The sequence below is a fragment of the Variovorax sp. WS11 genome (assembly GCF_010499245.1).
Classification (GTDB): domain Bacteria; phylum Pseudomonadota; class Gammaproteobacteria; order Burkholderiales; family Burkholderiaceae_C; genus Variovorax.
Genome location: NZ_JAAGOW010000001.1, coordinates 1,154,368 through 1,209,556, shown reverse-complemented (window position 1 = coordinate 1,209,556; position 55,189 = coordinate 1,154,368). Strand labels below are relative to the sequence as shown.

The 55,189-nt window shown below is 68.9% G+C and carries 51 protein-coding genes and 2 tRNA genes (2 of these 53 running past the window's edge); 30 read left to right on the top strand and 23 right to left on the bottom strand.

Features of this window, described 5'->3' with window-relative positions; all coding sequences use genetic code 11:
* The 6 genes from rimM to hisC all read left to right on the top strand — a co-directional run.
* On the top strand, positions 1-291 hold the 3' portion of the coding sequence (gene rimM, locus GXN78_RS06200) for a ribosome maturation factor RimM (RefSeq protein ID WP_106555184.1). 264 nt of this gene lie to the left of the window's left edge; the window shows 291 of its 555 coding nt (coding positions 265-555); its start codon lies beyond the left edge, outside the window; the stop codon is at positions 289-291.
* Positions 292-322: 31 nt separating this feature from the next.
* Positions 323-1,069, top strand: a complete 747-nt coding sequence (gene trmD, locus GXN78_RS06195; RefSeq protein WP_106555185.1) for a tRNA (guanosine(37)-N1)-methyltransferase TrmD — start codon at positions 323-325, stop codon at positions 1,067-1,069.
* Between the two features lie 99 nt (positions 1,070-1,168).
* Positions 1,169-1,549, top strand: a complete 381-nt coding sequence (rplS, locus tag GXN78_RS06190; protein WP_093106411.1) for a 50S ribosomal protein L19 — start codon at positions 1,169-1,171, stop codon at positions 1,547-1,549.
* Positions 1,550-1,716: 167 nt separating this feature from the next.
* The gene (locus GXN78_RS06185) at positions 1,717-2,436 is read left to right on the top strand and encodes a CoA pyrophosphatase (RefSeq protein ID WP_106555186.1); all 720 of its coding nucleotides are present in this window, start codon (positions 1,717-1,719) and stop codon (positions 2,434-2,436) included.
* A gap of 64 nt (positions 2,437-2,500) precedes the next feature.
* Positions 2,501-3,502 carry a CobD/CbiB family protein gene (locus GXN78_RS06180; RefSeq protein WP_106555187.1) on the top strand — a complete coding sequence of 334 codons (1,002 nt, stop codon included), beginning with the start codon at positions 2,501-2,503 and terminating at the stop codon, positions 3,500-3,502.
* 13 nt (positions 3,503-3,515) lie between these two features.
* Complete coding sequence (gene hisC / locus GXN78_RS06175; protein WP_106555188.1) at positions 3,516-4,595, top strand: histidinol-phosphate transaminase; 1,080 nt, start codon at positions 3,516-3,518, stop codon at positions 4,593-4,595.
* A gap of 24 nt (positions 4,596-4,619) precedes the next feature.
* Here the strand turns inward: hisC and GXN78_RS06170 are convergent, their stop codons facing one another.
* The 4 genes from GXN78_RS06170 to GXN78_RS06155 are packed head-to-tail and all read right to left on the bottom strand — an operon-like array spanning position 4,620 to position 8,342.
* Positions 4,620-5,741, bottom strand: coding sequence for a glycosyltransferase family 4 protein (locus GXN78_RS06170; protein ID WP_106555189.1), 1,122 nt, complete (start codon positions 5,739-5,741; stop codon positions 4,620-4,622).
* The gene (rsgA, locus tag GXN78_RS06165; protein ID WP_106555190.1) at positions 5,738-6,697 is read right to left on the bottom strand and encodes a ribosome small subunit-dependent GTPase A; all 960 of its coding nucleotides are present in this window, start codon (positions 6,695-6,697) and stop codon (positions 5,738-5,740) included. The genes GXN78_RS06170 and rsgA overlap by 4 nt, the downstream gene beginning before the upstream one ends.
* A 17-nt stretch (positions 6,698-6,714) precedes the next feature.
* Positions 6,715-7,053 carry a 4a-hydroxytetrahydrobiopterin dehydratase gene (locus GXN78_RS06160; protein ID WP_106555191.1) on the bottom strand — a complete coding sequence of 113 codons (339 nt, stop codon included), beginning with the start codon at positions 7,051-7,053 and terminating at the stop codon, positions 6,715-6,717.
* 17 nt (positions 7,054-7,070) lie between these two features.
* Positions 7,071-8,342: a M48 family metallopeptidase gene (locus tag GXN78_RS06155; RefSeq protein ID WP_239142621.1), complete on the bottom strand. Its 1,272-nt coding sequence runs from the start codon at positions 8,340-8,342 to the stop codon at positions 7,071-7,073.
* A gap of 65 nt (positions 8,343-8,407) precedes the next feature.
* Here GXN78_RS06155 and orn point away from each other — a divergent pair, with 65 nt between their 5' ends.
* From orn to GXN78_RS06140, 3 genes are all read left to right on the top strand, one after another.
* Complete coding sequence (gene orn / locus GXN78_RS06150; protein WP_106555192.1) at positions 8,408-9,004, top strand: oligoribonuclease; 597 nt, start codon at positions 8,408-8,410, stop codon at positions 9,002-9,004.
* A gap of 211 nt (positions 9,005-9,215) precedes the next feature.
* Positions 9,216-11,030 (top strand): DEAD/DEAH box helicase, encoded by a 1,815-nt coding sequence (locus GXN78_RS06145; protein WP_106555193.1) that lies wholly within the window; start codon positions 9,216-9,218, stop codon positions 11,028-11,030.
* Between the two features lie 216 nt (positions 11,031-11,246).
* Positions 11,247-12,692: an NAD-dependent succinate-semialdehyde dehydrogenase gene (locus GXN78_RS06140; protein WP_106555195.1), complete on the top strand. Its 1,446-nt coding sequence runs from the start codon at positions 11,247-11,249 to the stop codon at positions 12,690-12,692.
* 90 nt (positions 12,693-12,782) lie between these two features.
* On the opposite strand, the gene GXN78_RS06135 is transcribed toward GXN78_RS06140, so the two are convergent.
* The 8 genes from GXN78_RS06135 to GXN78_RS06100 form a co-directional block, all read right to left on the bottom strand.
* Positions 12,783-14,255, bottom strand: a complete 1,473-nt coding sequence (locus tag GXN78_RS06135) for an NAD-dependent succinate-semialdehyde dehydrogenase (protein WP_106555196.1) — start codon at positions 14,253-14,255, stop codon at positions 12,783-12,785.
* A 23-nt stretch (positions 14,256-14,278) separates the two neighbouring features.
* The gene (locus tag GXN78_RS06130; RefSeq protein WP_106555310.1) at positions 14,279-15,367 is read right to left on the bottom strand and encodes a tartrate dehydrogenase; all 1,089 of its coding nucleotides are present in this window, start codon (positions 15,365-15,367) and stop codon (positions 14,279-14,281) included.
* 11 nt (positions 15,368-15,378) lie between these two features.
* Complete coding sequence (locus tag GXN78_RS06125; RefSeq protein ID WP_106555197.1) at positions 15,379-17,004, bottom strand: ABC transporter ATP-binding protein; 1,626 nt, start codon at positions 17,002-17,004, stop codon at positions 15,379-15,381.
* Positions 17,004-17,912, bottom strand: a complete 909-nt coding sequence (locus tag GXN78_RS06120) for an ABC transporter permease (protein WP_106555198.1) — start codon at positions 17,910-17,912, stop codon at positions 17,004-17,006. The genes GXN78_RS06125 and GXN78_RS06120 overlap by 1 nt, the downstream gene beginning before the upstream one ends.
* Before the next feature lie 10 nt (positions 17,913-17,922).
* Positions 17,923-18,879, bottom strand: coding sequence for an ABC transporter permease (locus tag GXN78_RS06115; RefSeq protein ID WP_106555199.1), 957 nt, complete (start codon positions 18,877-18,879; stop codon positions 17,923-17,925).
* A gap of 22 nt (positions 18,880-18,901) precedes the next feature.
* The gene (locus GXN78_RS06110; protein ID WP_106555200.1) at positions 18,902-20,524 is read right to left on the bottom strand and encodes an ABC transporter substrate-binding protein; all 1,623 of its coding nucleotides are present in this window, start codon (positions 20,522-20,524) and stop codon (positions 18,902-18,904) included.
* A 72-nt stretch (positions 20,525-20,596) separates the two neighbouring features.
* Entirely contained in the window at positions 20,597-21,892 is a 1,296-nt protein-coding gene (locus GXN78_RS06105) for an FAD-binding oxidoreductase (protein ID WP_106555201.1), read from the bottom strand.
* Positions 21,893-21,917: 25 nt separating this feature from the next.
* On the bottom strand, positions 21,918-22,583 hold the full coding sequence (locus GXN78_RS06100) for a haloacid dehalogenase type II (RefSeq protein WP_106555202.1): 666 nt from the start codon (positions 22,581-22,583) through the stop codon (positions 21,918-21,920).
* Positions 22,584-22,785: 202 nt separating this feature from the next.
* Between GXN78_RS06100 and GXN78_RS06095 the strand changes: the two genes are divergently transcribed.
* From GXN78_RS06095 to GXN78_RS06060, 8 genes are all read left to right on the top strand, one after another.
* Positions 22,786-22,941, top strand: coding sequence for a hypothetical protein (locus GXN78_RS06095; RefSeq protein WP_164255377.1), 156 nt, complete (start codon positions 22,786-22,788; stop codon positions 22,939-22,941).
* A gap of 267 nt (positions 22,942-23,208) precedes the next feature.
* Positions 23,209-24,087, top strand: coding sequence for a GNAT family N-acetyltransferase (locus GXN78_RS06090; RefSeq protein ID WP_106555311.1), 879 nt, complete (start codon positions 23,209-23,211; stop codon positions 24,085-24,087).
* A gap of 5 nt (positions 24,088-24,092) precedes the next feature.
* Complete coding sequence (locus GXN78_RS06085) at positions 24,093-25,028, top strand: glyoxylate/hydroxypyruvate reductase A (protein ID WP_106555203.1); 936 nt, start codon at positions 24,093-24,095, stop codon at positions 25,026-25,028.
* A gap of 143 nt (positions 25,029-25,171) precedes the next feature.
* Positions 25,172-26,575, top strand: coding sequence for an aspartate aminotransferase family protein (locus tag GXN78_RS06080; protein ID WP_106555204.1), 1,404 nt, complete (start codon positions 25,172-25,174; stop codon positions 26,573-26,575).
* Between the two features lie 79 nt (positions 26,576-26,654).
* Complete coding sequence (locus GXN78_RS06075; protein ID WP_106555205.1) at positions 26,655-27,149, top strand: Lrp/AsnC family transcriptional regulator; 495 nt, start codon at positions 26,655-26,657, stop codon at positions 27,147-27,149.
* Positions 27,150-27,168: 19 nt separating this feature from the next.
* A complete protein-coding gene (locus tag GXN78_RS06070; RefSeq protein WP_106555206.1) occupies positions 27,169-27,552 on the top strand; it encodes a (2Fe-2S)-binding protein in 384 nt (127 codons plus the stop codon).
* On the top strand, positions 27,549-28,949 hold the full coding sequence (locus GXN78_RS06065) for an NAD(P)/FAD-dependent oxidoreductase (protein ID WP_106555207.1): 1,401 nt from the start codon (positions 27,549-27,551) through the stop codon (positions 28,947-28,949). Before GXN78_RS06070 ends, GXN78_RS06065 begins: the two co-directional genes overlap by 4 nt.
* Entirely contained in the window at positions 28,949-30,106 is a 1,158-nt protein-coding gene (locus GXN78_RS06060; protein WP_106555208.1) for an FAD-binding oxidoreductase, read from the top strand. Before GXN78_RS06065 ends, GXN78_RS06060 begins: the two co-directional genes overlap by 1 nt.
* Before the next feature lie 77 nt (positions 30,107-30,183).
* Here GXN78_RS06060 and GXN78_RS06055 read toward each other — a convergent pair whose 3' ends face one another.
* From GXN78_RS06055 to GXN78_RS06045, 3 genes are all read right to left on the bottom strand, one after another.
* On the bottom strand, positions 30,184-31,365 hold the full coding sequence (locus GXN78_RS06055) for an amidohydrolase (protein WP_106555209.1): 1,182 nt from the start codon (positions 31,363-31,365) through the stop codon (positions 30,184-30,186).
* Positions 31,362-32,060, bottom strand: a complete 699-nt coding sequence (locus GXN78_RS06050) for an HAD-IA family hydrolase (RefSeq protein ID WP_106555210.1) — start codon at positions 32,058-32,060, stop codon at positions 31,362-31,364. Before GXN78_RS06050 ends, GXN78_RS06055 begins: the two co-directional genes overlap by 4 nt.
* 157 nt (positions 32,061-32,217) lie before the next feature.
* Positions 32,218-32,907 carry a GntR family transcriptional regulator gene (locus GXN78_RS06045; protein WP_106555211.1) on the bottom strand — a complete coding sequence of 230 codons (690 nt, stop codon included), beginning with the start codon at positions 32,905-32,907 and terminating at the stop codon, positions 32,218-32,220.
* A gap of 127 nt (positions 32,908-33,034) precedes the next feature.
* On the opposite strand from GXN78_RS06045, the gene araD reads away from it, so the two are divergent.
* From araD to GXN78_RS06030, 3 genes are read left to right on the top strand one after another with little or no spacing between them, the layout of a single operon-like run.
* Complete coding sequence (gene araD / locus GXN78_RS06040) at positions 33,035-34,762, top strand: L-arabinonate dehydratase (RefSeq protein ID WP_106555212.1); 1,728 nt, start codon at positions 33,035-33,037, stop codon at positions 34,760-34,762.
* A 41-nt stretch (positions 34,763-34,803) separates the two neighbouring features.
* Entirely contained in the window at positions 34,804-35,514 is a 711-nt protein-coding gene (locus tag GXN78_RS06035; protein WP_106555213.1) for a ribonuclease activity regulator RraA, read from the top strand.
* A 35-nt stretch (positions 35,515-35,549) separates the two neighbouring features.
* Positions 35,550-36,530 carry a tripartite tricarboxylate transporter substrate binding protein gene (locus GXN78_RS06030; RefSeq protein ID WP_106555214.1) on the top strand — a complete coding sequence of 327 codons (981 nt, stop codon included), beginning with the start codon at positions 35,550-35,552 and terminating at the stop codon, positions 36,528-36,530.
* 82 nt (positions 36,531-36,612) lie between these two features.
* On the opposite strand, the gene GXN78_RS06025 is transcribed toward GXN78_RS06030, so the two are convergent.
* A tRNA-Lys gene (locus GXN78_RS06025) sits at positions 36,613-36,688 on the bottom strand.
* A 64-nt stretch (positions 36,689-36,752) separates the two neighbouring features.
* Entirely contained in the window at positions 36,753-37,934 is a 1,182-nt protein-coding gene (bktB, locus tag GXN78_RS06020; RefSeq protein ID WP_106555215.1) for a beta-ketothiolase BktB, read from the bottom strand.
* Between the two features lie 104 nt (positions 37,935-38,038).
* On the opposite strand from bktB, the gene GXN78_RS06015 reads away from it, so the two are divergent.
* The gene (locus tag GXN78_RS06015) at positions 38,039-38,746 is read left to right on the top strand and encodes an SDR family NAD(P)-dependent oxidoreductase (RefSeq protein WP_106555216.1); all 708 of its coding nucleotides are present in this window, start codon (positions 38,039-38,041) and stop codon (positions 38,744-38,746) included.
* Between the two features lie 55 nt (positions 38,747-38,801).
* Here GXN78_RS06015 and GXN78_RS06010 read toward each other — a convergent pair.
* Positions 38,802-38,877 (bottom strand) — tRNA-Ala (locus GXN78_RS06010).
* A gap of 52 nt (positions 38,878-38,929) precedes the next feature.
* The gene (locus GXN78_RS06005; protein ID WP_106555217.1) at positions 38,930-39,907 is read right to left on the bottom strand and encodes a GMP reductase; all 978 of its coding nucleotides are present in this window, start codon (positions 39,905-39,907) and stop codon (positions 38,930-38,932) included.
* 205 nt (positions 39,908-40,112) lie between these two features.
* Here GXN78_RS06005 and GXN78_RS06000 point away from each other — a divergent pair, with 205 nt between their 5' ends.
* Complete coding sequence (locus GXN78_RS06000; protein ID WP_106555218.1) at positions 40,113-42,482, top strand: UvrD-helicase domain-containing protein; 2,370 nt, start codon at positions 40,113-40,115, stop codon at positions 42,480-42,482.
* A gap of 22 nt (positions 42,483-42,504) precedes the next feature.
* Here the strand turns inward: GXN78_RS06000 and GXN78_RS05995 are convergent, their stop codons facing one another.
* From GXN78_RS05995 to GXN78_RS05985, 3 genes are read right to left on the bottom strand one after another with little or no spacing between them, the layout of a single operon-like run.
* A complete protein-coding gene (locus GXN78_RS05995; RefSeq protein ID WP_106555219.1) occupies positions 42,505-43,308 on the bottom strand; it encodes a BPSS1780 family membrane protein in 804 nt (267 codons plus the stop codon).
* A gap of 15 nt (positions 43,309-43,323) precedes the next feature.
* The gene (locus GXN78_RS05990; RefSeq protein ID WP_106555220.1) at positions 43,324-44,373 is read right to left on the bottom strand and encodes a homoserine kinase; all 1,050 of its coding nucleotides are present in this window, start codon (positions 44,371-44,373) and stop codon (positions 43,324-43,326) included.
* A 5-nt stretch (positions 44,374-44,378) separates the two neighbouring features.
* Complete coding sequence (locus tag GXN78_RS05985) at positions 44,379-44,732, bottom strand: hypothetical protein (RefSeq protein WP_106555221.1); 354 nt, start codon at positions 44,730-44,732, stop codon at positions 44,379-44,381.
* Between the two features lie 97 nt (positions 44,733-44,829).
* Here GXN78_RS05985 and polA point away from each other — a divergent pair, with 97 nt between their 5' ends.
* From polA to GXN78_RS05970, 3 genes are read left to right on the top strand one after another with little or no spacing between them, the layout of a single operon-like run.
* Positions 44,830-47,622: a DNA polymerase I gene (polA, locus tag GXN78_RS05980; protein ID WP_106555222.1), complete on the top strand. Its 2,793-nt coding sequence runs from the start codon at positions 44,830-44,832 to the stop codon at positions 47,620-47,622.
* A 37-nt stretch (positions 47,623-47,659) separates the two neighbouring features.
* A complete protein-coding gene (locus GXN78_RS05975) occupies positions 47,660-48,946 on the top strand; it encodes a M20/M25/M40 family metallo-hydrolase (RefSeq protein ID WP_106555223.1) in 1,287 nt (428 codons plus the stop codon).
* A gap of 13 nt (positions 48,947-48,959) precedes the next feature.
* Positions 48,960-49,862, top strand: coding sequence for a LysR family transcriptional regulator (locus GXN78_RS05970; RefSeq protein ID WP_106555224.1), 903 nt, complete (start codon positions 48,960-48,962; stop codon positions 49,860-49,862).
* Here the strand turns inward: GXN78_RS05970 and GXN78_RS05965 are convergent.
* Positions 49,859-51,070 (bottom strand): D-amino acid dehydrogenase, encoded by a 1,212-nt coding sequence (locus tag GXN78_RS05965; protein WP_106555225.1) that lies wholly within the window; start codon positions 51,068-51,070, stop codon positions 49,859-49,861. The two genes, GXN78_RS05970 and GXN78_RS05965, sit on opposite strands and share 4 nt — an antisense overlap.
* A 218-nt stretch (positions 51,071-51,288) precedes the next feature.
* Between GXN78_RS05965 and GXN78_RS05960 the strand changes: the two genes are divergently transcribed.
* The 5 genes from GXN78_RS05960 to GXN78_RS05940 form a co-directional block, all read left to right on the top strand.
* Entirely contained in the window at positions 51,289-52,170 is an 882-nt protein-coding gene (locus GXN78_RS05960; protein WP_106555226.1) for a transporter substrate-binding domain-containing protein, read from the top strand.
* Positions 52,171-52,200: 30 nt separating this feature from the next.
* On the top strand, positions 52,201-52,959 hold the full coding sequence (locus GXN78_RS05955; protein ID WP_106555227.1) for an amino acid racemase: 759 nt from the start codon (positions 52,201-52,203) through the stop codon (positions 52,957-52,959).
* A gap of 75 nt (positions 52,960-53,034) precedes the next feature.
* Positions 53,035-53,943 carry a dienelactone hydrolase family protein gene (locus GXN78_RS05950; protein ID WP_106555228.1) on the top strand — a complete coding sequence of 303 codons (909 nt, stop codon included), beginning with the start codon at positions 53,035-53,037 and terminating at the stop codon, positions 53,941-53,943.
* A gap of 68 nt (positions 53,944-54,011) precedes the next feature.
* Positions 54,012-54,893, top strand: coding sequence for a ZIP family metal transporter (locus GXN78_RS05945; protein ID WP_106555229.1), 882 nt, complete (start codon positions 54,012-54,014; stop codon positions 54,891-54,893).
* A 136-nt stretch (positions 54,894-55,029) separates the two neighbouring features.
* On the top strand, positions 55,030-55,189 hold the 5' portion of the coding sequence (locus GXN78_RS05940) for a hypothetical protein (RefSeq protein ID WP_239142620.1). The gene runs 71 nt beyond the window's last position; the window shows 160 of its 231 coding nt (coding positions 1-160); the start codon lies at positions 55,030-55,032; its stop codon lies off the right edge, out of view.

The window sequence follows — 55,189 nt, the reverse complement described above, 5'->3', positions numbered from 1 at the left end:
GAGGCTCTGCGCGGCGCGCGCGTGTTCGTGCCGCGCTCGAGCTTTCCCACCGCCGCGGACGACGAGTACTACTGGGTCGACCTGATCGGCCTTCCGGTCGTGAACCGGGAGGGCGTTGCACTCGGCGCGGTGCGCGAGCTGCTGGCCACCGGACCGCAGACCACGCTGGTGCTGGATGCGCTGGAGGCGGGCAAGCCGGTCGAGCGCATGATCCCCTTCGTCTCGGTCTTCGTGGACAAGGTGGACCTGCCGGGCCGGCTGATCACGGTCGACTGGCAGCCTGAATACTGACCCTGCCGAGCCGCACCGGCCCCGGCGTCCCATGCGCTTCGACGTCATCACCCTGTTCCCCGAGCTGTTCGCGCCCTTCCTCGCAAGCGGCGTGACGCGCCGCGCCTTCGAGACGCTGCAGGTCGAGGTCGTGCTGTGGAACCCGCGCGATTTCGCCGAGGGCAACTACCGGCGCGTCGACGACCGGCCCTTCGGCGGCGGGCCCGGAATGGTCATGATGGCCGAGCCGCTGTCGGCCTGTCTCGACGCGGCGCTGGCCGCGCGCGGGGCTGCGGCACCGGTGATTCTGTTCTCGCCGATCGGCGAAGCGCTGCGGCACGAAGCGGTCGAGCGCTGGGCCGCGGGCGAGGGTGCGGTTCTGGTGTGCGGCCGCTATGAGGGCATCGACCAGCGCTTCATCGACACCCGGGTCACGCATCAAGTGAGCCTGGGCGATTTCGTGCTCTCGGGCGGAGAGATTCCCGCCATGGCCCTGCTCGACGCGGTAGCCCGGCTGCAGCCCGGCGTGCTTGGCGACGAAGCCAGTCATATCCAGGACAGCTTCAACCCGGCGCTGGACGGCCTGCTCGACTGCCCCCACTACACCCGGCCCGAACAATGGAGAGGGCAGGGTGTCCCGCCGGTGCTGCTCTCAGGCCATCACGAGCAGATCGAGCGCTGGCGCCGTGACCGGCGGCTTGCCATCACCGGCCAGAAGCGACCCGAACTGGTCGAGGCGGCGCGCGCCGCCGGCCGGTTGAGCGCGGCGGATGAGAAAGCGCTCAAGAAAAAGCTATAATCCTCGGCTCCCCGATCCTCTGCCGGCCGCGTCGCCCCGATCTTCCAGGTTGCAAGACGCCCCTTGTGTAGCGCGTGCACGATCGAATCCAGGAAAGCCATGAACCTCATCCAGACCCTCGAGCAGGAAGAAATCGCCCGGCTCGGCAAGAAGATTCCCGATTTCATGCCCGGTGACACGGTCATCGTCAGCGTGAACGTCGTCGAAGGCAACCGCAAGCGCGTGCAGGCCTACGAAGGCGTGGTGATCGCCAAGCGCAACCGCGGCCTCAACAGCGGCTTCACGGTGCGCAAGATCTCCAGCGGCGAAGGCGTCGAACGTACCTTCCAGACCTACAGCCCGCTGATCGCCGGCATCGAAGTCAAGCGCCGCGGCGATGTGCGCCGCGCCAAGCTGTACTACCTGCGCGAGCGCAGCGGCCGTTCGGCACGTATCAAGGAAAAGCTGCCCGGCAAGTCCTCCGCAGCGGCTGCTCAGTAAACAGTGCCTCCCGCCGTGCAAAAAGCCGCCACTCCAGGCGGCTTTTTGCGTTGGTGCCCCGACGAATCGGGGCGATCGTGATTTTTATCGTGGCGTCGCCTGTCACAGGCCGCGCCGTTTTGCGTTTTACTCGGTAGATCCCTTACTTGACCGCTCCATCACCCGCCATGCGCGCCGTCCCCGCCGAAGAGACCGTCAATGCCGTCCTGCCGTCGGCGCTGCCCTCCTTCGACCCGCGCCAGGTGCCGGTGATCGCTGTCGACACCGCGCTCCCCGCCATTCCGACCGCTCATTTCGATGCAAGGGCCCTGCGCGCGCGCTTTGCGGCTCCCCCCGCCTGGACGCCCGAGTTGCGGCGCGAGCCGCAACTGACGAGCCGCGCGCCCGCGGAGGCTGCGGTGCTGGTGCCGATCGTGATGCGCGAGGAGCCCACCGTGCTCCTGACCGAGCGGACCGCCCACCTGTCCACGCATTCGGGCCAGGTGGCCTTCCCCGGCGGCCGGGTCGACCCCGAGGACGCCAACGTCTCGGCGGCGGCCTTGCGCGAAGCGTGGGAAGAGGTCGGCCTGTCGGCCGAGTACATCGAAGTGCTGGGGAAGCTGCCGACCTACACGACCGTCACCTCCTTCATCGTGACGCCGGTGGTCGGCCTGGTGCACCCGGACTTCGAGCTGACCCTCAATCCGTACGAAGTCGCCGATGCTTTCGAGGTGCCGCTGGCCTACCTGATGGATCCGGCCAACCACCGCCGCCACGCCCTGATCGACGACGAGCTCCAGTCGCGCGAGTGGTTCTCGATGCCTTACCAGGACGGCCCGCACGAGCGCTATGTCTGGGGCGCGACCGCCGGCATGCTGCGCAACCTCTACCGCTTTCTCGCCGCCTGATCCTGCCGGCGGCAGCGTACCGCGCCGTGGCAGGGCGCCGGAGGCCACTCGCTATCATCGAAGGATGAGCTTCTTCGCGATCCTGTGCGCCTTGCTGATCGAGCAGGTGCGGCCACTCGCCTACCACAACCCGGTGTACGGCGGCGTTCTGGCCTGGACGCGCTGGACCAGCCGCAACTTCGACGCCGGCAAGCCGCATCACGGCTGGGTGGCTTGGGCGCTGGCGGTGCTGGTGCCCACGGTGCTGGCGCTGGGCGTGCACTGGCTGCTCGTGCTCACGCTGGGTCTGCCCTTCGCCGTGCTGTGGAGCGTGGCGATCCTTTACGTCACGCTGGGCTTCAGGCAGTTCAGCCACCATTTCACCGGCATCCGCGATGCCCTGGACATCGGCGACGAGGCATTGGCCCGCTCGTTGCTCGCCCACTGGCAGCGCGTGGATGCGGCCGACTTGCCGCGCAGCGAGATCGTGCGCCACGTGATCGAGCACTCGGTGATCGCCGCGCACCGCCACGTGTTTGGCGTGCTGGCCTGGTTCTCGATCCTTGCGGCCTTCGGCCTGGGGCCGGCCGGCGCAGTGTTCTACCGCATGAGCGAATTCGTTTCGCGCTACTGGGCGCACAAGAACAACGCCTCGGTCCAACCCTCCAGCGTCTGGGTGCAGAAGGCGGCCGACCAGGCCTGGGCGGTGATCGACTGGGTGCCCGCCCGCATCACGGCGATCGGCTTTGCCGTGGTGGGCAGCTTCGAAGAGGCGATCGACTGCTGGCGCAACGACGCCCGGCGCTTCCCCAACGAGAACGACGGCGTGATCCTGGCCGCGACCTCTGGCGCGGTCAATGTGCGGCTCGGCGGCGGCACGTTGAGCCCGGTGCCGCTGACCGACCCCTTGTCGCGCGCCCAGGCCGGCGATCCGGTGGCCGGCGCGCGCGGTCCCGACAGCGGCAGCACCCCGGGGCGCGAGCCCGAGCCGGGGCATCTGCGCAGCGTGGTCGGCCTGGTCTGGCGCTCGGTCGTGATGTGGATGGTGCTGCTGGCGCTGCTCACGCTGGCGCGCCTGCTGGGCTGATCGGATCGTCCCCTTGAGCACCGTCCCCAGCTTCTGGAGCCCGCGCATCGCGGCGCTCGAACCCTATGTGCCGGGCGAGCAGCCGCGCATCGCGAAGCTGATCAAGCTCAACACCAACGAGAACCCCTTCGGGCCATCGCCGCAGGTGTTCGACGCCATCGAGTGGGCGGCCTCGGAGGGACTCGAGCGCTACCCCGACCCCGAATCGGTGGCGCTGCGCGAAGCGATCGCTGCGCGCCACGGATTGCACTGCTCGCAAGTGTTCGCGGGCAACGGCTCCGACGAAGTATTGGCCCACGCCTTCTTCGCCTTCTTCCAGCAGGCCGAGCCGCTGCTGATCCCGGACATCACCTACAGCTTCTACCGCGTCTATGCGCAGCTCTACGGCATTGCCTGCGAGCTGCTGCCGGTCGACGAGGGGCTGCGCATCGACATCCCCGCGATGGCGGCGCGCGCCGCCGCCGGCTGCGCGGGCGTCGTGATCGCGAACCCGAATGCGCCGACCGGCATCGGCCTGCCGCTGGACAGCATCGAGCGCCTGCTCGCGGCATGGCCGCGGCGCGTGGTGTTGGTGGATGAAGCCTATGTGGATTTCGGCGGCGAGAGCGCGCTGCCGCTCATCGATCGGCACCCTAACCTGCTGGTGGTGCAGACCCTGTCCAAGTCGCGCTCGCTCGCCGGTCTGCGCGTGGGCTTCGCCTGCGGGCAGGCGCATCTGATCGAGGCGCTGCAGCGGGTGAAGAACAGCTTCAACTCCTATCCGCTCGACCGCCTCGCCAGCGCCGGCGCCATCGCCGCGCTCGAGGACGAGGCCTGGTTCGCCCACACGCGGCATGAAGTCATGGACATCCGCGAGGGCCTGACGCTGCAGCTCGAGGACCTGGACTTCGAGGTGCTGCCCTCGCAGGCCAATTTCCTGTTCGTGCGTCACCCTGCGCATGACGCGGCGGCGCTCGCGGCCGCGCTGCGCGCGCGTGCGGTGCTGGTACGGCATTTCGACCGGCCGCGCATCGCGCAGTACCTGCGCATCAGCATCGGCACGCGCGATCAATGCAGCGCGCTGGTCGATGCGCTGGCGGACATCCTGGGCTGAAGCGCCGGACTTGTTCAAAGCCTCTCAGGCCCTGCGCGCGATCCCTTCGAGCATCTCGATGTACTGGGCGACGAAACGCCCGGGCATGAAGTTCCCGGCACGCTCGCGCGCCTTCGCCGCTTGCGCCGCGCGCAGGGCAGGATCGTCCAGCACGCGCTGCATCTGCGCGGCGAGCGCCTCGTCGTCACCGTTCGGAAAGGTCAGCCCCGCATCGCCCACGCATTCGGCCAGCCCACCCTGGGCCGACACGATCAGGCTCTTGCCGGCCGCCAGCAGCTCCACCGCGACGCCGCCCATGGGCTCGTACCACACCGAGGGGATCACGCCGATCAGGCCCTTCGAGACCCAGTCGACCAGGCCTTCGCCGGACTGGGCACCGACGAAGCGCACCGAGGGCGCGATGCCCAGCTCCGAGACCAGGTGCTCGATCTCGGGGCGGGCGCCGCCGTCGCCGATCAGCAGCAAGCGCGGCCGGCCCGGGTGGCGCTGGAGCAGCTTGGCGAAGGCGCGGATCAAGGTGTCGACGCCTTTTTCCTGCACCATCCGTCCCATGTAGAAGAACTCGTACTCGGCGCCTTCTCGATCGGCGGCACGGAAGCGCTCGATCGGGAAGGGGTTGTAGATCTGCACCTGCCGCGGCAGCGGTAGGGCCCGGTTCATCCACTCGGTAATGGCGACGTTGCGCGTCACGCCGAACCTGGCGACGCTGCGACGCAGCAGCAGCTTCAAGCCTTCCTTGACCCCGCTCGCGTAGCCGCTGCGGCGTGCATGAAAAAGAAAGGAAGCAAAAGGGGCGAGCGGCGCGGGCTTGCCGTCGACCCAGCCCGCGCCGTCGATGCAGCTGGCCTGGTAGCCCACATGCACCCAGACGAAGGGCTTGCGGTAGAGCAGCACCCAGGGCTGCAGCGCGAGGCTCGCGCCGTTGAATAGCACCACGTCGGCCCAGCGCAGCAGCTCGCGCACGCGCCGTCCCGCGGGCCGGCGGATCACCTCGAAAGGGAAGGCGTCGACCTCCGGGGTCGCCGTCTGCGTGACCACCTTGCAATCGACGCCGCGCGCCACGAAACCGTCGACCAGTGCGCGCGACACGGTCTCGACGCCGCCGACCGAGGGATGGAAGACATGGGAGTACAGCAGCACTTTCATCGGTGGCGGGGCTGGCTCAATTCGGCGAACAGCTCGCCATAGATGCGGTAGCGCGACGGGCTGATGGGCCCCGGATGGCCCGGCGAGGTCACCTGCGGGATCACGCCGCAGCCCGGCTCGTGCAGGTGCGTGCAGTTGTAGAACTTGCACTCGCCGGCATGCTCGGCGATGTCGGGCATCAGCTGCGCGAGCTGCATCGGCTCGATGTGGTTCAGCCCGAACTCCTGGAAGCCCGGCGAATCGATCAGGGCGGTGCTGCGTTCGTCGTCCACCCAGTACCAGGTGGTCGTGGTGGTGGTGTGCTTGCCCGAGTTCAACGCCTGTGAGATCTCGGCCGTGGTGGCGCGCGCAGCGGGCACCAACAGGTTGGTCAGCGTGCTCTTGCCCACGCCGGAAGGGCCGAGCACGAGGGTGGTCTTGCCGGCCAGCAGCTTCATCAGGGTGGCGCGATCGACCTCCGGCGAAGCCTTGAGCGACAGCGGCAGCACGCCATGGTGCATGCGGCGGTAGGGCGCGAGCCGCTCCCAGGCCCGCTCGAAGGGCGCCACCACGTCGCTCTTGTTGAGCGCGATGATGGGCGCGATGCGCTCGGCCGCGGCGGCGATCAGCGAACGCGCCAGCTGCGCCTCGGAAAACTCGGGCTCGGCCGCGATCAGGATCAGCACCTGGTCGAGGTTCGCCGCGAAGGACTTGGTGCGGATTTCGTCCTGCCGGTAGAACAGGTTCCTGCGCGTCTGCACTTCCTCGATGGTGCCCTCGTCCTCGCTGGCCTGCCAGCGCACGCGGTCGCCGACCACGGCTTGGCTCTTCTTGCCGCGTGGATGGCAGATGACGCGCTCGCCCTCGGACGTCTCGACCACGCAATGGCGGCCGTGGCTGGCGACGACGAGTCCGTCGCGCCGTGCCGTGTGCCCGTCGGCATCGCCGCGCGGCCGGGGGCGCGCGGGCTTAGCCAAGGGCGCGGTCCATCGGCTCAGGCGGCCAGCAGGGCATCCGCCTGCGCCGCGCAGTCGAAGTCGGTGGCCGAGAGGCCGCCCACGTCGTGCGTGTTGAAGCGCACCACGCAGCGGTTGTAGTGCACCGAGAGATCGGGATGGTGGTCCTGCTTGTGCGCGACCAGCGCCAGCGCATTCACGAAGGCGATGGTCTCGAAGTAGTTGGCGAAGCTGAAGGTCTTCTCGATCGCGACATCGGCGCCGTCGCCTGTGAGCTTCCAACCGTCGACGCGGGCCAGGTGGGACACGATCTCCGTCGCGCTCAGCGCGCGGCGCGTCTTCGTTTTCCAGTCGATGGGTTTCAGCATGCTGCTCATGATCGTCTTTCCAGAGGTCAGGCCGTCGCCATGCGCGCAAGGCGCTCGGAGGCGGGCGGGTGCGAGTAGTAGAACTTGACGAACACCGGGTCGGGCGTGAGCGTCGAGGCGTTGTCCTGGTAGAGCTTGAGCAACGCCCGCGACAGGTCGGCGCCATTGGTCTGGGCGACCGCGTAGGCGTCGGCCTCGAACTCGTGCCGGCGCGAGATCAGGGCCGGCAGCGGCGCCACGAAGAAGCCGAACACCGGCACCGCCAGCATGAACAGCAGGATTGCCAATGCATCGTTGGGCGCCGTCATGTTGGGCTGCACGCCCAGCCCGGCGTAGAACCAGGCGTGGCCGGACAGCCAGCCCAGCAGCGCGAAGCCGGCCAGGCTCAGCGCGAACATCGCGGCCATGCGCTTGAGCACATGCCGGTACTTGAAATGCCCGAGCTCGTGCGCCAGCACGGCCTCCACCTCGCCGGCGTTGAGCTGGCGCAGCAGCGTGTCGTAGAAGACCACGCGCTTGCTCGCGCCGAAACCGGTGAAGTAGGCGTTGGCATGCGCGCTGCGCGTGCTGCCGTCCATCACGAACAGGCCCTTGGCCGCGAAGCCGCAGCGTTTCATCAGCGCGGTGACGCGGGTCTTGAGCGTGGCGTCGTCCAGCGGCTGGAACTTGTTGAAGATCGGCGCGATGAAGGTCGGGTAGACCAGCATCAGCAGCAGGTTGAAGCCCATCCACGCGCCCCAGGCCCATAGCCACCACAGGCGGCCGGCCGCGCCCATGAGCCAGAGGATCAGCGCGGCGATCGGCAGGCCGATCGCCGCGCCCAGCAGCAGCGCCTTGACGCTGTCGGCCAGCCAGAGCCGCCAGGTCATCTTGTTGAATCCGAAGCGTTCCTCCAGCCGGAAGGTCTGCCACAGGGTGAAGGGCAGCTCGAGCAGCCCGCCGATCAGCGCGAAGGCCGCGAGCAGGGCGAGCTGCTGCCACATGCCGCCGCCAAGGGCGTCGAGCAGCAGCCTGTTGAGCAGATCCAGGCCGCCCAGCAGGGTCCAGCCCAGCAGCACCATCGCGCCCCAGACCATCTCGAGCAGGCCGAAGCGGGTCTTGGCGATCGTGTAGTCGGCCGCCTTCTGGTGGGCCGCGAGCGTGATGGCCTGCGCGAAGGCGGCGGGCACCGCGTCGCGGTGGCGCGCCACATGGCGGATCTGCCGCGTGGCCAGCCAGAACTTCACGATCAGGCCCGCGACCAGCGCGAGCGCGAAGGCGAAGGTGAGCAGCAGGGAGGCGGGCAGGGGAGAGGCCATGGCGCAGCGAGTTTAGCCCGCAGGCAGGCCCGCTCGGGCACAGGGTCATCGACGACAATCGGCCGATGCCCGATTCCATCGCCACGACCGCGGCCGCGACCGCCACCACCCTCAAGAAGAGCGACCAGAACCTCGTCTGGCTGGACTGTGAGATGAGCGGCCTCGACCCCGAGAAGGAGCGTCTGCTCGAGATCGCCGTGGTCGTGACCGGCCCCGAACTGACGCCGCGCATCGACGGCCCGGTCCTGGTGATCCACCAGAGCGACGAGATCCTCGACGGCATGGACTCCTGGAACAAGGGCACGCACGGCCGCAGCGGGCTGATCGACAAGGTCAAGGCCGCCACGCTGGACGAGGCCGCCGCCGAGCAGCAACTGCTCGAATTCATCTCGCGCTACATCCCGAAGAACGGCTCGCCGATGTGCGGCAACACGATCGGCCAGGACCGGCGCTTCCTGGTCAAGTTCATGCCCAAGCTGGAGGCGTACTTCCACTACCGCAACCTCGACGTCAGCACGCTCAAGGAGCTCGCCAAGCGCTGGAAGCCGGCCGCCTACAACGCCTTCAAGAAGCAGCAGGCCCACACTGCGCTGGCCGACGTGCACGAGTCGATCGAGGAGCTGGCGCACTACCGGGATACCTTCCTGCGCCTGCAGGATTAGGTAAAAACCCCGAAGCCGTGCAATAATCGTAGGCTTCGCTTTCGGGCATGAGTCCGAAGCGCTTCTTGCATCTCCCTATCTTGCACACCGCGCCCGCCTGAATGGGCCGCAGCCAAGGCGAAAGCCCAGGCTGAAATGTCGTTGGATGGTTGATGTTTTCGCCACCCGACGGGGTGCCGCTCACGGCGGCACCCGCACTTGGATTTTTTCGATGACCGACGCTTTTGAAGCGCAGGGCGAGTTCGTGCCTGCGCAATCCGATGACTTTGCTGCTGCTCGCGGCGAGTCGCCTTCCACCCCCCACACCGAGACTTTCGAGGTCTTCGAAGCACTCGACGCCGTCGAAGCCGTCGAAGCAACCGAGCCCAAGCAGCCCAATGGCTTCGTCCAAATGGGCCTGGCGAGCGAACTGATCGCTGCCGTCGAGGACCTCGGCTTCACCCAGCCCACCGCCGTGCAGGCGCAGGCCATCCCCCGCGCCATGGGCGCCGGCGGCGGCGCCGACGGTGCCGCCCGCTTCGTCGACCTGATGGTCTCCAGCCAGACCGGCAGCGGCAAGACCGCCGCTTTCCTGCTGCCCGTGCTGCACACCCTGCTGCAGCACCAGGCCGAAGCCGCGGCCGCCGCCAAGGCCGAGCACCAGCGCCAGGCCGCCGAAGCCGCTGCACGCGGCGAAACGCAGCCCAAGAAGAGCAAGCGCAAGGACCCGACCAACCCCCGCCACTTCAAGGCTGCAACCCCCGGCGCGCTGGTGCTGTGCCCCACGCGCGAGCTGGCCCAGCAGGTGGCACACGACGCCATCGACCTGGTCAAGCACTGCCGTGGCCTGCGCATCGCGAACGTGGTGGGTGGCATGCCCTACCAGCTGCAGATCGCCCGCCTGCAAAACGCCGACCTCGTGGTCGCCACGCCCGGCCGGCTGCTGGACCTGCAGCGCTCGATGCAGATCAAGCTCGACCAGGTCAAGTTCCTGGTGGTCGACGAGGCCGACCGCATGCTGGACCTCGGCTTCGCCGACGACCTGGCCGAGATCAACCAGCTCACCATCGAGCGCCAGCAGACCATGATGTTCAGCGCCACCTTCGCGCCGCGCATCCAGCAGCTGGCGCAGCGCGTGATGCGCGAGCCGCAGCGCGTGACCATCGACACCCCACAGGAGAAGCACGCCAACATCAAGCAGGTGCTGTTCTGGGCCGACAACGCCCAGCACAAGCGCAAACTGCTCGACCACTGGCTGCGTGACACCAGCATCAACCAGGCCATCGTCTTCTGCAGCACGCAGGTCGAATGCGACGGCCTCGCCGGCGACCTGCAGCAGGGCGGCTTCAGCGCCGTGGCGCTGCACGGCGCGCTGAGCCAGGGCCTGCGCAACCGCCGGCTGATGGCGCTGCGCCAGGGCCAGGTGCAGATCCTGGTGGCGACCGACGTGGCCGCGCGCGGCATCGACGTGCCGACCATTACCCACGTCTTCAACTTCGGCCTGCCGATGAAGGCCGAGGACTACACCCACCGCATCGGCCGCACCGGCCGCGCCGGGCGCGACGGCCTGGCCGTGACCTTCGCCGAGTTCCGCGACCGCCGCAAGATCTTCGACATCGAGGCCTACAGCCGCCAGCCCTTCTCGGCCGAGGTGATCCCCGGCCTGGAGCCGCAGCAGCGCTTCCCGCAGGGCCGTCCGCAGGGCGACTTCGGCGGCCGCGGCCGCGAGAACCGCGAAAACCATTCGCGCGACCGCAAGTTCGGCGGCCCGCGCGGCGGCTATTCCAATGCCAGCGGCTTCAACGACCGCGGCCCGGCGCGCGGCCACGCGCCTTCGCGCGGCTTCCAGGGCCAGGCCCCGGGCCAGGCGCAGGGCAGGGGCCGTGACGAGGCCGGTGGCTACGGCCGCAAGTCCGGCTGGGGCGACAGCGCCCCGCGTGCTGGCGCCGGCGCTGGTGCCCCCCGCGGCAACGGCGGTGCGCACGGGGCCGGCAAGGCCTTCGCGCCGCGTGACGGTCAGCGCCGCGCCTTCAAGCCGACCCGCTGAAGCGTCGATCTCCCTGCAAAGCCCGCCTCACCCGAGGCGGGCTTTTTTGTGTCCGCGACGCCCCAGTCCCACGATGTGAAGCGCAGGCGCGAGGGGCTTTGCGCCGCCCGCGGGAGCGGCCCGCCGAGCCGGGCGACAATGACGCACGGGACGGCCTCGCGCCCGCTCCCGTCCGAATCCGGCATCAACTCCCCCTGAAAGAACCCAAGGACCGACATGAGCACATCGAGCTACGTTGACACCCGCCTGCTGATCAATGGCGAATGGTGCGACGCCGCGAGCGGCAAGACCCTGGACGTCATCAACCCGGCCACCGGCAAGCCCATCGGCAAGGTCGCGCATGCCGGCATCGCCGACCTGGACCGCGCCCTCGAAGCCGCGCAGCGCGGCTTCCTGGCCTGGCGCAAGATCCCCGCCAACGAGCGCGCCGCGACCATGCGCAAGGCCGCCGGCCTGCTGCGCGAGCGCGCGCCCGAGATCGCCCGCCTGCTGACGCTGGAGCAGGGCAAGCCCTTCGTCGAAGCACGCGGCGAGGTGCTGGCGGGCGCCGACATCATCGAGTGGTTCGCCGACGAAGGCCGCCGCGTCTACGGCCGCATCGTGCCCTCGCGCAATCTGGCCGCCCAGCAGTTGGTGATCAAGGAGCCGGTTGGCCCCGTGGCCGCCTTCACGCCCTGGAACTTCCCCATCAACCAGGTCGTGCGCAAGCTCGGCGCCGCGCTGGCCACCGGCTGCTCCTTCCTGGCCAAGGCGCCCGAAGAGACCCCGGCCTCGCCTGCGGCCCTGCTGCAGGCCTTCGTCGATGCCGGCGTGCCGCCCGGCACGGTGGGCCTGGTGTTCGGCAACCCCGCCGAGATCTCGAGCTACCTGATCGCGCACCCCATCATCCGCAAGGTCACCTTCACCGGCTCCACCCCGGTGGGCAAGCAGCTTGCCGCCCTGGCCGGCCAGCACATGAAGCGTGCCACCATGGAGCTGGGCGGCCATGCGCCGGTGATCGTCGCCGACGATGCCGACCTCGCCCTGGCGGTCAAGGCCGCGGGCGGCGCCAAGTTCCGCAACGCGGGGCAGGTGTGCATCTCGCCCACGCGCTTCCTGGTGCACAACAGCATCAAGACGGAGTTCGCGCAGGCGCTGGTCAAGCATGCCGAGAGCCTCAAGCTCGGCGACGGCCTGGCCGAGGGCACGACCCTCGGGCCGCTGGCCAATGCGCGCCGCCTCACGGCCATGGCCCAGGTGCTGGACGACGCGCGCAGCAAGGGCGCGACCGTGGCGACCGGCGGCGAGCGCGTGGGCTCGTCGGGCAACTTCTTCGCGCCCACCGTGCTGACGGACGTGCCGCTGGACGCCGACGTGTTCAACAACGAGCCCTTCGGCCCCGTGGCCGCCATCCGCGGCTTCGACACGCTGGAAGAGGCCATCGCCGAGGCCAACCGCCTGCCTTTCGGCCTGGCGGGCTATGCCTTCACGCGCTCGATCAAGAACGCGCACCTGCTGTCGCAGCAGGTGGAGGTCGGGATGCTGTGGATCAACCAGCCGGCCGCGCCTTCGCCGGAAATGCCCTTCGGCGGCATCAAGGACTCGGGCTATGGCTCCGAGGGCGGGCCGGAGGCGATGGAGGCCTACCTCAACACCAAGTCGGTGTCGATCATGGCGGTTTGAGGGCTGCTTGCAGCCAAATGGCGCGGGCTCTGGCCCGCGCTTTTTTTTGCCCGCATCACCAGAGCTCGCCTGGCGGCGCAGCTTGCATTGCTACGAAAGGCCGCCCTGGCACACGTACTTGATGTGCAGGTAGTCGTCCAGCCCGTGCACCGAGCCCTCGCGTCCATAGCCCGAGGCCTTGACCCCCCCGAAGGGCGCAGCCTCCGCCGCGAGCGCGCCTTCGTTGACGCCGACGATGCCCGTCTCCAGCGCCTCGGCCACGCGCCAGATCCGGCGCACGTCCTGCGAGTAGAAGTACGCGGCCAGCCCGAAGGGCGTGTCGTTGGCCGCCGCGATCACCTCGGCCTCGCTGTCGAAGCGCGTGATCGGCACCACCGGCCCGAAGGTCTCCTCGCAGCTGCATTCCATGCTTGCGTCGGCGTTCACCAGCACCGTGGGCGCGTAGTAGTTCGGGCCCAGATCCACGAGGCGCTTTCCGCCGGCGAGCACCTTGGCGCCTCTTTCGATGGCATCCCGCACATGGCGCTCGATCTTCTCGAGCGCACGCGCATTGATCATCGGACCGATCTGCGAAGCCGTGTCGCTCGCCGGACCCACCTGGAGCGCCCCCACGCGCCCGGCCAGCTTGTCCACGAAGGCGTCATGCACCCCGGCCTGCACGAACACCCGGTTCGGCGACACGCAGGTCTGCCCGCCGTTGCGGAACTTGGCCGCCATCAGGCCTTCGACGGCGGCATCGATGTCGGCATCGTCGAACACGATGAAGGGCGCATTCCCGCCGAGCTCCAGTGACAGCTTCTTGAGCGTATCGGCCGAGCGGCGCGCCAGGTGCTGGCCCACCGGTGTCGATCCGGTGAAGCTGATCTTGCGCACCCGCGCATCGTCCAGCCACACATCCACCACCTCGGGCGTGCGCTCGCGCGAGGCCGTCACGATGTTGATCACCCCCGCCGGCACCCCGGCCTCCTGCGCCAGCTTGACCAGCGCCAGCGAAGTGAGCGGCGTGTCCTCGGCCGGCTTGCACACCACCGTGCAGCCTGCCGCCAGCGCCGGCGCGATCTTGCGCGCGATCATGGCCGCCGGGAAGTTCCACGGCGTGATCGTCGCCACCACGCCCACCGGCTCCTTCAGCGCGAACATGCGCCGTCCGGTCACCGGCGCGGGAATCACGTCGCCGTTGGCGCGCGTGGCCTCCTCGGCAAACCACTCGATGTAGCTGGCGGCATAGGCCACCTCGCCCCGGCCCTCGGCCAGCGGCTTGCCCTGCTCGCGCGAGATCAGCCGGCCCAGGTCCTCCTGGTGCGCCATCACCAGATCGTTCCAGCGCTTGATGATCTGGGCGCGCTGCTTGGCCGGCACGGCGCGCCAGGCCGGGAAGGCGGCGTGCGCGGCATCGACCGCGGCGCGGGCGTCGGCGGCCGTGCCGTCGGGCACGCTGGCGAAGACGGCGTCGGTGGCCGGGTCGGTCACGTCCAGGCGGCGCGCGTCGCTCGCCTCGCGCCATTCGGCGCCGATCAGCTGGCGCCCGGGCATCAGGTCCTGGCGTTCAAGGTTCAGTGTCATGGTCTGAGGTTTATGAAGGGTTGTCAGGCTGCGGCAACGCGCTCGGCGATCGTGATGCCCATGTCGGTGGTGGAGGCCGTGCCGCCCAGGTCGCGCGTGCGCGGCCCTTCGCGCAGCACCGCCTCGATCGCGCCGAGGATCGCGTCGTGCGCGGCGCGGCCGGCGCCTTGTCCCTGCGTGAGGAAATCCAGCATCAGCGCCCCCGACCAGATCATCGCGATCGGGTTGGCGATGTTCTGCCCGTAGATGTCGGGCGCCGAGCCGTGCACGGGCTCGAACAGCGAGGGGAACTTGCGGTCCGGATTGAGGTTGGCCGAAGGCGCGAGGCCGATGGTGCCGGTGGTCGCGGGGCCGAGGTCGGAGAGGATGTCGCCGAATAGGTTGCTCGCCACCACCACGTCGAAGCGCGTGGGCTGCAGCACGAAGCGCGCCGACAGGATGTCGATGTGCTGCTTGTCGACCTGCACCTCGGGGTACTCGCGGCCGATGGCATCGGCGCGGCCGTCCCACCAGGGCATGCTGATCGCGATGCCGTTGCTCTTGGTGGCCACGGTCAGGTGCTTGCGCTTGCGTGCCTGGGCGAGCTCGTAGGCGTACTTCAGCACGCGATCGGTGCCGTGCCGCGAGAAGACCGACTCCTGGATCACGATCTCGCGCTCGGTGCCTTCGTACATCACGCCGCCCAGCGACGTGTATTCGCCCTCGGTGTTCTCGCGCACCACCAGGTAGTCGATGTCGCCGGGCTGGCGGCCCGCCAGCGGGCAGGGCACGCCCTCGAACAGGCGCACCGGGCGCAGGTTGATGTACTGATCGAACTCGCGCCTGAACTTGAGCAGCGAGCCCCACAGCGAGACGTGGTCCGGCACCGTGGCGGGCCAGCCGACAGCGCCGAAGTACAGCGCGTCCACGCCCTTCAGTTGCTCCTTCCAGTCGTCCGGCATCATCTTGCCGTGCTCGGCGTAGTAGTCGCAGCTCGCCCAGTCGATGGTGCGGCAGTCGAGCTCGAAGCCGAAGCGCTCTGCCGCGGCCTGCACGACGCGCAGGCCCTCGGGCATCACTTCCTTGCCGATGCCGTCGCCGGCGATGAGTGCGATGCGGAAGGTGGGGGTCATGTCGGTGTCTTTCATGCGGCGAGCGCCATCTTGCGATCCATCTCGTCGAGCCAGCCCTGCCGCAGCTCGGGCACCGAGCGGGCCAGCAGTTCGTAGTAGGGATGGTGCGGCCCGCGCTCGTAGTCGGCGCGCGCCACCTGCGCGAGCTTGCGGCCGTGCTGCATCACGACGATCTCGTCGCACACCGCGCGCACCGTGTGCAGGTCGTGGCTGATGAAGAGATAGGAGACGCCGAGCTCGCGCCGAAGTTCGGCCATCAAATCCAGCACCGCCGCGCCGACGACCGTGTCCAGTGCCGAGGTCACCTCGTCGCACAGGATCAGGTCCGGCTCGGCCGCGAGCGCGCGCGCCAGGTTGACGCGCTGCTTCTGCCCGCCCGACAGCCCGCCAGGCAGGCGCCCGGCGACGGTCTGCGGCAGCTTCACCAGGTCCAGCAGTTCGCGGATGCGCTGGCGCAGCGGCTCGCCGCGCAACCCCTTGTAAAACTGCAGCGGCCGCGCCAGGATGCGCTCGACGGTCTGCGAGGGGTTCAGCGCCGTGTCCGCCATCTGGAACACGATCTGGACCCGGCGCAGCTCTTCCTTGTCGCGCTGTGCGAGCGTCGGCTTCAACTCGCGCTGGTCGAACAGAATGCTGCCGTGGCATGGGCTCAGCAAGCCGGCGACGGCGCGTGCCAGCGTGGTCTTGCCGGAGCCCGACTCGCCGATCACGCCGATCGCCTGCCCGCGGTGGAGCTGGAGGTTGATGTCCTCGAGGATCAGTTTGGCCGGTCGGCCTTGCTTGTCGACCGGTCCATAGCCGGCCGAGAGCTCGCGCACATCGAGCAGCAGCGATGTGTCGCCCGCGACAGGGCCGCACGCACGCGGCGCGGGCCGCGCGGCGGCCAGCAGGCTCTTCGTGTAGTCATTCACCGGCGCCGTGAGGATCTGCCCGGTGGAATTCACCTCGCGCATCTTGCCGTCGCGCAGCACCAGGATGTGGTCCGCCATCTGCGCCACCACCGCCAGGTCGTGGCTCACGTACACCGCGGTGGCGCGGCGCTCGCGCACCACGCGGCGGAAGGCGCGCAGCACCTCGATCTGCGTGGTCACGTCCAGCGCGGTGGTGGGCTCGTCCAGGATCACCAGGTCGGGGTCGCCGATCAGCGCCATCGCCGCCATCAGGCGCTGCAGCTGGCCGCCGGAGACCTGGTGCGGATAGCGATCGCCGATGGTCTCGGGATCGGGCAGCGCCAGCTCGCGGAAGAGCTGCACCGCCTTGGCCTCGGCCTCGGAGCGCTTGCACAGGCGGTGGATGACGGTCGGCTCGACCACCTGGTCCATGATCGTGCGCGAGGGATTGAAGGAGGCGGCCGCGCTCTGCGCGATGTAGGAGACGGTGCGCCCGCGCAACGCGCGCTGCTGCGCCGCATCGAGCGAGAGCACGTCGGTGTCGCCGATCTGCACCCGGCCCGCCGAGATGCGGCAGCCGTGGCGCGCATAGCCCATCAGCGCCAGCGCGGTGGTGGTCTTGCCGGAGCCGGATTCGCCGATCAGTGCCAGCACCTCGCCGGGCTGCACGGAGAAGCTCAAGGCATCGACCAGCGTGTTCGCGCCGGCCGTGATGCTGAGGCCCTGGACCTTGAGTGGTGCGCCCATCAGCGTGCTCCTCGTTCGCGGGCGGTGCGGCCCGGCAGGTTGTCGATGACGAGGTTGACCGAGATGGTCAGGCTCGCGATGGCCAGCGCCGGCACGATCACCGAGGCGCCGCCCATGGCCAGCGCACCGATGTTCTCGCGCACCAGCGAGCCCCAGTCGGCCGCCGGCGGCTGGATGCCCAGGCCGAGGAAGCTCATGCTCGCCAGCAGCAGCACGACGTAGACGAAGCGCAGGCCGAGGTCGGCCAGCATCGGGCCGACGATGTTGGGCAGGATCTCGCGCAGCATGATGTAGAGCGTGCCCTCGCCGCGCGTGCGCGCCACGGTCACGTAGTCCAGCGCATTGATGTTGACGGCCAGCGAACGCGCGATCCGGTAGGCACCCGGCACGTAGATGATGGCCGCCGTGGCCACCAGCATGGGCACCGAGGAGCCGAAGCCGGCCACCATGATGAGCGCGAACATCTTGCTCGGGATGGCCGTCAGCGTGTCGAGGCCGCGGCTCAGCACCGCGTCGATCCAGCGGCCGCTGGCGGCAGCCAGCAGCGCCAGCGTGATGCCGGTGCCGCTGGCCAGCACCGTGGCGAGCAATGCAACGCCGACCGTGTAGCGCGCGCCGTCGATGATGAGCGCCAGCATGTCGCGCCCGAGGTAGTCGGTGCCCAGCCAGTGCGCCGCGCTCATGGGCGCGAAGACGTTCGAGGTGCCCATGGCCGCCGAACTGTGCGAAAGCAGCCAGGGCCCGAGCAGGGCCGCGAGCATCCAGAACAGCAGCACGGCCAGGCCGAGCAGGCCGGAGATGCCGAAGCCGCCGAGCCAGCGCAGCGGGCTGCCGCGGCGCCCTTGCGGCGGGGGCGCGATGGCCGCCGTGGCGCTCACGAGGGGGGTGGAGGTGGATGTGGTTTCCATGGAGCTCACCTCAGCGATGCCGCAGCCGCGGGTTGGCCACGATGCCGCAGATGTCGGCCGTGGTCACCAGGATCAGGTAGGCGCAGCAAAAGATCATGGCGCAGGTCTGCACCAGCGGCATGTCGCGCTGCGAGACGCCGTCGACCATCAGCTTGGCGATGCCCGGGTAGTTGAAGATGGTCTCGACGATGATCACGCCGCCCAGCAGGTACGACAGGCTCAGCGCCACCGCGTTGGCTATCGGGCCCACCGCATTGGGCAGCGCGTGCGCCAGCACCATGCGCATCGGCGAGGCGCCCTTGAGCCGCACCATCTCGATGTAGGGCGCTTCGAGCTGGTCGATCACCGCGGCGCGCGTCATGCGCATCATCTGCGCGACGATCACGCAGCACAGCACCAGCACCGGCATGGCGAAGGCGCGCAGCATCTGCCCGATCGACTCGATGTCGTTGACGAAGGACAGCGCCGGCAGCCAGCGCAGCTGGACCGCGAACACCAGCACCGCCAGCGTCGCGACCAGGAACTCCGGCACCGACACCACGCCCACCGCCGTCGTCGAGGCGGCGCGGTCGAACCACGAGCCGCGCCACACCGCCGAGGCGATGCCGAGGGTGAGAGCGATCGGCACCGAGAACAGCGCCGTCACCGCCGCCAGCAACAGCGAGTTGGGCAGCCGGCTGGCGACCAGCTCCGAAACCGGCAATTGCGTGGTCGCGGAGCGGCCTGGGTCGCCCTGCACCATGCCGAGCAGCCACTTCGCGTAGCGCTGCGGCGCCGGCACGTCCAGGCCCATCTGCGTGCGCAGCGCGGCCAGCGCCTCCGGCGTGGCCTCCTGGCCGAGCTGCTCCTGCGCCGCATCGCCGGGCAGCACCGCGGTGATGGAGAAGACGATCACCGACACCGCCAGCAGTGACAGCAGCGCCAGCGCGATGCGCTGAGCGAGGAGCTTCAGGATCACATGGTTCATGGAGGATCTTCCGGAGGGCGGATCAGGCTTCCAGCCAGACGTTCTCGGCGAAGTTGTAGCCCATCAGGCCCCCGAGCGGAATCGGTGACAGGCCCTTGAGCTTGGACGTATGGCCGTCGATGCTGGCAAGGAACAGCGGGATGCCGATGCCGGCGTCCTGGTGGATCAGCGTCTGCATGTCCGCGTACATCTGCTTGCGCTTGGCCAGGTCGGTCTCGGCGCGCGAGGCCAGCAGCAACTGGTCGAACTTCTCGCTCTTCCAGCGCGACTCGTTCCAGGCCGCGCCCGACTGGAAGAACTGCGTCAGCAGCACGTCGGCGCTGGGCCGCGGGTTGACGTTGCCGAAGCCCACGTGGCTGTTGAGCCAGTGGTTCGACCAGTAGCCGTCGGCCGGCATGCGCTTGATGTCCAGCTCGAGGCCGGCGCGTTGCGCAGCCTGCTGCAGCACCAGCGCCATCTCCACCGAGTAGAGCGCCGCCGGCGACGCCACGATCGGCACCTTGCCGGTGACGCCGGACTTCTGCAGATGGAACTTGGCCTTGTCGAGGTCGAAGGGCCGCTGCGGCAGGCCGGCGAAGTAGAAGCGGTTGGTCGGATCGATCGGCTGGTCGTTGCCGACCACGGCGTAGTCCAGCGCGATGGTCTTTTTCATCTGCTCGCGGTCGAACAGGTGCTTCATCGCGAGCACGAAGTCTGGGTTGGCGCCGGGGCCCACGTCCTTGCGCATCACGAGGTCGGAGTATTGGCCCGACTGGGTGACGAAGATGCCGAAGCCGGGCGTGCCCTTCACGCGCTCTACGGATCGCGGATTGACCGAGCCCACCAGGTCCATGCCGCCGGACAGCAGCGCGTTGACACGCGCGCTCTCGTCGCCGATGCCCACGAACTCGATCTCGTCGAGGTAGGGCTTGCCGGGCTTCCAGTAGGCGTCGTTGCGCACCATCAGCGAGCGCACGCCGGGCTTGAATTCCTTGAGCTTGTACGGCCCGGTGCCGATGCCGGCATTGAAGTCGGTGGTGCCTTCCTTGACGATGTGGAAGTGGAAGGTGCCGAGGATCACCGGCAGGTCGGCGTTCGGCGCGCTGAGCACCACCGTCACTTCGTTGGGGCCGGTGGCCTTGACGCTCTCGATCTGGTCGGCGAGCACCTTGGCCTTGGAGGCGGCAGCCGGGTCCTTGTGGCGCATGACCGAGAACACCACGTCGGCGGGCGAGAGCGCCTTGCCGTCGTGGAACACCACGCCCTTGCGCAGCGTGAAGACCCAGGTCTTCGCATCCTTGGTGGTGAACGATTCGGCCAGCGCGGGTTGCGGCGTCAGGCTGCCGTCGAGCGAGGTGAGGCCGTTGTAGATCATGTTGCAGCGCGAGTAGTCGGTCTGGTTCGACTGCTTGGCCGGATCGAGCGTGTCGGTGGCGGCGGCGGTGGCGCCGGCGACTCGGATGCGCCCGCCCTTGCGGGGCGTTTGCGCATGGGCGTTCATCGCCACGCCCGCCAGGCTGCCGGCCAGGGTGGCCTGCATGCCACCGGCCATCAGCATCGAGAGGATGTCGCGCCGCGTGGCGCCGCGCCGCAGCGACTCCATCGCGCGAAGGCTTTCGCCGGGACCGACGAGATTTTCGAAGCTCTTGTGGCTGCTGTCGTTCATGGTGAGGTGCTCCTGGTGAGGCCTTGTGGTTGAAGAAAGCGGAACGAAAGAAAGTGGAGGCTCGCGGGGCGCTCAGGCGGCCAGCCGGTCCTTGAGCGTGTAGTAGAGGCCCACCGCCGGCAGGAACCACGGCGGGCCGAAGTGGCCGGGGATGGCGGGCCAGTCGTGGTCGCGCCACGGGTTGGCGCTCGCGTCGCCGGCCATCACGGCCGCCATGCGCTGGCCCATGTGCACCGACATCTGGGTGCCGTGGCCGCTGTAACCCATCGCGTAGTAGAGGCCATTGCGCTCGCCGGCATGCGGCAGGCGGTCCTGCGTCATGTCGACCAGGCCACCCCAGCAATAGTCGAGCCGCACCGGGCCGAGTTGCGGAAAGGTTTCGGCCAGGCCGGCGCGCAGGATCTCGCCGCTTGCGGCATCGGACTGCGGGCTGGAGACGGCGAAGCGCGCGCGCCCGCCGAACACCAGCCGGTGGTCGGTGGTGAGCCGGAAATAGTGGTGGATGTTGGCCACCGTGGTGTAGGTGCGCCGCGCGGCCAGCAGGGCCTGCGCGCGCTCGGCGCCCAGCGGCTCGGTGACCACGATGAAGCTGCCGATCGGCACGATGCGCCGGCGCAGCCAGCCGAAGCTGCCGTAGCCGCCATGGCGCGTCGCACCGGTGGCCAGCAGCACCTGCTGGGCGGCGACGGGGCCGCTCGCCGTGTGCAGCCGATGTGCATGGCCCTGGCCCACGCGCTCGATGCGCTGCACGCCCGTGCCGGTGTGGATCTGCGCACCGTTGCGCTCGGCCGCTGTGGCCAGGCCCTGCGCGAAGCGGCCCATGTGCATCTGGCCGCTGCGCTTGTAGAGCAGGCCGCCGTGGAAACGCTCGCTCTGCACTTCGGCATGCACGCGCGCCGCATCGAGGATCTCGACGTCGGTGTCGACGCCGTCGCCGACCAGGCGCTCGGCGCTGCGTTCGAGCGCGGCCATCTGGCTCGGCCGCGTGGCGAGCTTGAGCTTGCCGTGGCGCAGGAAGTCGCAGTCGATGGCCTCGTCGCGCACCAGCCGCTCGACCGTGTCCACGGCGTCGTCATAGGCGCGGTACCAGGCGCGAGCCCGGTCGGCGCCGAACTTTGCGGCCACCTCGGCATAGTCCACCGCCAGGCCGTTGTTGACGTGACCGCCGTTGCGCCCCGACGCCTCGGCCGCCACGCGCTCGCCGGCCTCCAGCACCACCACCTTGGCGCCGCGCTTGGCCAGCGCCAGCGCCGCCGACAGGCCCGTGAAGCCGCCGCCGACGACGGCGACGTCGACCTTGGCCGGCAGTTCATGCGGCTCGGGCACGAAGGCGGGTGCCGAATCGGTCCAGTAGGAGTCGAGCTTCATGGCGTGGGGTGCGTGGCGGGAGCGATCAGAGACCGACGACGCCCGGCAGGCCGCCGATGTCCTTGATCTCGACGTAGCGGTAGGCCGGGTTGCCCGGGCCATGGCCACGGTTGACGAACACCTTGTTGACGATGCCCAGGTCGTCCGCCGACATCAGGTCGTAGCGCAGGCTGGAGGACACGTGCAGCACGTCCTCGGGGTTGCAGCCCAGCGAGTCGAGCATGTATTCGAAGGCCTTCAGGCGCGGCTTGTAGGCCTGGGCTTGCTGCGCTGTGTAGACGCGGTGGAAGGGCGCGCCGAGCATCGCCACGTTCTTCTGGATCTGGTCGTCCGAGGCGTTGGACAGGATCACCAGCGGGATCTCGTTGGCGATCCTGGCCAGGCCCGCGGGCACGTCCGCATGCGGCGCCCAGGTGGGCACCGCGTCGTAGTACTTCTGCGCTTCGCTGTCGAGATACTGGATCTTCCACTTCTTGCACAGGCGGCGCACTGCGTTCTTCAGCACCACTTCGTAGGGTTGCCAGTCGCCCAGCACTTCGTCGAAGCGGTAGGCCGTGAAGTCGGCAATGAACTGCTCCATCTGCTCGGCCGGAATGCGGTCGGCAAAGATGTCGCGCGTCATTTCGCCCATGCGAAAGCGCGTCAGCGTGCCGTAGCAGTCGAAGGTGATGTACTTGGGACGGAAGGGCATGATGGTCTCTATTCCTTAAATGAAAGATGCAAATGCGACGAACTCATGACGAAGCGATTGCAGCACGCAGCCGCTTCGAGGTTGTAGGGAAATGAAGTGCCTGGCGCACGAAAGCTGCGGTTTGAAGGGGCGCCGGCGGCATGCCATGCGGTCTGCCCCTGCGGCGTGCGGCCATGCACCTTAGTGCGCTGCAGCAAAGTCGATGAGCACGCTTTTGAAGCGCAGGTTGGCCTCGACCGCCTGGCGCCCCAGGTCCTTGCCGATGCCCGACTTCGAGCGGCTCGAGCCGCGGCGCGTCGGCTTCGATCAGCTCGCCCAGCGGCGCAGCACCCAGGCGGCCGCCGATGAAATGGCCTGAGGGCACCTGGATCTGTCGCGGGTCGAAGACTTGCATGGGTTCAGCTCGAACGGTGGTCGGAAGAAGAGGGCCGGAGCGGCGCTCGATGCTAGGCAGGTTGGCACCGCATTTGTGTGCGTAAGCGCGCGCGTTGCCGCATCGAATTGCGAAACCCGGGGCCGCGACAGACGAAGCTTGCAAGTTGCGGCGAAGCGCGAATTCGGTCTGGCGCAAGCCACGGATGTCGTCCAAGATGAGCTGCCCTTTTGCTCGCACGAAGACCTCCCGATGCCCGCCCAGACACCGAACGCACCCGCTCTCGACGGCGTGGTGCTGAGACCGATGACCGCAGCCGACCTGCCGCTTGCGCACGCCTTGACCGCCGAGCTGCGCTGGCCGCACCGCCCCGCGGATTGGGCGCAGGTCTTCGCCCATGCCGAGGGCATCGTTGCCGAGCGCGACGGCGAGCTGATCGGCACCGCCCTGCGATGGCGCTGGGGCGAGCGCCACGCCACCATCGGCCTCGTGATCGTGTCGCCGGCCTGCCAGGGCCGCCGCCTCGGCCACCGGCTGATGAGCGCACTGCTCGAAGAGCTCGGGGATTGCACGGTGCTGCTGCATGCCACCGCCGACGGGCGAGGTCTGTACGAGCGGCTGGGCTTCGTGCGCACCGGCGAGTTGCGGCAGCACCAGGGCGTGGCCCAGCCGGCGCCGCTGGTTGCGCTGCCCACGGGCTGGCGCCTGCGGCCTGCCGGACAGAGCGAGGCCGCATCGCTGCAGGCGCTCGATGCCGCGGCACGCGGCATGCCGCGCGATGCGCTGATCGCGGACCTGCTCGCCGCGTCCGATGCCTGCGTGGTCCTCGACCACGACAACGCGCCGCGCGGCTTTGCGATGCTGCGCCGCTTCGGGCGCGGGCACGCGATCGGTCCGGTGGTGGCGCCCGACGCCGAAGGCGCGAAAGCGCTGATCGCGCATCTCGCCGGGATGAATGCCGGAAACTTCACGCGCATCGACATCGACTTCGCCAGCGGCCTGGCCGAATGGCTCGAGAGCTTCGGCCTGCTGCGCGTGGATGCGCCGACGACGATGGTGCGCGGCGCGCCGCTCGCCGTGCCGCCCGGCGGGCCGACGCTGTTCGCGATCGTCACGCAGGCCGTCGGTTGAGTTCGATGGGCGCGACCACCTTCCTCTACAAGTCCGACCCGGTGCGCGGCCGCCAGTGGGCCGAGGTGTTCCGGCGCCGCGCGCCCGGGATCGACTTCCGCATCTGGCCCGACATCGGCGACCCGGCGCAGGTGCGCTTCCTCGCGGCCTGGGAGCCGCCGCCGCAGTTGGCGGAACGCTTCCCGAACCTGGAGGTCCTGTTCTCTTCCGGCGCCGGTGTCGACCAGTTCGACTTCGCGGCGCTGCCGCCGGATTTGCCGGTGGTGCGCATGGTCGAGCCCGGCATCGTGCAAGGCATGGTCGAGTATGTGACGCATGCGGTGCTCGGGCTGCATCGCGACATGCCGCGCTACCGGCGCCAGCAGCAGCAGGGCCAGTGGCGTCCCTTGCCCGTGCGACCCGCCGGCGAGCGGCGCGTGGGCGTGCTGGGGCTCGGCTCGCTTGGCCAGGCAGTGTTGGCGCAGCTCGTCGGCCTGGGCTTCGACTGCGCGGGCTGGAGCCGCTCGCGGCATGCGGTCGAGGGCGTGGCATGCCACGCCGGCGCCGACGAACTGCCGGCCTTTCTCGCGCGCACCGACATCCTCGTGTGCCTGCTGCCGTTGACCGATTCGACGCGCGGCTTTCTCGACGCGCGCCTGTTCTCGATGCTGCCCGAAGGCGCAGGCCTGGTACACGTCGGCCGCGGGCCGCAGCTCGTGGATGCTGACCTGCTGGCCGCGCTGGCCAGCGGCCGGATCGGCGATGCCGTGCTCGACGTGACCGACCCCGAGCCGCTGCCGACGGAGCATGCCTTCTGGCGCCATCCGCACATCCAGCTCACGCCGCACATCGCGAGCGTGACGCAGCCGCTGAGCGCGGCGGAGGTGGTGCTCGACAACCTGCGGCGCTTCGAAGCGGGGGAACCGATGCTGGGCCTCGTCGATCGCGCGCGCGGGTACTGAGGCCCTGTGTGCACGACGGCAGGATCTGCTGTCGCGACGCGCACAACCGCAGCCTGCTTCGCACAAGGCCCTCAATGCGGCACCCGCACGAGGGGCACGCGGCCTAAGCTTTTGGACATCCAAAGGCCCAACCACCGCCCCTCATGACACACCCCACCGCATTGCCCAACAAGGCCGCGCTCGACGCCATCGACCGCGCTCATCTCATCCACCCCGTCTCGCCCTGGCGCGTGCATGAAGAGCGCGGGCCCACCGTGCTTGCCTCGGGCCGCGGCGCGTGGCTGACCGATGCCAACGGCCATGAACTGCTCGACGCCTTCGCTGGCCTCTGGTGCGTGAACGTGGGCTATGGGCAGGAGAGCGTGGTGCAGGCCGCGGCCGAGCAGATGCGCCGGCTGCCGTATGCCACGGGCTACTTCCATTTCAGCAGCGAGCCGGCCATCCGCCTGGCGGAGAAGCTGGTGCAGATCACGCCCGCCTCGCTGACCCGCGTGTACCTCACGCTGGGCGGCTCCGACTCGGTCGATGCCGCGGTGCGCTTCATCGTGCAGTACTACAACGCGATCGGCAAACCGTCGAAGAAGCAGTTCATCGCGCTGGAGCGCGGCTACCACGGCTCCTCCTCCACCGGCGCGGGGCTCACGGCGCTGCCGGCCTTCCACCGCGGCTTCGACCTGCCGCTGCCCACGCAGCACTACATCCCTTCGCCCAACCCGTACCGCCATGCCGACGGCGCCGATCCGCAGGCGCTGATCGCGGCCTCGGTGGCGTCGTTGCGCGCCAAGGTCGCGGAGCTGGGCGCGGACAACGTGGCGGCCTTCTTCTGCGAGCCGATCCAGGGCTCGGGCGGCGTGATCGTGCCGCCCAAGGGCTGGCTCAAGGCCATGCGCGAGGCCGCGCGCGAGCTGGACATCCTCTTCGTGGTCGACGAGGTCATCACCGGCTTCGGCCGCACCGGCCCCATGTTCGCCTGCGAGGCCGAGGGCGTGGAGCCCGACCTGATGACCGTGGCCAAGGGCCTGACCGCCGGCTACGTGCCGCTGGGCGCGACACTGATGTCGGAGAAGGTCTATGCAGGCATCGCCGACGGTGCGCCTGCGGGTGCTTCGATCGGCCACGGCGCCACCTATTCGGCGCACCCGGTCGGCGCCGCGGTCGCGCTCGAGGTGCTGCGGCTCTACGAGGAAGGCGGCGTGCTCGCCAATGGGCAGCGCGGCGCGACGCATTTCGCGGCCGGGCTCGATGCGCTCTCCGCCCATCCGCTGGTGGGCGATGCGCGCCACCGCGGCCTGCTGGGCGCGCTGGAGCTGGTGAGCGACAAGGCAAGCAAGCGCGGCTTCGATGCGGCGCTCGGGCTGCCAGACCGCATCTTCGCCGCGGCCTATCGCAACGGCCTGGTGTTCCGCTCCTTCGGCGACCATATCCTCGGCTTCGCGCCGGCGCTCACCTTCACCGAGGACGAGTTCGCGCAGATGTTCGTGCGCCTGAAGAAGACGCTCGACGAGGTGCTCGACGCACCGGACGTTCGCGCCGCGCTGGCCGCCTGAGGCAACCCTGGGAGAACACCGGACGCAGCGCGCCGCGGCAGACGCAGAATCGAGTTCTCCGCGTTCACCGTCACCACCCATGTCAGAAGCATTCAAGATCGACCGGCTCGACCTGCGCATCCTCGCCCAGCTGCAGAAGAACGGCCGCATGACCAACGTCGACCTGGCCGATGCGGTGGGCTTGTCGCCCAGCCCCTGCCTGATCCGCGTGAAGCGGCTGGAGCAGGCCGGCTACATCGCCGGCTACGGGGCGCACCTCCGGCTGGAGAAGCTGGGCGACACGCTGACCGTGTTCACCGAGGTCACGCTGCAGGATCACCATCGCGAGGACTTCGTGCGCTTCGAGACGGCGATCCGCGACGTCGACGAAGTGCTCGAATGCCACCTGGTGAGCGGCGGCTACGACTACCTTCTGCGCTTCCTGACGCGCGGCGTCAACCACTACCAGGAAGTGATCGAGGAACTGCTCGAACGCAACATCGGCATCGCGAAGTACTTCAGCTACATCGTGATCAAGTCGCCGTTCATCAAGACACACTGTCCGATCGAACGGCTGTTTCCCAACCAGCGTTGACCGGCGCTTTCGCAGCTCCATGCCTCAGACCCCGCCTCGCTCCCCAGCGCCCGCCCGCTTCGTGCGGCTGGCCGAAATCGACAGACCTGCGCTGGCGCTGCAGATCGATGGGCAGGCGGCCGTCGCGCTGGCCGGCGACACGCTGCTCGTGGCGCTGCTGAGCCACGGGCGGCGCCTGCGCGACAGCGAATTCGGCGACGGCACGCGCGCCGGTTTCTGCCTGATGGGCGCCTGCCAGGACTGCTGGGTGTGGACGCCGGGCGGCGAGCGGCTGCGTGCCTGCTCGACGGTGGTCGAAGCGGGCATGTCGGTGCTCACGCGCCCGCCCGCCGGCCATCCCTGGCCGGTGACGCCGGATCTGCAGCAGTCCCTGGCGCGGCATGCATCGGAGGCCGCAGTATGAGTGGGGCACTCGTTTCCGCGCCGCGCATCGTCGTCGTCGGCGCCGGGCCCGCGGGCGTGCGCGCTGCGCAGGCGCTGGTGCAGGCCGGGCTGCGGCCCATCGTGATCGACGAGGGTCGGCGCGATGGCGGCCAGATCTACCGCCGCCAGCCCGAAGGCTTCAAGCGCCCCTATGCCAAGCTCTACGGTAGCGAGGCCGCCAAGGCGCAGGCGCTGCACCGCGACTTCGATGCGCTGCGGGCGCAGGTCGACTACCGCGGCGACACGCTGGCCTGGAACCTGAGCGAAGGCGCGCTGCACGTGGTGCGCGCCGGCGAGCCGCAGACCGTGCCCTTCGATGCCTTGCTGGTGTGCTCCGGCGCCACCGATCGCCTGATGCCCGTGCCCGGCTGGCAACGCGCCGGCTGCTACAGCCTCGGCGCTTCGCAGATCGCGCTGAAGGCGCAGGCCTGCGCGATCGGCGCGCGCGTCGTCTTTCTCGGCAGCGGGCCGTTGCTGTACCTGGTCGCGTCGCAGTATGTGCAGGCCGGCGCCGAGGTGGCGGCGGTACTCGACACGTCGCCAAGTGCCAAGTCCTGGAGTGCCGTGAAGGGCTTGCTCGCGCGGCCGCAGCTGGCGCTGCGCGGGCTGGGCCTGATCCGCGGACTGCGCCGCGCGGGCGTCACGGTGCTGCAGGGCGTGGTGCCGCTCGCCATCGATGGCAGCGATCCGCTCGGCGTGCAGTCGGTCGCGGTGCGCGACGCCGCGGGCCGCGAGCAGCGCTTCGATTGCGATGCGGTCGGCCTCGGCTGGCATCTTCGCGCCGAGACCCAATTGGCCGATCTTGCGCGCTGCGAGTTCGACTTCGAGCCCCTGAGCCGGCAATGGCTGCCGCGTATCGATGCCGACGGCCGCAGCAGCACGCGCGGCGTGTACCTTGCCGGCGACGGCGCGCGCATCCTCGGGGCCGATGGCGCCGAGGCCGCCGGCCGGCTGGCCGCGCTGGCGGCGCTGGCCGACCTGGGCCATGCGCCGGGCCGGGCGCTGTACCAGGCCGAGTCCGCCGCGCTGCGCCGCACGCTGGTGCAGATGGATCGCTTCCGCGCGGGCCTGGCGCGCGCTTTCCCCTGGCCGCATGCGCAAGCCGCGGCGCTGCCCGACAGCGCGGTGGTGTGCCGCTGCGAGGCCGTCACGGCCGGCGAGCTGCGCCGCTGCGTCGGCGAGCTGGACAGCCGCGAAGTCAACCGCGCCAAGGCCTTCAGCCGGGTCGGCATGGGGCGCTGCCAGGGCCGCTTCTGCGGCCACGCCTCGGCCGAGATCGTGGCGCAGGCCTGCGGCGTTCCCGTCGAGCAGGTCGGGCGGCTGCGTACGCAGGCGCCGGTCAAGCCGCTGATGATGAACACGCGCGAGGCGAACTGATGAGCGATTCGACGCATGACACCGACGTGCTGGTGCTGGGCGGCGGCCTGGTGGGCACCAGCGCTGCCTTCTTTTTACGCCGGGAGCACGGCCTCTCGGTCACGCTGCTGGAGCGCGAGCTGGTGGGCCGCCAAGCCAGCGGCACGAACTTCGGCAACGTGCGCCGCCAGGGCCGTGCGCTGTTTCAGATGCCGCTGGCCAACCGCGCGCGCGCCGTGTGGGGCCGGGTCAAGGAACTGCTGGGCGAGGACTTGGAGTTCGTGCCCTATGGCCATCTGCGCGTCTGCTACACCGAGAAGCAGGCGGCGGTGCTGGAGCAGCATGCGAGGGACGTGAAGCCGCTGGGCCTGGACCTCGAGCTGTTCAGCGCCGAGCAGTTGCGCCGGCGCTGGGGCATCTTCGCGCCCGAGGTGGTCAGCGGCTCGCTGTCGCCCAACGACGGGCACGCCAATCCGCGGCTCGCGGGCCCGGCCTTTGCGCGCGCGGCGCGGCGGGCCGGGGCGAACATCGTCGAGCATGCCGAGGTGATGCAGGTCGAGCGCGACGGTGCGGGCTTCGTCGCGCACACCGCGGATGGGCGGCGCTTCCGTGCGCCGCAGCTGCTGGTGGCTTGCGGTGCCTGGTCGAACCGCATGGCCGAGCAGTTCGGCGAAGCGGTGCCCATGGATGCGCGCGGGCCGCAGATGGGGGTGACGGAGCCGCTGCCTTACGCCATCGGGCCGTCGATCGGCGTGTCTTCGCCGGTCGAGCACGAAGGTTTGTATTTCCGGCAGATCGCGCGCGGCAACATCGTCTTCGGCGGCGGGCTCAAGGGGCCGGCGCACACGGATCGCATCCGCGCCTACGTCAAGCCGGACAACGTGCTGCGGCAGCTGCGCGAGCTGCGGCGCTTGGTGCCGGCCTTCGAGCAGGTGCAGCTGATTCGCGTGTGGAGCGGGATCGAGGGCTATACCTCGGACTGGCAGCCGGTGATGGGGCCGAGTGCGCGTGTGCCGGGGGTGCACTATGCCTTCGGCTTCAATGGCGAGGGTTTTGCGATCGGCCCGGGGGTCGGCGAGACCATGGCCGAGCTGATCGCGACGGGGAGGACTTCGACGCCGATCGAGAGTTTCGCTATTGCGCGGTTTGCAGCCGAGCTGGCGAAGCAAGTGGCCTGAGGTCTTGCTCCCTCCCCTTTCGGGGGAGGGAGCAAGAGAGTTACATCGCCATCACAACGAAGTGAAGGTGAAAGGGCTCATCCCGCGAGCGCTCGCTCGGCGACTTCGCACAGCCAGCGCACGCCCAACGGAAGTGCGTCGTCGTTGAAGTCGTAGCAGGGGTGATGCAGTGCTCGCTCTCCGTCCGACCCCGGGTCGGCGCGGCCCTGGCCCAGCCACAGGTAGGCGCCCGGACGGCGCTGCAGCATGAAGGCGAAGTCTTCCGAGGTGAAGGCCGCGCGCGGCGCGATGTCGGCCTGCAGGCCGACGGCTCGGGCCGCGGCGAGGGCGAGCGTGGCTTCATCCGGCGTGTTGAGGGTGGCGGGGTAGTAGCGCACGTAGCGCACCTCGGTCTGCACGCCGCTCGCCAGCGCCACGCCGTCGACGGTGGCGCGCAGCGCGGCCTCGATGCGGTCCTGCGAGGCGAGGTCGAAGCTGCGCACGGTGCCGGTGATCGAGACTTCCGCCGGCAGCACGTTGTGGCTGTGCCCGCCTTCGATGCGCGTCACCGAGAGCACCGCCGATTCGCCCGGATCGATGCGCCGCGACACGATGGTGTGCAGCTGCGCGACGAGCTGGCTTGCCGCGAGGATGGCGTCGGGCGTGTGATGCGGCTGCGCCGCGTGCCCGCCGCGTCCGCGCAGCACGATGTCGAAGCGGTCGGCCGCCGCCATGATCGGGCCGGCCCGCGTCTGCGCACTGCCCAGCGGCAGGTCGGGCCAGTTGTGCAGCGCGTAGACGCTGTCGCAGGGGAAGCGCTCGAACAGGCCGTCCTCGATCATGGCGCGTGCGCCGCCCTTGCCTTCCTCGGCCGGCTGGAAGATGAAGTGCACCGTGCCGTCGAAGCGCCGTGTGCGCGCCAACTGGCGCGCGGCGCCGATCAGCATGCTGGTGTGGCCGTCGTGCCCGCAGCCGTGATGAACGCCCTGCGTGCGGCTGGCATGGGCGGTGCACCCCAGCTCGACCATCGGCAGCGCGTCCATGTCGGCGCGCAGGCCCACGCTTCGCGCACCGCTGCCGCAGTGCAGCGTGCCCACCACGCCGGTGCCGCCCAGGCCTTCATGCACCTCGAGGCCGAGCAGGCGCAGCGCCTGGGCCGCCACGCCGGCCGTGCGCCGTTCCTCGAAGGCGAGCTCCGGATGCGCGTGCAGGTCGCGGCGCAGCGCGATCAGTTCGGGCAGCAGGTCGGCGACCGGCGCGGCGATCGCGTCCAGGCTCAACGCTCGGCCTCGACGGCGTCGGCCAGCGCGGCCAGCGTGTGGAAGTGGTAGTCGGGCACGGTGTGCTCGGATTCGAGCGTGCCGCCGGAACCCTTCTGCCCATGGCGCCGCTCGATCCAGCAGGTGGCGATGCCCAGCTGCTTGGACACGCCGATGTCGTGGTACTGGCTTTGCGCCACGTGCAGGTTGTCAGCCTGCTTGTAGCCCCAGGCGCCCTCGAAGCGGCCGCGGGCGTAGGCGAAGTAGCGCGCATCCGGCTTCTCGCACAGCGCGTCGTCGCAGCTCAGCAGCATGTCGAAGGGCGAGCCCAGGGTCTTGTCGAAATGGGCGAGCGCCCAGTGCTGCGCATTGGTCATGGTCACCAGCTTGAAGTGCTTGCCGAGGCGCTTCAGGGCTTCCACCGAATCGGGGAAGGCCGGCCACTGCGCCACCGAATCCCGCAGGCCACGCGCGATTGCGTCGTCGTCGGGCAGGCCCAGCGCGGGCGCGATGGCGTGCCAGCAGCGCTCCAGGTCGTCGGGGTACCAGCCGGCCGTGCCGTCGGCACGGGCTCGCCGGTAGGCCGCGAGGAAATCGTCGTCGGTCACGCGGGCATCGGGCGCCGCGCTGCGCAGGTAGGCGAGCATGCCGCCCTCGAAATCGATCAGCGTGCCGACGACGTCGAAGGTGAGGACCTTGAAATCTTTGAGGGACATGGATGAGCTCCGGGTGATGGCGGGAAAGCCGTTGCACCGAAGCATAGGCGCGGGCCCCTGCGCATCCGAACCGAAGTGGGGCTGCGCCGCGGCACAGGATTTCGTTGTTGGCGCCCAGCCGGCATCATCTTGCGGGCGGTCGCGGGCGCCCCTGCCGTCAAGCCGCGACGTAATCCGGGTACTGCCTGCAGATCTCGTCCACCGCGCTGAGCGTGCCCGACAGGTGCTTGCGCAGCGCGGCCTGGGCGGCGGCCGGATCCTTCGCCTCGATGCCGCGCACGATGGCGCGGTGGTCGCGCAGGATCGCCTCGGTCTTGCCCGCCGTCGGCAGGTGCAGGCGGCGCAATCGGTCGACGTGTCCGGAGACGCGGCCGACCATCTCCCACAGGTCGGGCACGCCGCCGGCTTCGTACATCAGGCGATGGAAGGCACGGTCTGCGCCCACGAAGTCGCCGTAGCGCTGGGCCGCCGACAGCGCGGCCTGCTGGGCGATGGTGGCCTTCATCTGCTCGACCAGCCCTGCCGGCGCCTCGAGCGCGAGTTGGTGCACCAGCTCCAGCTCGATCGAGCGGCGCAGGAAATGCGCCTGGCGCGCCGCCGCGATGTCGATGCGGCTGACCAGCGTGGCGTGCTGCGGGAACACGTCCACCAGGCCTTCCTCGCTCAGGCGCAGCAGCGCCTCGCGCACCGGCGTCTGGCTCACGCCGAAATGGTCTGCCAGCTCCTGCCGCGCCAGCACGGTGCCGGGGACCAGCTCCAGCGAGAGGATGGCGTCGCGCAGCTTTTCCAGCACCTGGGGCGCGGCCAGTCGGGTGCGGTCGAGTCGGATCTTGGGAAGGGCACTCATCGAGGGGGATTTTGGCATTGACGTACTAATATATTAATGTTTTAATCCGCCGCAAACGCCACCCGGCTCGGCCGCGCCACCGTCGTTTATTCAGCCGCAGCGGCCCATGACCCCAGAGACAGCCCCGATGAAACGCCCCTACGAATCCCTGCGCAGCGCCCGCTGGTTCGCGCCTGACGACTTCCGCTCCTTCGGCCACCGCTCGCGCGTGCTGCAGATGGGCTACAGCTACGACGACTGGATGGGCAAGCCGGTGATCGCCATCGTCAATACCTGGAGCGATGCCAACCAGTGCCACGCGCACTTCAAGCACCGCGTGGAGGATGTCAAGCGCGGCATCCTGCAGGCGGGCGGCTTTCCGCTGGAGCTGCCGGCGATCTCGCTGTCGGAAAGCATGGTCAAGCCCACCACCATGCTCTACCGCAACTTCCTCGCGATGGAAACGGAAGAGCTGCTTCGCAGCCACCCGGTGGACGGCGCGGTGCTGATGGGCGGCTGCGACAAGACCACGCCCGGCCTCACGATGGGCGCGCTCAGCATGGGCATCCCCTTCATCTACCTGCCGGCCGGCCCCATGCTGCGCGGCAACTGGAAGGGCAGGGTGCTGGGTTCGGGCTCCGATGCCTTCAAGTACTGGGACGAGCGTCGCGCCGGGCGTCTAAGCGAGCAGGCCTGGTCCGAAATGGAGGCCGGCATCGCGCGCAGCCACGGCACCTGCATGACCATGGGCACGGCCGCCACCATGATGGGCATCGCCGAGGCGGTGGGCTTGAGCCTGCCGGGCGCCTCCAGCATTCCGGCGGCGGATGCCAACCACATCCGCATGAGCGCCGAGTGCGGTCGCCGCATCGTCGAGATGGTGTGGGAAGACCTTACGCCCGCGAAGCTGCTCACGCGCGCCAACTTCGAGAACGGCATCGCCTGCGCGATGGCCATGGGCTGCAGCACCAACGCCATCGTGCACCTGATCGCGATGTCGCGGCGCGCGGGCCACCCGGTGAGCCTGGACGACTTCGACGACTTCAGCCGCCGCGTGCCCGTCATCGCCAACATCCGGCCCAGCGGCGATGCCTACCTGATGGAGGACTTCTTCTACGCCGGCGGCCTGCCCGCGCTGCTGGAGCGCATCCGAAGCCTCCTCCAGACCGACGCGCGCACCGTCAACGGCCGCACGCTCGGCGAGAACATCGAAGGGGCCGAGGTCTACGACGACGACGTCATCCGGCCGCTCGCCAACCCCATCTACGCCGAAGGGGCGCTGGCCGTTCTGCGCGGCAACCTGGCGCCCGACGGCGTGGTGATCAAGCCCAGCGCCTGCGCGCCGCACCTGCTGCAGCACACCGGCCGCGCGCTGGTGTTCGACGACTACCCGGCGCTCAAGACGGCGGTGGACGACCCGGACCTGGACGTGACGAGCGATGACATCCTGGTGCTGCGCAACGCCGGCCCGCGCGGCGCCGGCATGCCGGAGTGGGGCATGCTGCCCATCCCGACCAAGCTGCTGAAGCAGGGCGTGAAGGACATGCTGCGCCTGTCCGACGCACGCATGAGCGGCACCAGCTACGGCGGCTGCCTGCTGCACTGCTCGCCCGAATCGGCGATCGGCGGCCCGCTGGCGCTGGTGAAGACCGGCGACCGCATCAGCGTGGACGTGCCTGGGCGGCGCATCCACCTCGAGGTCAGCGACGAGGAGCTCGCCCAGCGCAAGGCCGCCTGGACGCCGCCGCCGCCGCGCTACGAGCGCGGCTACGGGTGGATGTTCGGCCGCCACATCAAGCAGGCCAATGAGGGCTGCGACTTCGACTTTCTGGAAACCAGCTTCGGCAAGCCGGTGCCCGAGCCCGACATCTTCTGATCAGCCCTTCAGACCTACCTTTTAGAGAACGGAGACGACACGTGAATCCCGCCACCCGCGAGCAGCTCATGAAGGTGAGCACCGCCACCTTGTGCACGGCCCTGTTCAAGCGCGGCCTGCGCAACCAGTTCATCCAGGACGTGCGGCCGCTCAACCCCGGCCTGCCCAACATGGTGGGCGAGGCCTTCACGCTGCGCTACATGCCGGCGCGCGAGGACCTGAATCCCATCAACGTCTTTCTCGACCGCAACCATCCGCAGCGCCAGGCGGTGGAGCAGTGCCCCGAAGGCGCCGTGCTGGTGATCGACAGCCGCAAGGATGCGCGCGCCGCCTCGGCCGGCGGCATCCTGGTCACGCGGCTGATGAAGCGCGGGACTGCCGGCGTGGTGACCGATGGCGGCTTCCGCGACAGCCCCGACATCGCCAAGCTGGGTTTTGCCGCGTACCACAGCCGCCCCAGTGCGCCGACCAATCTCACGCTGCACCAGGCCATCGACATCAACGTGCCGATCGGCTGCGGCGACGCGCCGGTGTTTCCCGGCGATGTGATCGTGGGCGATGCCGAGGGCGTGATCGTCATTCCCGCCCACATCGCCGACGAGATCGCCGCCGAAGCGATCGAGATGACCGCCTTCGAGGACTTCGTGCAGGAAAAGGTGCTCGAAGGCCGCTCCATCCTGGGCCTGTACCCGCCCACCGACGAACAGAGCCGCACCGACTTCGCGGCCTGGCGCGAGGCCAACGGCCGCTGAGTCCTTTTCTTTCCGACGATCCGAGGAGACAAACCATGCGTTTCACCCGCCGCGCCGCGGCGCTGCTTCTGGCTGCGCTCGCCCCTGTGGCCGCCTGGGCCCAGGCCCCCGAATGGCCGGCCGCCAAGCCCATCGTCTACGTGGTGCCCTTCACGGCAGGAGGCTCCACCGACATCGTGGGGCGCACGCTCGCCCAGAAGCTGGGCGAAAGCCTCAAGCAGTCGGTGGTGGTCGACAACAAGCCCGGCCAGGCCGGCGGCATCGGCGCCGCCTACGTGGCCAAGGCGGCACCCGACGGCTACACGCTCTTCGGCGGCACCATCAGCACGCACGCCATCAACGCCAGCCTCTACAAGAAGCTGCCCTACGATCCGATGAAGGACTTCGAGCCGGTCTCGCTGGTTGCGCGCCTGCCCAACGTGTTGATCGTCAACAGCCAGTTGGGCGTGAACTCGGTCGCCGAACTCGTGGCCCTGCTGAAGAAGGACGAGAGCAAGCGCACCTTTGCCTCTTCCGGTGCCGGTACCTCCACCCACCTGGCCGGCGAGATGTTCGCGGACCTGATCGGCGTGAAGCTCACCCACGTGCCGTACAAGGGCACGCCGCCGGCCATGACCGACGTCGCCGCGGGGCTGGTGCCCTTCATGTTCGACCAGGTGACGGCGGCGCTGCCGCTGGTCAAGAGCGGCAAGCTCAAGCTGCTGGCCGTGACGACGAGCAAGCGCATCGCGCTGGTGCCGGAACTCCCGACGATGATCGAATCCGGTATTCCGGGCTTCGAGATGTCGTCGTGGCAGGCGGTGTATGCGCCCAAGGGCACGCCCAAGCCGATCGTGCAGCGCCTCAACGCCGAGATCGTCAAGGCGCTCAAGCAGCCCGACGTGCAGGCCAAGCTCTCGGACCAGCTGGCGATGGAGATCGTGGGCAGCACGCCGGAAGAACTGCGCGACCACATGGCCAAGGAGATCCCGCGCTGGGCCGAACTGGTGAAGAAGTCCGGCGCGACGGCGGACTGAGGACTGCCGTCCTCGACGGCCTCCAATGAAAAAAGCCCGCTATCTTTGGATAGCGGGCTTTTCAGCGTTGGCACGGTAATTTTGGTGGGCCCTGAGTGACTCGAACACTCGACCTACGGATTAAGAGTCCGCTGCTCTACCAACTGAGCTAAGAGCCCCTGATCGACATTGCTGTCATTCAGGCAATCCAAAGATTATAGCCAGAATGTTTGTGCCCTCCGCTCAGCTGCGCTCAAAAATGCACGCGATGCCTTGGCCGCCGCCGATGCACATGGTCACCAGCGCGTAGCGGCCCTGGATGCGCTCCAGTTCGTATAGCGCCTTGACCGTGATCAGCGCGCCGGTGGCGCCGATCGGGTGGCCGAGCGAGATGCCGGAGCCGTTGGGGTTCACCTTCGCGGGGTCCAGGCCGAGGTCTTGCGTCACCGCGCAGGCCTGCGCGGCGAAGGCCTCGTTGGCCTCGACCACGTCCATGTCCGAAGCCTTGAGACCCGCCTTCTCCAGCGCCTTGCGCGAGGCCGGCACCGGCCCGATGCCCATGTAGTTCGGGTCCACGCCGGCGAAGGCGTAGGCCACGATGCGCGCCATCGGCTTGAGGCCGCGGCGCGCCGCTTCTTCCTTCTCCATCAGCACCACGGCTGCGGCCGCGTCGTTGATGCCCGAGGCGTTGCCGGCGGTCACCGTGCCGTTCTCCTTGAGGAAGGCGGGCTTGAGCTTGGTCATGTCTTCGATCTTGGCGTCGAAGCGCACATGCTCGTCGGTGTCGAACTGCGTCGGGCCCTTGCGGCTCTGCAGCGGCACCGGGACGATCTGGCTCTTGAAATAGCCGGCCTCGATCGCCTTCTGCGCGCGCTGGTGGCTCGTCAGCGCCGTCTGGTCCTGCGTCTCGCGGCTGATGTTCCACTTCTTGGCGACGTTCTCGGCCGTCACGCCCATGTGGATGTTCTCGAAGGGGTCGTGCAGCGCGCCGATCATCATGTCCACCAGCTTGGTGTCGCCCATGCGCACGCCCCAGCGCGCGGTGAGCGAGGACAGCGGGGCGCGGCTCATGTTCTCGGCGCCGCCGCCGACGGCCACCTTCGCGTCGCCGAGCTGGATGCTCTGCGCCGCGCTCACGATCGCCTGCAGGCCCGAGCCGCAGAGGCGGTTGACGGTGAGGGCCGGGGTCTCCTGGGCGCAGCCGCCCTCGATGGCGGCCACGCGGGCCATGTACATGTCGCGCGGCTCGGTGTTGACCACGTGGCCGAAGACCACGTGGCCCACGTCCTTGCCGTCGACCTTGGCGCGTGCCAGCGCCTCCTGGGTCACCAGTGCGGCGAGTTTCGTTGGCGGGACGTCCTTGAGCGCTCCGCCGAAGGTACCGATCGCGGTGCGAACGCCGCTGACAACAACCACTTCTTTCATGACAAGTCTCCGGTGCAGGGAAAGGGGAGGGGGAAAGGGTCAATGATGCACGTTTCCTGCGTGACCGCGGCGTTACGATGCCTGCCCGAACTAGGAGCCGCCAAATGATCGACCCCAACACCCCTCGCCACGTCGTGGTGACCGGCGCCGCCGGCGCGCTGGGCCGCGCCGTCGTGCAGCACTTCCTGGACCAGGGCGCCCGCATCGCCCTGCTCGACCACCGGATGGAGCACATCGTCAACGTCTTCCCGGGACTGGACAACTCGCAACACCTGTTGCTCGAGGCTGACGTGACATCCGTGGAGAGCATGGGAGAGGTTGCCGGCCGCATCCTGGCAGCCTTCAAGCACGTGGATGCGCTGGTGCACATTGCCGGCGGCTTCGAGATGGGCGAAGAGGTGCATGCGCTGAGCCGCCCGGCCTGGGACCGCATGATGAACCTGAACGCCTGGTCTTTCGTCGCGGTCTCGCAGGCGCTGGTGCCCTCGATGATCGAGCGCAAGGCCGGCAGCGTGGTCGCCGTCACCGCCAAGGGCGCGGCGCGGGGCGCCGCCGCCATGGCGGCCTACATCGCGTCCAAGAGCGCGCTGCAGCGGCTGGTCGAAGCCTCGGCCGCCGAACTGGCGTCGCACGGCATCACGGTGAACAGCATCGCCCCCAGCACGCTGGACACGCCCGCCAACCGCCAGGCCATGCCCGATGCCAAGCCCGAGAGCTGGGTGTCGACCGCGGTGGCCGCCCAGACCATCGGCTTCCTGGCCTCGCCCGCGGCCGCCGCGCTGCACGGCCAGCACCTGACGCTGGACGCCTGAAGGAGGCTCGAAAACAAAAAGGCCCCGGCGGATGCCGAGGCCTCATGAGAAGAGTTGGTGGAGAGGATGAGGATCGAACTCACGACCTCCGCATTGCGAACGCGGCGCTCTCCCAGCTGAGCTACCCCCCCAACGCAGGCCGAATTCTAACCAGAATCGAGAGGCCCCAGCGTGATCGGCGTCTTACATCAGCAGGTGCTCGCCCGCGTTGTCGCCGCCCAGCGTGACGTAGTTGACCTTGCGGATGTCCATGAGCTTGCGCCCGCCCGCGTAGCTGATGGAGCTCTGGATGTCCTGCTCCATCTCGATCAGCGTGTCGGCCAGCTTGCCCTTGATCGGCTCGAGGATGCGCTTGCCCTCGACGTGCTTGTACTCGCCCTTGTTGAAGTCGCTGGCCGAGCCGTAGTACTCCTTGAAGAGCGCGCCGTCGACTTCCACCGTCTTGCCCGGCGACTCCTCGTGACCGGCGAATAGCGAGCCGATCATCACCATCGAGGCGCCGAAGCGGATGCTCTTGGCGATGTCGCCGTGGTCGCGGATGCCGCCGTCGGCAATGATCGGCTTGGTCGCCACCCGCCCGCACCACTTGAGCGCCGACAGTTGCCAGCCGCCCGTGCCGAAGCCGGTCTTGAGCTTGGTGATGCAGACCTTGCCCGGGCCGATGCCGACCTTGGTCGCGTCGGCGCCCCAGTTCTCGAGGTCGATCACCGCCTCGGGCGTGCCCACGTTGCCCGCGATGACGAAGGCCTTGGGCAGCTTCTTCTTGAGGTGCGCGATCATGTTCTTCACCGTGTCGGCATGGCCGTGCGCGATGTCGATGGTGATGTACTCGGGCGCCAGGCCCTCGGCGACCAGACGGTCGACCGTCTCGTAGTCCGCCTTCTTGACGCCCAGCGAGATCGAGGCGAAGACGCCCTTGGCGTGCATGTCCTTCACGAGCTGCACGTTGTCGAGGTCGAAGCGATGCATCACGTAGAAGTAGCCGTTCTGCGCCAGCCAGGTGCAGATGGTCTCGTCGACCACCGTCTTCATGTTGGCCGGCACCGTCGGGATGCGGAAGCTGCGGCCGCCGAGCGTGACGCTGGCGTCGCACTCGGAACGGCTCTCCACCACGCATTTGCGCGGCAGGAGGAGGATGTTGTCGTAGTCGAAGATCTGCATGGAACCAAGCTCCTGGAAGGGTCGTTGAAGAACGATAGAGCGCTTGGTCTGGCCGGCTTTCGGGCGCGTTTCGCAAAGAAAACGCGCACAAAAAACCGGGCGCAAGAAACTTGGGCCCGGTGATTGATTTTACGCGCCCGGACCGCGCCGCGCGCAGGCACGTTTTCATATAACCCCCATACGCGGGGCTTTCTACAATCGACGGATGTTCACCGACCCCGCGGCCACGGCCGATTCGCCGCTGCTCCACAACCTCAACCCCGAGCAGCTCGCTGCCGTCACGCTGCCGGCGGGCAACGCCCTGATCCTCGCGGGCGCCGGCTCCGGCAAGACGCGGGTGCTGACGACCCGCATCGCCTGGCTGCTGCAGACCGGCCAGGTCTCGCCCGGCGGCATCCTGGCCGTCACCTTCACCAACAAGGCGGCCAAGGAAATGCTGGCGCGCCTCACCGCGATGCTGCCGATCAACGCGCGCGGCATGTGGATCGGCACCTTCCACGGCCTGTGCAACCGCCTCCTTCGTGCCCACTGGAAGCTGGCCGGACTGCCTTCGACGTTCCAGATCCTCGACACCCAGGACCAGCTCTCGGCCATCAAGCGGCTGATGAAGCAGTTCAACGTCGACGAGGAGCGCTTCCCGGCCAAGCAGACCCAGTGGTTCATCGCCGGCGCCAAGGAAGACGGCCTGCGGCCGCGCGACGTCGAGACCCGCAATGAGGACGACCGCAAGAAGGTCGAGCTCTACCAGCTCTACGAGGAGCAGTGCCAGCGCGAAGGCGTGGTCGACTTCGGCGAGCTGATGCTGCGCAGCTACGAGCTGCTGCGCGACAACGACCCGGTGCGCGAGCACTACCAGCGGCGCTTCCGCCACATCCTGATCGACGAGTTCCAGGACACCAACCGCCTGCAGTACGCCTGGATCAAGATGCTGGCCGGCCAAACGGTGGAGAGCCGCTTCGTCCCCGGCGACAACAGCGTGCTCGCGGTGGGTGACGACGACCAGAGCATCTATGCCTTCCGCGGCGCGCGGGTGGGCAACATGGCCGATTTCGTGCAGGAGTTCGAGGTCACGCACCAGATCAAGCTGGAGCAGAACTACCGCAGCTACAGCAACATCCTCGATTCGGCCAACGCGCTGATCAGCCACAACAAAAAGCGGTTGGGCAAGAACCTGCGCACCGACCAGGGCCCCGGCGAGCCGGTGCGCGTCTACGAATCCACCAGCGACTTCGCCGAGGCGCAGTGGATGGTGGAGGAGATGCGCCAGCTGGTGCGCGACGGCATCGATCGCAAGGAGATGGCGGTGCTCTACCGCAGCAACGCGCAGAGCCGGGTGATCGAGACGGCGCTCTTCAATGCTGCCGTGCCCTACCGCGTCTACGGCGGCCTGCGCTTCTTCGAGCGCGCCGAGATCAAGCATGCGCTGGCCTACCTGCGCCTGCTGGAGAACAAGGACGACGACACCAGCTTCCTGCGCATCGTCAACTTTCCACCGCGCGGCATCGGCGCGCGCAGCATCGAGCAGCTGCAGGACGCGGCCCGTGCCGCGGGCCGATCGCTGCACGATGCGGTCGCCGCCGTCGGCGGCAAGGCCGGTGCCAACCTGTCGGCCTTCGTCGCCAAGATCGACGTGCTGCGCGAGCAGACACAGGGCCTGTCGCTGCGCGAGATCATCGAGCTGGTGCTGCAGCACAGCGGCCTGATCGAGCACTACCGCAGCGAGCGCGAAGGCGCCGACCGCATCGAGAACCTGGAGGAGCTGGTCAACGCGGCCGAGAGCTTCGTCACGCAGGAAGGCTTCGGCCGCGACGCTGTGGCGATGCCGGTCGACGAGCTGCGCCAGTCGCCGGCCAGCCAGGGCCTCGATCCGAACCTGCCGATCACCGACGAGCCGCTGGCGCCGGACGCCGAGACCGGCGAGACCATGAGCCCGCTCGCCGCCTTCCTGACGCACGCCGCCCTGGAATCGGGCGACAACCAGGCGCAGGCCGGGCAGGACGCGGTGCAGCTGATGACCGTGCACGCGGCCAAGGGCCTGGAGTTCGATTGCGTGTTCATCACCGGCATGGAGGAGGGCCTGTTCCCGCATGAGAACTCCCTGTCCGACCACGAAAGCCTGGAGGAGGAGCGTCGCCTGATGTACGTGGCCATCACGCGCGCCCGCCAGCGCCTGTACCTGAGCCATTCGCAGACCCGCATGCTGCACGGCCAGACCCGCTACAACGTGAAGAGCCGCTTCTTCGAGGAGCTGCCCGAGACCGCACTCAAGTGGCTGACGCCGAAGAACCAGGGCTTCACGCCCTCGGCCTTCGGCTACGGCGGGGGCTACGCGAGCACGCGCGGCGGCAGCTACGGCAGCAGCAAGGAGAGCTTCGCCAGCCCGCCCGTGCCGCCGCAAAAGGCCGCGCCTTCGCATGGCCTGCGTTCGGGCATGCAGGTCTTCCACAACAAGTTCGGCGAGGGCACCGTGCTGGCGCTCGAAGGCAGCGGGGACGATGCACGGGCGCAGGTCAACTTCCCGCGCCACGGCATCAAGTGGCTGGCGCTGTCGGTGGCGAAGCTGACGCCGGTCTAACGGCGGATGCGAATTCGCCCGCTCAGTCCGCCTGGAAGCTATCCCTGAACGTGAACCAAGTCGAGCTCAGCGACATCGCCGCCAGCACCAGCGCGCTGCCGATCATCAGCGCACCGCCGATGGCCGAGGCGCCGCCGCCCATGCCGATCGCGCCGACGCCGACCAGCACCGTGGCCACCAGCCCGATGCCGATGCCCGCGGCCAGGAACACACCGAACCACGAGAGGCAGAACATCGCGTAGGCGCCGAAGTTGCGGAACAGCGCGACCAGGCTGAAGAACAGGCTCTTCACGGGCTCCACGTGGTGCCAGTGCACCAGCGCCGGCGCATGCCACATGGCCAGCGACAGCGGGAGGTTGAGCACCATGACGAAGAGGCGGGCGGTCTGGAAGTCGCTGCTGGCCATCACCTCGGCCGACAGCGTCTCGTCGAGCAGGTAGGCGCGCGCCAGGTAGCCGTCGTCCATCAGGGCCGAGAGGCCCACCACCACCACGAAGTAGGCGGCCGAGATCAGGCCCAGCACGATCATCGGCTTCCACTCGCTTCGCACCGCTTCCGCGGCGGCGGTGAACATGGCCGGCGCGGCGGGCTTCTGCCGGTCGTTGGCGTAGGCGACCGAGGTGGCCACCATCAGGCCCAGCGTCATGAAGGGCAGCAGGATCGGCGCCAGCACGCTGCCGACCAGCGGCAGCTGCGAGGCGATCGAGATCGAGGCCATGAACAGGAAGAACAGCGAAATGAAGGCCAACGGCTGCCGCCAGAAGGTCTTGAGTCCGATGCGGACCCATTCGGCGCCAGTGCGTGCCGGCACGAGGTTCAGTTTCATGGGTGGACAGGCCCCTCAGGCGGCCTGCGGCTCGCCGAGGGCGGCGCTGGAAGAGAAGGATGCGGCCGGCGCCCGCGAGCGTTCGCGCAGCACGCGCTCGAAGTGGGTCGGGTCATGGGCCTTGAGGATGCTCGCCTCGCGCGGCAGGTGGAAGTCCCACAGCCGCGAGATCCAGAAGCGCAGGGCCGCGGCGCGCAGCATGGCGGGCAGCAGGGCGCGCTCGGCGGCGGTCAGCGGTCGCACGGTGCCGTAGGCAGCCAGCAGGGCGTCGGCGCGCAGCGCGTCGTGCCGGCCGGTGGGCAGGTCGATCGCCCAGTCGTTGAGGCACACCGCCAGGTCGAAGAGCCAGGTGTCGGTGCCGGCGAAGTAGAAGTCGAACACGCCGGTGAGGTGTGGCGAATCGCCCTCGGTGGCGAACATCGCGTTGTCGCGGAACAGGTCGGCGTGCACCGGACCTCGCGGCAGCGCCGCATAGGCCGAGGACTCGGCGACGTGGTTCTGGTAGGCCAGCTCGCTCTGGAGCAGTGCCGCTTGCGGTGCTTCGAGGTAGGGCAGCACCACCGGCGCGGTGTCGTTCCACCAGGCCAGGCCGCGCAGGTTGGGCTGGATGCGGGGGAAGTCGCGGGCCGCCTGGTGCATGCGCGCCAGCAGGCGGCCCAGCTCGGCGCAATGGGCGGCCGTGGGGGCCAGCTCGCTCTTGCCCTCGAGCCGCTGCACGAGCGCCGCCGGCTTGCCCGCGACCCGGTGCAGGAACTCGCAGGGCGCATTGGCCGGGATGGAGAGCGCGTGTCCGCTGGGCGGCGCGATCGCCGGGTCGGCCACCGGCTCCGGCACCGGAATGCCGCGCGACGCCAGGTGCTTCATCAGGCAGAGGTAATAGGGCAGCTGCTCCGGGCCCAGGCGCTCGAACAGCGTCAGGACGAATTCGCCTGACGCGGTGCTCGCGAAGTAGTTGGTGTTCTCGATGCCGCCCTCGATGCCTCGCAGGGCGGTGAGCGAGCCCAGGCCGACGCGCTGGACCAGCGCATCGGCTTCGTCGAACCCGACTTCGGTGAAGACCGCCACAGCTCTTAGAACTTGAGCACGTTCCAGACCCGCGCGCCGTTGCCGTTGCCGCCGGTCTCGGTCTGGCTCTGCCGGTCGCGCCCGGTATTGTTCGGCAGCACTTCGTAGGAGGGCACGTTCGCCTTGGGCTGCACCGAGATGCTCTGGGTCTGGCCGCCGTAGCGCACTTCGTCGACGCGGGCGCCGGAATCCTCGACGCGGATGTGCTCGATCTTCTGGTTGCTGCGCGGCGACTCGGGCGTGGCCTGGGTCGCGTCGGGCGGCGGTGCGCTCTGGGCATGAACGGCGGCCAGCGGTGCGGCACAGGCCAGCGCGGCCAGTAGGGCGCCGCGGGCGAGCAGAAGAGGAGTGGAGGACATGCGGCGATTGTAGGCGGCGGCCCCGTGGGCCGCTGTCAGCCGGTGGCGACGCTCGCCGTCGTGCGGGCGCCCGAGCGCGGCACGGCAAAATGCCCCGATGACCGACAAGAAAACATTGCTGCTCGTGGACGGCTCGAGCTACCTCTACCGAGCCTTCCACGCGATGCCCGACCTGCGCGCGGTGCCGGGCGACCCCGGCAGCCCGGCGACGGGCGCCATCCGCGGAATGATCAACATGCTGCAGTTGCTGCGCCGCGAGGTGCGGGCCGACTACGCCGCCTGCATCTTCGACGCGCCGGGAAAGACCTTCAGGGACGCGTGGTATCCCCAGTACAAGGCCAACCGTTCGCCGATGCCCGATGACCTGCGCAGCCAGGTCGAGCCCATCCACGAGGTGGTGAGGCTTTTGGGCTGGCCGGTGCTGTGCGTGCCCGACGTCGAGGCCGACGACGTGATCGGCACCCTGGCGCGCACCGCGGCGAACCAGGGCGTCGAGGTGATCGTCTCCAGCGGCGACAAGGACCTGAGCCAGTTGGTCGACGAGCACATCACCATCATCGACACCATGAACGGCAAGAAGCGCGACGTGGCCGGCGTGACGGCCGAGTTCGGCGTGCCGCCCCGCTTGATGGTCGACTACCAGACGCTGGTGGGCGACACCGTGGACAACGTGCCCGGCGTGGAGAAGGTGGGCCCGAAGACGGCCGCGAAGTGGCTGCTGGAGTACGGCTCGCTCGATGCGCTGATCGCGCGCGCCGGCGAGGTCAAGGGCCAGGCCGGCGAGAACCTGCGCAAGGCGCTCGACTGGCTGCCGCAGGGCAAGCGACTGGTGACCATCCGCACCGACTGCGAGCTCGACGGCCACGTGTCCGGGCTGCCCGCGCTCGACGGCATCGCCATCGGCCCGCAGCAGGTCGAGCCGCTGAAGGGCTTCTACGAGAAGTACGGCTTCAAGAGCCTGGTGAAGACGCTGGAGGCGCACGAAGTCCCGCCCGAGCTGATCGAGGAGAACAAGGCGAAGCGCGGCCCCGAGGGCGGCACCGGCCTGCTCGAGGAGCCGGCCGCCGACGCCGCGGCCAAGGCCACCAACCTGGCCTACGACACCGTGCTGAGCTGGGAGCTCTTCGACACCTGGCTGGCGAAGGTCGAGGCGGCCGAGCTGGTCGCGCTGGACACCGAGACCACCTCGCTGGACGAGATCCATGCCGAGATCGTGGGCATCAGCTTCAGCGTCAAGCCCGGCGAGGCGGCCTACATCCCCGTGGCCCACAACTACGGCGACGCGCCGGCGCAGCTGCCGCGCGACGAGGTGCTCGCGAAGCTCAAGCCCTGGCTGGAGGACGGCGCGAAGAAGAAGCTGGGCCAGCACGTCAAGTACGACCGCCACGTGTTCGCCAACCACGGCATCGAGGTGCAGGGCTACGCGCACGACACCATGCTGCAGAGCTACGTGCTCGAAGTGCACAAGCCGCACGGCCTGGCCAGCCTGGCCGAGCGTCACCTGGGCCGCAGCGGGATCGACTACGAGGACCTGTGCGGCAAGGGCGCGCACCAGATTCCCTTCAGCCAGGTGTCGATCGAGAAGGCGGCCGAGTACGCCTGCGAGGACTCCGACCAGACGCTGGACGTGCACCTCGCGCTCTGGCCGAAGCTGCAGGCCGACGACAAGCTGCGCTTCGTCTACGAGCTGGAGATGGCTTCCAGCGAAACGCTCTACCGCGTCGAGCGCAACGGCGTGATGATCGACGCGCCCATGCTGGCCGCGCAAAGCAACGAGCTGGCCAAGCGCATCCTGGCCCTGGAGCAGGAGGCCTACGAGCTCGCGGGCCAGCCCTTCAACCTGGGCTCGCCCAAGCAGATCGGCGAAGTCTTTTTCACCAAGCTGGGCCTGCCGGTCGTCAAGAAGACGCCCAGCGGCGCGCCGAGCACCGACGAGGAGGTGCTGGAGAAGCTGGCCGAGGACTTCCCGCTGCCGGCCAAGATCCTCGAGCACCGCGGCCTCTCCAAGCTCAAGGGTACCTACACCGACAAGCTGGGCCAGCTGGCCCATCCGCGCTCGGGCCGGGTCCACACGCACTATGCACAGGCGGTGGCAGTGACGGGGCGCCTGTCGAGCAACGATCCCAACCTGCAGAACATCCCGATCCGCACGCCCGAAGGCCGCCGCGTGCGCGAGGCCTTCGTGGCCCCGGCGGGCAGCGTGATCGCGAGCTCCGACTACTCGCAGATCGAGCTGCGCATCATGGCCCACATCAGCGGCGACGCGTCGCTGCTGCGCGCCTTTACCGAGGGCATCGACGTGCACCGTGCGACCGCGGCCGAGGTCTTCGGCGTGGCGGTGGACCAGGTGTCGAGCGAGCAGCGCCGCTACGCCAAGGTCATCAACTTCGGGCTGATCTACGGCATGAGCAGCTTCGGCCTGGCGCGCAACCTCGGCATCGAGACCAAGGCCGCGGCCTCTTACATCGACCGCTACTTCGCGCGCTACCCGGGCGTGAAGGTCTACATGGACGAGACCAAGGCCCTGGCCAAGCAGCGGGGCTACGTGGAGACCGTGTTCGGCCGCCGCCTCTACCTGCCCGAGATCAACTCGCCCAACGGACCGCGCCGCGGCGGTGCCGAGCGCGCCGCCATCAATGCGCCGATGCAGGGCACGGCGGCCGACCTGATCAAGCTCAGCATGGTCAAGGTGCAGCAGGTGCTCGACGCCGAGAAGCGCCGCACCAAGATGATCATGCAGGTACACGACGAACTGGTGTTCGAGGTGCCCGAAGATGAAGCCGACTGGGTCCGCAGCGAGATCCCGCGGCTCATGGCCGGCGTGGCGGAGCTCAAGGTTCCGCTGCTGGCCGAGATCGGCTTTGGTCCCAACTGGGACAAGGCGCATTGAAAGAAGACAAAGACAAGACCCAAGGAAAGACACACGAATGAAGTTCTCGCATTGCCTCCGCACCTTCGCCCTCGGCGCCGTCTGCGCCGCCTGGCTCGGCATGGCTTCGGCCGCACCCGACGATCGCATCGCCGCGCTGGCCGCCAAGGAAAAGCCCGTGCTGCTCGACACCCTCAAGCAGCTGGTCTCCATCGAGTCGGGCAGCCGCGACCTCGAAGGCCTGGACAAGATCGCCAACCTGATCGCCGAACGCCTCAAGGCGATGGGCGGCCAGGTCGAGCTGGTCGACCCGACGGCCGAGGCCTACCGCATGGAAGACACGCCGGAGAAGATCGGCAAGGCGGTGCGCGCCACCTTCAAGGGCACGGGCAGCAAGAAGATCATGCTGATCGCTCACATGGACACGGTCTACCAGATCGGCATGCTCAACAAGCAGCCCTTCCGCATCGAAGGCGACAAGGCCTACGGCCTCGGCATCGCCGACGACAAGCAGGGCGTGGCCGTCATCCTGCACACGGTGGCGCTGCTGAAGGCGCTGGACTTCAAGGAGTACGGCACGCTGACGGTGCTGATCAACGGGGATGAAGAGATCAGCTCCCCCGGCTCCCGCGCGCTCATCAGCCGGCTCGGCGCGGAGCACGACGTGGTGATGTCGTACGAGGGCGCCTCGATCAAGGAGGACAAGCTCTCGCTCGCCACCGCCGGCATCGCCTCGGTCTCGCTCAACGTCACGGGCAAGGCCTCGCACGCGGGCTCGGCGCCCGAGCTGGGCGTGAACGCGCTCTACGAGCTCTCGCACCAGATTCTCCAGATGCGCGACCTGTCCGATCCGGCCACCGGGCTCAAGATGAACTGGACCATCTCGAAGTCGGGCACCAACCGAAACGTGATCCCGGCGTCGGCCAGCGCCGGGGCCGACGTGCGTGTGCTGAAGGTCAGCGACTACGACCGCATCGAGAAGCAGGTGCAGGAGCGCGTCAAGAAGCAGCTGATCCCCGAGGCCAAGGTCGAGATGAAGTTCGAGCGCCGCCGCCCGCCGCTGGAGGCCACCGATGCCTCGCGCGCGCTGGCCGCGCATGCGCAGGCGGTCTACAAGGAGCTGGGCCGCGAACTGGGCGCCGACGATAAGGTGGCCGGCGGCGGCACCGATGCGGCCTTTGCCGCGCTGAAGACCAAGGCGCCGGTGGTGGAGCGCTTCGGCCTGCAGGGCTTCGGCGCGCACTCGGCCGATGCCGAGTACGTGCTGATCGACTCCATCGAGCCGCGGCTTTACCTGGCGACGCGGATGGTGATGGACATCTCGCGCGGCAAGGTCGGCAAGTAAGCCAAACCGCGCGATGCGCCTGCGCCACATCGAGGTCTTCAACGCCATCATGCTCACCGGCAGCGTGAGCGCGGCGGCCAGGCTCATCAACATCACGCAGCCGGCCGTCAGCCGCACGCTGCAGCACGCGGAGATCCAGTTGGGCTTCCCGCTGTTCCAGCGCGCCAAGGGACGGCTCACGCCGACCACCGAGGCGCAGGCGCTCTATCCGCACATCGAGCGCCTGTTCGCGCAGCTCGACGAAGTGCAGCGGCTGGCGGCCAACCTGCGCACGGCCAGCGATGCGGGCGAGCTGCGCATCCTCACCGTGCTCGCGCTGAGCTACGAGGTGCTGCCGCGCGCGCTCAAGGCCTTCCGGCAGAAGCATCCGGGCATCGCCGTCACGGTGGAATCGCTGCACTCGCCGCAGATCATGTCGGCGCTGCTGCGGCAGGAGGCGGACGTGGGCTTCGCCTTCAGTCCCGCGGTGCATCCCTCGCTCACGCAGGAGGCGCTGGCCGACAGCCGGATGGTGTGCATCGCGCCCAAGGGCATGCTGCCGCGCGCGCTGGTGCGCAACGGCTCGGCGGCGCTGCATGACCTGGTCAAGCTGCCTGTGGTGGGGCTGGACAGCCGCGACCCGGTCGGCACCAGCCTGAGCCAGGCCTGCCGGCAGGCGGGCGTGGGCTTTCAGCAGGCGGTGGTCACGGTGCAGACCTATCACGCGGCGCTGGCCATGGCGCACCACGGGCTGGGCGTGGCCCTGGTCGATGGATGCACCGCCAGCTCGGCCGATCGCGACAAGGTGGATGTGCTGGCACTGGAGCCGCGCATCCCGGTGCCCATCCGCGCCTTGCGTTTTGCCGAGCGGCCCGATTCGGTGCCGGTGCGCGGCATCACCCGCTGCATGCGCGAGGCGATCGAGGGGATGGCCTAAGCCGCCAATTGCCGCGCCACGCGCTCTGCTGAGCCGAAGGCCAGGGTGAAACCCAGCGCGCCGTGGCCGGTGTTGAACAGCATGTTCGAAGGTGCGTCGGCCAAGCGCCCGATGATCGGGACGCCCGTCGGCGTGGCCGGGCGCATGCCGGCCCAGGGGTGCAGCGCCTCCAGGCGGCTCGCCTGCGGGAAGACCGCTCGGGTCGCTGCGGCCAGCGTTTCGATGCGCGTCGCCGGAATGCTGGCATCGTGCCCCACCAGCTCGGCCATGCCTGCCACGCGCAGCCGGGAACCGATGCGCGCGAACACCACCTTGCGCGCGCTGTCGGTCACGCTCACGCGCGGGGCGGCGTCCGCGGCCGGGTCCACGTCGACCGTGATGCTGTAGCCCTTGAGCGGATACACCGGCAGGTAGGCGCCGAGCTGGCGGCCGAGTCGGTGCGAGGCGGCGCCCAGGGCCATGACGAAGGCGTCTGCCTCCAGGTCACCCGCGCCGGTCTGCACGGCGGCGACGCGACCGTTTCGCCGGTCGAAGCCCTGCACCTCGCAGTCGAGCAGGAAGCGCACGCCGCGCGCCCGCAGCGCACGTTCCAGCGCGATGCAGAGCTTGAGACAATCGGCCGCGCACTCGCTGGGCGTGTGGATGGCGCCGGCCATCTGCGTGCGGTAGGCCGCGAGCGCCGGCTCGATCGCGATGCATTCGTCGGGCGTGACCAGGCGCTGCTCGCTGCCCATCGCGCGCTGCAGCTCGAGCTGCCGGCGCGCGCTCTCCAGCGAGGCGGCGCTGCCGTACAGCACCAGCTTGCCGGTGCCGGAGAAATCGCAGTCGGGCTCGAGCTCGGCCAGCATGGCCTCGAAGGCGGTGCGGCTCTCGGCCGCGAGTGCGAGCAGCTGCGCCGTGGTCTGGTGAGAGGTGCGGGCATTGCAGGCCGCCAGAAAGGCGAGGCCCCAGCGCCACTGCAGCGGATCGAGCTGCGGCCGCAGCTTGAGCGGGGAGGAGGGCGAGAACAGTAGCTTGGGCAGCTGCTTCCAGATCGACGGATCCGCCAGCGGCTGCACGTAGGAGTAGCTCAACTGCGCGCCATTGCCGCCGCTGGCGCCGGACCCGGGCACCGCGCGGTCGACCACGCTCACCTGGAAGCCCCGACGGCTCAACTGCCAGGCCGTGGCCAGGCCCACGATGCCGGCACCCAGCACACCCACATGCATGACGCTTCTTCCTGTCGCTCGAATGGAAAGCGCCGACTCTAGGCGGTGGCCGCGGGTGCGTGAAATGCCAAAAGCGGGGCAAGCCATAGCCAAAGCTCATGCCCCGAACACGAGGCCCATAACTTTTGATCATGGCCGTGCCCGCAAAAGGAATTGTGAGCTCGGCGTGAATCGTTCCTACACTCCGCAACATATTCCAATCGACCGAAAGGGCTCGCATGAAGATTTCTGCATTGATGGCTGCCGTGGTGCTCGCCGCCGTCGCAACGGGCGCGCAAGCAGCCGACACCCTGGCCAAGATCGCCGCCTCGGGCAAGATCACGCTCGCCTACCGCGAGTCCTCGGTGCCTTTCAGCTACCTGGATGGAGGCAAGCCGATCGGCTTCTCGGTCGAGCTGTCCAATGCGGTGGTCGACGCGGTCAAGAAGAAGCTCAACAAGCCCAACCTCGAGGTGGCGCTGATGGCCGTGACCTCGCAGAACCGCATCCCGCTGCTGAGCAACGGCACCATCGATCTGGAGTGCGGCTCCACCACCAACAACAGCGCACGTGCCAAGGACGTGAGCTTCGCCGTCAACCACTTCTACACGGGCACGCGCCTGGTGGTGAAGAAGTCGTCCAACATCAAGGACTACGCCGACCTCGCCAAGAAGACGGTCACCAGCACGACCGGCACCACCAACGCGCTGGTCATGCGCAAGTACAACGCCGAGAAAAACCTCGACATGGACATCGTGCTGGCCAAGGACCATGCCGACGCCTTCCTGCTGGTCGAGAGCGGCCGCGCGGTGGCTTTCGCGATGGACGACATCCTGCTGTACGGACTGATGGCCAATGCCAAGAACCCCGCCGAGTTCGAGGTGGTGGGCGAGGCGCTGCAGGTCGAGCCCTACGCTTGCATGCTGGCCAAGGACGACGCGGCGTTCAAGAAGCTGGTGGACGACACCTTCGTCGGCCTGATGAAGAGCGGCGAGTTCGAGAAGATGTACACCAAGTGGTTCCTCCAGCCGATCCCGCCGAAGAACGTGCCGCTGAACCTGCCGATGAGCCAGCAGCTGCGTGACAACATCAAGGCGCCGAGCGACAAGCCAGCAACCTGAGCGCAAGCGTTGGTCGGAGCAGGGGGCGTGATGCTGAAGTCGCACACGGTGGGCATCCTGGGCGGCATGGGCCCGGCGGCGGGTGCCGACTTCGTGCGCCTCTTCGTCGAGGCCTGCGCCCGGCTGATGCGCGAGCGCGGCGAGCCGGTGCGCGACCAGGCCTTCCCCGAGCACTGGCTGGCGCAGGTGCCGGTGCCCGACCGCAGCGGTGCGCTCGAATCGACCGCGCTCGGCGCCCATCAGCCCTTGGAGCCCATGCTGCAGGCCCTGGGCCGGCTCGCTGCCCTCGGCAGCCGCGCCGTGGCGATCGCCTGCAATACGGCCCATGCCTGGCATGCCACGCTGCAGGAGCGCTTCCCGCAGATCGAGGTGTTGCACGTGGCGCGCGAGGTCTCGGCGCAGCTGGCGGCGGAGGGCGTACGCGACACGGCGCTGATGGCGAGCGAGGGTACTTACCGCGTCGGCCTCTACGAGCGGGCGATGGCCGATGCGGGCCTGGCTTGCCACCTGCCGCTGGCCGGGGAGCGCAAGCTGCTGATGCGCGGCATCTACGAGGGCGTGAAGGCCGGCGACCTGCGTCTGGCCGAGGATTGCTTCAGCCGGGTCGCGCTGCAGCTGGCCCACCGGCATGGTCCGGTCGCCATCGTCATGGGCTGCACCGAGATTCCGCTGGGGCTGCAAAACTCGGCGGCAGTTTCAGGGCTGCAGCTGGTCGATCCGGCGCAGGTGCTGGCCTCGGCGCTCGCCGTGCGGGCCTACGACGGGGCTTCACAGCACGGTCACGCCTGATCGCCTACAGTGCGGCCTCTGCGCGCCCTGCGCAGCCCCTCCCTTGTCCGTCTATCCCAGAGGAGTCCGCATCCCATGCCCAATGTTCAGACCGGTTCCGATCTCCAGGCCGAATTCGATTCGCTCCGCCCGGGCGAAAGCACGGTGGACGGCGCCACGCGCCGCACCGCCCTCAAGGCCGCCATCGGCGTCGGCTACGCGGCAGCCACGCTGCCCATCGCCGCCCAGACCGCGATCAGCACACCCGTCGAAGGCCTCAAGGCCGGTCCCGTCAAGTACAACGTGAACGGCTTCGACGTGCCGGCCTATGCGGCAGCCCCCACCGGCAAGACCGGGCTGCCCGTGGTGCTGGTGGTGCAGGAAATTTTCGGCGTGCACGAGTACATCGCCGACACCTGCCGCCGCTTCGCCAAGGCCGGCTACTTCGCGATCGCGCCCGAGCTCTATGCGCGCCAGGGCGATCCGCGCGCCTACACCGACATCCCGAAGCTGCAGGCCGAAGTGGTCAGCAAGGTGCCCGACGCGCAGGTCATGGCCGACCTCGACGGCGCCCTGAAGTACGCCGCGGCCAACGGCGGCGACGTCGGCGAGGCCGCCATCACTGGCTTCTGCTGGGGCGGCCGCATCGTCTGGCTCTATGCGGCCACCGGCAAGGTCAAGGCCGGCGTCGCCTGGTACGGCCGCCTGGTCGGCCAGCCCAGCGCGCTGACGCCGAAGCACCCGATCGACCTGGTCGCCGAGCTGAAGGCGCCGGTGCTCGGCCTCTATGGCGGCAAGGACCAGGGCATCGCGCTTGACACGGTTGATAAGATGAAGGCAGCTCTGGCCAACGGTTCGCCGGCGGCCAAGGCCTCCCAGTTCGTCGTGTACCCCGAAGCGGGCCACGCCTTCCACGCCGACTACCGGCCGAGCTACGTCGCGAGCGCGGCCGAGGACGGCTGGAAGCGCGCCCTGGCCTGGTTCAAGAACCACGGCGTGGACTGAGGCGAGCACCGCTTTCCGCCGAAAGCCGTCCCGATGGGCGGCTTTTTGTTTTCTTTGTTGAAGCCGTCATGAACCTGTTCGTCATCATCGCCGCGACCCTGGTTGCCGGCATCGGAAGTGTCTGGATCGCAGCGTTGCTGCTGCGCGTGGGTGTGCGCAGCGGCGGCGGCGTCGATCCGCAGCACCTGCTGAGCCTGGCGGCCGGCGCGCTGCTGGCCACCGCCTTCATGCACCTGCTGCCTGAGGCCTTCGAGAGCCGCATCGAGCCGGGCCTGCTGTTCGGCGTGCTGCTCGGCGGGCTGGTGCTTTTCTTCCTGCTCGACAAGGCGGAGCTCTGGCACCACGGCCACGAGCATCACCATGGCGAGGGCGCGCACCACGACCACGGGCACGCGCACGCACACGCGCACGGGCACGGGCACGGCCACGATCACCAGCGCAAAAGCGGCGGCTGGGCCGTGCTCACCGGCGACAGCGTGCATTGCTTCGGCGACGGCATCCTGATCGCCTCGGCCTTCATCGCCGACCTGCGCCTGGGCTTGGTCGCGGCGCTCGCGGTGCTGGCGCACGAGGTGCCGCATCACATCGGCGATCTGGTGGTGCTGCGCCAGAGCTCGCCCGATGCGCGGGCCGCGCTGGTCAAGGTGTCGCTCGCCGGCACCATGACGGCGCTGGGCGGCGTGGCCGGGTGGTGGCTGGTCGACCAGCTCCATGGCTGGCTGCCTTACTTCCTGGTGCTGGCTTCCAGCAGCTTCGTTTACGTGGCGCTGGCCGACCTGATCCCGCAGCTGCAGAAACGCCTGAGCGCGCGCCAGACCGCGTGGCAAGTCGCCTGGCTCGCCGCCGGGCTCCTGCTGGTCATGGGCGTGAGCCGCCTGGCCCACGGCGAGCACGGCCATGCGCACGAGCACGCCGACCCGGCCCACGAGGAACACGGGCACAAGCACTGAAGCCGCTCGGACGCGGCGCATTCCGACAAGACGGCTCTGCAGCCGGTTGCAAACTCGGGGCTACCCAAGTCGAGCGAGGAGGCTCACACTTGGGGGCTTGCCTCACCGCGAGCCAAACAGCCTCTAGGAGCCGATCATGAACCGCGCCGATCCCCCGCTGCGTTCCGTCGATCCCGTCGACGAGCCGGACGAACAAATCGAGGACGACGAGCTGTCTGCAGAAGAAGCCGTGGACGAGGAAGACGCCGAGGTGTTCGACGAGCTCTCCGAGGAAACCGGCATCGACCTGAGCGACG

Excerpts from the sequence above, each read along its gene's own strand:
- GXN78_RS06000 (WP_106555218.1), top strand. The coding sequence starts at position 40,113 with ATGTTCACCGACCCCGCGGCCACGGCCGATTCGCCGCTGCTCCACAAC.
- GXN78_RS05970 (WP_106555224.1), top strand. The coding sequence starts at position 48,960 with ATGCGCCTGCGCCACATCGAGGTCTTCAACGCCATCATGCTCACCGGC.
- GXN78_RS06105 (WP_106555201.1), bottom strand. The coding sequence starts at position 21,892 with ATGAAGCTCGACTCCTACTGGACCGATTCGGCACCCGCCTTCGTGCCC.
- GXN78_RS06180 (WP_106555187.1), top strand. The coding sequence starts at position 2,501 with ATGAGCTTCTTCGCGATCCTGTGCGCCTTGCTGATCGAGCAGGTGCGG.
- GXN78_RS06125 (WP_106555197.1), bottom strand. The coding sequence starts at position 17,004 with ATGGGCGCACCACTCAAGGTCCAGGGCCTCAGCATCACGGCCGGCGCG.
- GXN78_RS06170 (WP_106555189.1), bottom strand. The coding sequence starts at position 5,741 with ATGAAAGTGCTGCTGTACTCCCATGTCTTCCATCCCTCGGTCGGCGGC.
- GXN78_RS05950 (WP_106555228.1), top strand. The coding sequence starts at position 53,035 with ATGCCCAATGTTCAGACCGGTTCCGATCTCCAGGCCGAATTCGATTCG.
- GXN78_RS06050 (WP_106555210.1), bottom strand. The coding sequence starts at position 32,060 with ATGTCCCTCAAAGATTTCAAGGTCCTCACCTTCGACGTCGTCGGCACG.
- GXN78_RS06095 (WP_164255377.1), top strand. The coding sequence starts at position 22,786 with ATGAGCACGCTTTTGAAGCGCAGGTTGGCCTCGACCGCCTGGCGCCCC.
- GXN78_RS06115 (WP_106555199.1), bottom strand. The coding sequence starts at position 18,879 with ATGAACCATGTGATCCTGAAGCTCCTCGCTCAGCGCATCGCGCTGGCG.
- GXN78_RS06070 (WP_106555206.1), top strand. The coding sequence starts at position 27,169 with ATGCCTCAGACCCCGCCTCGCTCCCCAGCGCCCGCCCGCTTCGTGCGG.
- GXN78_RS06045 (WP_106555211.1), bottom strand. The coding sequence starts at position 32,907 with ATGAGTGCCCTTCCCAAGATCCGACTCGACCGCACCCGACTGGCCGCG.
- GXN78_RS06065 (WP_106555207.1), top strand. The coding sequence starts at position 27,549 with ATGAGTGGGGCACTCGTTTCCGCGCCGCGCATCGTCGTCGTCGGCGCC.
- GXN78_RS06085 (WP_106555203.1), top strand. The coding sequence starts at position 24,093 with ATGGGCGCGACCACCTTCCTCTACAAGTCCGACCCGGTGCGCGGCCGC.
- trmD (WP_106555185.1), top strand. The coding sequence starts at position 323 with ATGCGCTTCGACGTCATCACCCTGTTCCCCGAGCTGTTCGCGCCCTTC.
- GXN78_RS05960 (WP_106555226.1), top strand. The coding sequence starts at position 51,289 with ATGAAGATTTCTGCATTGATGGCTGCCGTGGTGCTCGCCGCCGTCGCA.
- GXN78_RS06090 (WP_106555311.1), top strand. The coding sequence starts at position 23,209 with ATGCCCGCCCAGACACCGAACGCACCCGCTCTCGACGGCGTGGTGCTG.
- polA (WP_106555222.1), top strand. The coding sequence starts at position 44,830 with ATGACCGACAAGAAAACATTGCTGCTCGTGGACGGCTCGAGCTACCTC.
- GXN78_RS05965 (WP_106555225.1), bottom strand. The coding sequence starts at position 51,070 with ATGCATGTGGGTGTGCTGGGTGCCGGCATCGTGGGCCTGGCCACGGCC.
- GXN78_RS05995 (WP_106555219.1), bottom strand. The coding sequence starts at position 43,308 with ATGAAACTGAACCTCGTGCCGGCACGCACTGGCGCCGAATGGGTCCGC.
- GXN78_RS06155 (WP_239142621.1), bottom strand. The coding sequence starts at position 8,342 with ATGGCCTCTCCCCTGCCCGCCTCCCTGCTGCTCACCTTCGCCTTCGCG.
- GXN78_RS06075 (WP_106555205.1), top strand. The coding sequence starts at position 26,655 with ATGTCAGAAGCATTCAAGATCGACCGGCTCGACCTGCGCATCCTCGCC.
- GXN78_RS06160 (WP_106555191.1), bottom strand. The coding sequence starts at position 7,053 with ATGAGCAGCATGCTGAAACCCATCGACTGGAAAACGAAGACGCGCCGC.
- GXN78_RS06100 (WP_106555202.1), bottom strand. The coding sequence starts at position 22,583 with ATGCCCTTCCGTCCCAAGTACATCACCTTCGACTGCTACGGCACGCTG.
- GXN78_RS06080 (WP_106555204.1), top strand. The coding sequence starts at position 25,172 with ATGACACACCCCACCGCATTGCCCAACAAGGCCGCGCTCGACGCCATC.
- GXN78_RS06185 (WP_106555186.1), top strand. The coding sequence starts at position 1,717 with ATGCGCGCCGTCCCCGCCGAAGAGACCGTCAATGCCGTCCTGCCGTCG.
- GXN78_RS06130 (WP_106555310.1), bottom strand. The coding sequence starts at position 15,367 with ATGACCCCCACCTTCCGCATCGCACTCATCGCCGGCGACGGCATCGGC.
- GXN78_RS06110 (WP_106555200.1), bottom strand. The coding sequence starts at position 20,524 with ATGAACGACAGCAGCCACAAGAGCTTCGAAAATCTCGTCGGTCCCGGC.
- GXN78_RS05985 (WP_106555221.1), bottom strand. The coding sequence starts at position 44,732 with ATGTCCTCCACTCCTCTTCTGCTCGCCCGCGGCGCCCTACTGGCCGCG.
- GXN78_RS05955 (WP_106555227.1), top strand. The coding sequence starts at position 52,201 with ATGCTGAAGTCGCACACGGTGGGCATCCTGGGCGGCATGGGCCCGGCG.
- GXN78_RS06145 (WP_106555193.1), top strand. The coding sequence starts at position 9,216 with ATGACCGACGCTTTTGAAGCGCAGGGCGAGTTCGTGCCTGCGCAATCC.
- GXN78_RS06060 (WP_106555208.1), top strand. The coding sequence starts at position 28,949 with ATGAGCGATTCGACGCATGACACCGACGTGCTGGTGCTGGGCGGCGGC.
- GXN78_RS05945 (WP_106555229.1), top strand. The coding sequence starts at position 54,012 with ATGAACCTGTTCGTCATCATCGCCGCGACCCTGGTTGCCGGCATCGGA.
- GXN78_RS06135 (WP_106555196.1), bottom strand. The coding sequence starts at position 14,255 with ATGACACTGAACCTTGAACGCCAGGACCTGATGCCCGGGCGCCAGCTG.
- GXN78_RS06120 (WP_106555198.1), bottom strand. The coding sequence starts at position 17,912 with ATGGAAACCACATCCACCTCCACCCCCCTCGTGAGCGCCACGGCGGCC.
- GXN78_RS06140 (WP_106555195.1), top strand. The coding sequence starts at position 11,247 with ATGAGCACATCGAGCTACGTTGACACCCGCCTGCTGATCAATGGCGAA.
- GXN78_RS06005 (WP_106555217.1), bottom strand. The coding sequence starts at position 39,907 with ATGCAGATCTTCGACTACGACAACATCCTCCTCCTGCCGCGCAAATGC.
- orn (WP_106555192.1), top strand. The coding sequence starts at position 8,408 with ATGCCCGATTCCATCGCCACGACCGCGGCCGCGACCGCCACCACCCTC.
- rplS (WP_093106411.1), top strand. The coding sequence starts at position 1,169 with ATGAACCTCATCCAGACCCTCGAGCAGGAAGAAATCGCCCGGCTCGGC.
- GXN78_RS05975 (WP_106555223.1), top strand. The coding sequence starts at position 47,660 with ATGAAGTTCTCGCATTGCCTCCGCACCTTCGCCCTCGGCGCCGTCTGC.
- araD (WP_106555212.1), top strand. The coding sequence starts at position 33,035 with ATGAAACGCCCCTACGAATCCCTGCGCAGCGCCCGCTGGTTCGCGCCT.
- bktB (WP_106555215.1), bottom strand. The coding sequence starts at position 37,934 with ATGAAAGAAGTGGTTGTTGTCAGCGGCGTTCGCACCGCGATCGGTACC.
- GXN78_RS06030 (WP_106555214.1), top strand. The coding sequence starts at position 35,550 with ATGCGTTTCACCCGCCGCGCCGCGGCGCTGCTTCTGGCTGCGCTCGCC.
- GXN78_RS06015 (WP_106555216.1), top strand. The coding sequence starts at position 38,039 with ATGATCGACCCCAACACCCCTCGCCACGTCGTGGTGACCGGCGCCGCC.